General features: G+C 66.1%; 41 protein-coding genes and 2 pseudogenes. 5 read left to right on the forward strand and 38 right to left on the reverse strand.

Going from position 1 to position 42203, the window contains the following annotated elements:
* Position 1: 1 nt before the first annotated feature.
* From QOC76_RS30320 to QOC76_RS30405, 18 genes are all read right to left on the reverse strand, one after another.
* Complete coding sequence (locus tag QOC76_RS30320; RefSeq protein WP_526363564.1) at positions 2 to 778, reverse strand: enoyl-CoA hydratase; 777 nt, start codon at positions 776 to 778, stop codon at positions 2 to 4.
* 78 nt (positions 779 to 856) lie between these two features.
* Positions 857 to 2440 (reverse strand): NADH-quinone oxidoreductase subunit NuoN, encoded by a 1584-nt coding sequence (nuoN, locus tag QOC76_RS30325; protein ID WP_526363566.1) that lies wholly within the window; start codon positions 2438 to 2440, stop codon positions 857 to 859.
* A complete protein-coding gene (locus tag QOC76_RS30330; protein ID WP_526363640.1) occupies positions 2437 to 4020 on the reverse strand; it encodes an NADH-quinone oxidoreductase subunit M in 1584 nt (527 codons plus the stop codon). Before QOC76_RS30330 ends, nuoN begins: the two co-directional genes overlap by 4 nt.
* Positions 4021 to 4025: 5 nt before the next feature.
* Entirely contained in the window at positions 4026 to 5909 is a 1884-nt protein-coding gene (gene nuoL / locus QOC76_RS30335; RefSeq protein ID WP_526363568.1) for an NADH-quinone oxidoreductase subunit L, read from the reverse strand.
* Positions 5910 to 5916: 7 nt separating this feature from the next.
* Positions 5917 to 6216, reverse strand: coding sequence for an NADH-quinone oxidoreductase subunit NuoK (nuoK, locus tag QOC76_RS30340; protein WP_526363570.1), 300 nt, complete (start codon positions 6214 to 6216; stop codon positions 5917 to 5919).
* Positions 6213 to 6980: an NADH-quinone oxidoreductase subunit J gene (locus QOC76_RS30345; protein ID WP_526363572.1), complete on the reverse strand. Its 768-nt coding sequence runs from the start codon at positions 6978 to 6980 to the stop codon at positions 6213 to 6215. The genes nuoK and QOC76_RS30345 overlap by 4 nt, the downstream gene beginning before the upstream one ends.
* A complete protein-coding gene (gene nuoI / locus QOC76_RS30350; protein ID WP_526363574.1) occupies positions 6977 to 7528 on the reverse strand; it encodes an NADH-quinone oxidoreductase subunit NuoI in 552 nt (183 codons plus the stop codon). The genes QOC76_RS30345 and nuoI overlap by 4 nt, the downstream gene beginning before the upstream one ends.
* Positions 7521 to 8741, reverse strand: a complete 1221-nt coding sequence (gene nuoH, locus QOC76_RS30355) for an NADH-quinone oxidoreductase subunit NuoH (RefSeq protein WP_526363576.1) — start codon at positions 8739 to 8741, stop codon at positions 7521 to 7523. The genes nuoI and nuoH overlap by 8 nt, the downstream gene beginning before the upstream one ends.
* Positions 8738 to 11128, reverse strand: coding sequence for an NADH-quinone oxidoreductase subunit G (locus tag QOC76_RS30360; RefSeq protein ID WP_526363578.1), 2391 nt, complete (start codon positions 11126 to 11128; stop codon positions 8738 to 8740). Before QOC76_RS30360 ends, nuoH begins: the two co-directional genes overlap by 4 nt.
* Entirely contained in the window at positions 11128 to 12453 is a 1326-nt protein-coding gene (nuoF, locus tag QOC76_RS30365; protein WP_526363580.1) for an NADH-quinone oxidoreductase subunit NuoF, read from the reverse strand. Before nuoF ends, QOC76_RS30360 begins: the two co-directional genes overlap by 1 nt.
* 1 nt (position 12454) lies before the next feature.
* Positions 12455 to 13351, reverse strand: a complete 897-nt coding sequence (gene nuoE, locus QOC76_RS30370; RefSeq protein ID WP_526363582.1) for an NADH-quinone oxidoreductase subunit NuoE — start codon at positions 13349 to 13351, stop codon at positions 12455 to 12457.
* Between the two features lie 60 nt (positions 13352 to 13411).
* Entirely contained in the window at positions 13412 to 14797 is a 1386-nt protein-coding gene (locus tag QOC76_RS30375) for an NADH-quinone oxidoreductase subunit D (RefSeq protein ID WP_526363584.1), read from the reverse strand.
* Positions 14797 to 15489 (reverse strand): NADH-quinone oxidoreductase subunit C, encoded by a 693-nt coding sequence (locus QOC76_RS30380; RefSeq protein ID WP_526363642.1) that lies wholly within the window; start codon positions 15487 to 15489, stop codon positions 14797 to 14799. Before QOC76_RS30380 ends, QOC76_RS30375 begins: the two co-directional genes overlap by 1 nt.
* Before the next feature lie 47 nt (positions 15490 to 15536).
* Positions 15537 to 16091 carry an NADH-quinone oxidoreductase subunit B gene (locus QOC76_RS30385; RefSeq protein WP_526363586.1) on the reverse strand — a complete coding sequence of 185 codons (555 nt, stop codon included), beginning with the start codon at positions 16089 to 16091 and terminating at the stop codon, positions 15537 to 15539.
* A complete protein-coding gene (locus QOC76_RS30390; RefSeq protein WP_526363588.1) occupies positions 16082 to 16453 on the reverse strand; it encodes an NADH-quinone oxidoreductase subunit A in 372 nt (123 codons plus the stop codon). The genes QOC76_RS30385 and QOC76_RS30390 overlap by 10 nt, the downstream gene beginning before the upstream one ends.
* Before the next feature lie 168 nt (positions 16454 to 16621).
* Positions 16622 to 17023 carry an Rv3143 family two-component system response regulator gene (locus QOC76_RS30395; protein WP_526363590.1) on the reverse strand — a complete coding sequence of 134 codons (402 nt, stop codon included), beginning with the start codon at positions 17021 to 17023 and terminating at the stop codon, positions 16622 to 16624.
* Between the two features lie 52 nt (positions 17024 to 17075).
* Positions 17076 to 17612, reverse strand: a complete 537-nt coding sequence (locus tag QOC76_RS30400) for a YceI family protein (RefSeq protein ID WP_526363592.1) — start codon at positions 17610 to 17612, stop codon at positions 17076 to 17078.
* 1 nt (position 17613) lies between these two features.
* Entirely contained in the window at positions 17614 to 18024 is a 411-nt protein-coding gene (locus QOC76_RS30405) for a nuclear transport factor 2 family protein (protein ID WP_526363594.1), read from the reverse strand.
* Positions 18025 to 18082: 58 nt separating this feature from the next.
* On the opposite strand from QOC76_RS30405, the gene QOC76_RS30410 reads away from it, so the two are divergent.
* Positions 18083 to 18727, forward strand: coding sequence for a class I SAM-dependent methyltransferase (locus QOC76_RS30410; protein WP_526363596.1), 645 nt, complete (start codon positions 18083 to 18085; stop codon positions 18725 to 18727).
* On the opposite strand, the gene QOC76_RS30415 is transcribed toward QOC76_RS30410, so the two are convergent.
* The 11 genes and pseudogenes from QOC76_RS30415 to QOC76_RS30465 all read right to left on the reverse strand — a co-directional run bounded on the left by QOC76_RS30415 (position 18693) and on the right by QOC76_RS30465 (position 27968).
* Positions 18693 to 19031 carry a DUF6285 domain-containing protein gene (locus QOC76_RS30415; RefSeq protein ID WP_526363598.1) on the reverse strand — a complete coding sequence of 113 codons (339 nt, stop codon included), beginning with the start codon at positions 19029 to 19031 and terminating at the stop codon, positions 18693 to 18695. The two genes, QOC76_RS30410 and QOC76_RS30415, sit on opposite strands and share 35 nt — an antisense overlap.
* Positions 19028 to 20029: pseudogene (locus QOC76_RS30420) on the reverse strand (phosphotransferase family protein). The gene QOC76_RS30415 and the pseudogene QOC76_RS30420 overlap by 4 nt, the downstream one beginning before the upstream one ends.
* Positions 20026 to 21264: an acyl-CoA dehydrogenase family protein gene (locus QOC76_RS30425; protein ID WP_526363600.1), complete on the reverse strand. Its 1239-nt coding sequence runs from the start codon at positions 21262 to 21264 to the stop codon at positions 20026 to 20028. Before QOC76_RS30425 ends, QOC76_RS30420 begins: the two are co-directional and overlap by 4 nt.
* Positions 21265 to 21355: 91 nt before the next feature.
* Positions 21356 to 21967, reverse strand: a complete 612-nt coding sequence (locus QOC76_RS30430) for a TetR/AcrR family transcriptional regulator (protein ID WP_526363602.1) — start codon at positions 21965 to 21967, stop codon at positions 21356 to 21358.
* Positions 21968 to 21970: 3 nt separating this feature from the next.
* Positions 21971 to 22876 (reverse strand): hydroxymethylglutaryl-CoA lyase, encoded by a 906-nt coding sequence (locus QOC76_RS30435; RefSeq protein ID WP_526363644.1) that lies wholly within the window; start codon positions 22874 to 22876, stop codon positions 21971 to 21973.
* A 26-nt stretch (positions 22877 to 22902) separates the two neighbouring features.
* Positions 22903 to 24105: a CaiB/BaiF CoA transferase family protein gene (locus QOC76_RS30440; RefSeq protein ID WP_526363604.1), complete on the reverse strand. Its 1203-nt coding sequence runs from the start codon at positions 24103 to 24105 to the stop codon at positions 22903 to 22905.
* Positions 24102 to 25292, reverse strand: a complete 1191-nt coding sequence (locus QOC76_RS30445) for an alpha/beta hydrolase family protein (protein ID WP_526363606.1) — start codon at positions 25290 to 25292, stop codon at positions 24102 to 24104. Before QOC76_RS30445 ends, QOC76_RS30440 begins: the two co-directional genes overlap by 4 nt.
* Positions 25292 to 26404, reverse strand: coding sequence for a homogentisate 1,2-dioxygenase (locus tag QOC76_RS30450; RefSeq protein WP_526363608.1), 1113 nt, complete (start codon positions 26402 to 26404; stop codon positions 25292 to 25294). Before QOC76_RS30450 ends, QOC76_RS30445 begins: the two co-directional genes overlap by 1 nt.
* Before the next feature lie 83 nt (positions 26405 to 26487).
* On the reverse strand, positions 26488 to 26877 hold the full coding sequence (locus QOC76_RS30455) for a nitroreductase/quinone reductase family protein (RefSeq protein ID WP_526363610.1): 390 nt from the start codon (positions 26875 to 26877) through the stop codon (positions 26488 to 26490).
* 50 nt (positions 26878 to 26927) lie between these two features.
* A complete protein-coding gene (locus tag QOC76_RS30460; protein ID WP_526363612.1) occupies positions 26928 to 27359 on the reverse strand; it encodes a hypothetical protein in 432 nt (143 codons plus the stop codon).
* Between the two features lie 39 nt (positions 27360 to 27398).
* Complete coding sequence (locus QOC76_RS30465) at positions 27399 to 27968, reverse strand: TetR/AcrR family transcriptional regulator (RefSeq protein WP_526363614.1); 570 nt, start codon at positions 27966 to 27968, stop codon at positions 27399 to 27401.
* A gap of 307 nt (positions 27969 to 28275) precedes the next feature.
* On the opposite strand from QOC76_RS30465, the gene QOC76_RS30470 reads away from it, so the two are divergent.
* The gene (locus QOC76_RS30470) at positions 28276 to 29244 is read left to right on the forward strand and encodes an alpha/beta hydrolase (protein WP_526363616.1); all 969 of its coding nucleotides are present in this window, start codon (positions 28276 to 28278) and stop codon (positions 29242 to 29244) included.
* Positions 29245 to 29510: 266 nt separating this feature from the next.
* On the opposite strand, the gene QOC76_RS30475 is transcribed toward QOC76_RS30470, so the two are convergent.
* The 9 genes from QOC76_RS30475 to QOC76_RS30515 form a co-directional block, all read right to left on the reverse strand.
* Positions 29511 to 30509 carry an oxidoreductase gene (locus tag QOC76_RS30475; protein ID WP_526363618.1) on the reverse strand — a complete coding sequence of 333 codons (999 nt, stop codon included), beginning with the start codon at positions 30507 to 30509 and terminating at the stop codon, positions 29511 to 29513.
* A gap of 29 nt (positions 30510 to 30538) precedes the next feature.
* Complete coding sequence (locus QOC76_RS30480) at positions 30539 to 31753, reverse strand: acyl-CoA dehydrogenase family protein (protein ID WP_526363620.1); 1215 nt, start codon at positions 31751 to 31753, stop codon at positions 30539 to 30541.
* A 37-nt stretch (positions 31754 to 31790) separates the two neighbouring features.
* On the reverse strand, positions 31791 to 33182 hold the full coding sequence (locus QOC76_RS30485) for an acyl-CoA dehydrogenase family protein (RefSeq protein WP_526363622.1): 1392 nt from the start codon (positions 33180 to 33182) through the stop codon (positions 31791 to 31793).
* A gap of 81 nt (positions 33183 to 33263) precedes the next feature.
* Complete coding sequence (gene hisN / locus QOC76_RS30490) at positions 33264 to 34043, reverse strand: histidinol-phosphatase (protein WP_526363624.1); 780 nt, start codon at positions 34041 to 34043, stop codon at positions 33264 to 33266.
* A gap of 40 nt (positions 34044 to 34083) precedes the next feature.
* Positions 34084 to 34743 (reverse strand): HAD family hydrolase, encoded by a 660-nt coding sequence (locus QOC76_RS30495; protein WP_526363626.1) that lies wholly within the window; start codon positions 34741 to 34743, stop codon positions 34084 to 34086.
* Positions 34740 to 36266 (reverse strand): xylulokinase, encoded by a 1527-nt coding sequence (locus tag QOC76_RS30500; RefSeq protein ID WP_526363628.1) that lies wholly within the window; start codon positions 36264 to 36266, stop codon positions 34740 to 34742. The genes QOC76_RS30495 and QOC76_RS30500 overlap by 4 nt, the downstream gene beginning before the upstream one ends.
* Positions 36267 to 36296: 30 nt before the next feature.
* Positions 36297 to 37397, reverse strand: a complete 1101-nt coding sequence (gene hisC, locus QOC76_RS30505) for a histidinol-phosphate transaminase (RefSeq protein ID WP_526363630.1) — start codon at positions 37395 to 37397, stop codon at positions 36297 to 36299.
* On the reverse strand, positions 37394 to 38881 hold the full coding sequence (locus QOC76_RS30510) for an amino acid permease (protein ID WP_526363632.1): 1488 nt from the start codon (positions 38879 to 38881) through the stop codon (positions 37394 to 37396). The genes hisC and QOC76_RS30510 overlap by 4 nt, the downstream gene beginning before the upstream one ends.
* 63 nt (positions 38882 to 38944) lie before the next feature.
* A complete protein-coding gene (locus QOC76_RS30515) occupies positions 38945 to 39739 on the reverse strand; it encodes a GntR family transcriptional regulator (RefSeq protein WP_526363634.1) in 795 nt (264 codons plus the stop codon).
* A gap of 54 nt (positions 39740 to 39793) precedes the next feature.
* Between QOC76_RS30515 and QOC76_RS30520 the strand changes: the two are divergent.
* From QOC76_RS30520 to QOC76_RS30530, 3 genes and pseudogenes are all read left to right on the forward strand, one after another.
* Positions 39794 to 40086: pseudogene (locus tag QOC76_RS30520) on the forward strand (RpiB/LacA/LacB family sugar-phosphate isomerase); the annotation flags it as partial.
* A 71-nt stretch (positions 40087 to 40157) separates the two neighbouring features.
* The gene (locus tag QOC76_RS30525) at positions 40158 to 40535 is read left to right on the forward strand and encodes a hypothetical protein (protein ID WP_526363636.1); all 378 of its coding nucleotides are present in this window, start codon (positions 40158 to 40160) and stop codon (positions 40533 to 40535) included.
* Positions 40536 to 40597: 62 nt separating this feature from the next.
* The gene (locus QOC76_RS30530) at positions 40598 to 41830 is read left to right on the forward strand and encodes an IS110 family RNA-guided transposase (RefSeq protein ID WP_526363638.1); all 1233 of its coding nucleotides are present in this window, start codon (positions 40598 to 40600) and stop codon (positions 41828 to 41830) included.
* Positions 41831 to 42203 lie beyond the last annotated feature (373 nt).

The raw sequence follows: 42203 nt of genomic DNA on the forward strand, positions 1-42203 counted from the left end.
ACTAGCTGCCGTCGATCTGTCGCTTGTTGCGCTCGGACACCGCACGGAACCGATCGCCGAGGTTGTCGAAATCGCGATGTTGCGCGAACGCAATCTTTTGCTCGGCGGCCAACGCGGGATCGATCACTGGAGCGACTCCGGTGGTGTAGATCTCTTTCAGCCCCAACATGGTCGGGCCGGATACCTCGGCGATCTGGCCGGCCAGCTCGAGCGCGCGGTCGAGCAGTCGCTCGTGTGCGACGACCTCGGTGACCAGACCGATCTTCTCGGCTCGGGCGGCGTCGACGACCTCGCCGGTCATCGAGAGGCGCCGGGCCATGCCGAGGCCGACGAGTTGGGGGAGCCGCGCCGTCATCCCGCCGCCGGGCAGGATCCCGACGCGGGCGTGGGTGTCGGCGAACACCGCCCGCTCCGATGCGATGAGGAAATCGCAGCCGAGCGCCATCTCCAGGCCGCCCGTGAACACCGCCCCGTTGATCGCCCCGACGATCGGCGTGCGCATCTGCGCCGTCGCGGCGATGCAGCTTTGCGACCGGAATTCCTCGAAGTAGCCCAGCCCGTCGCGCTGCGCCTCCTTGAGATCCACGCCCGCACAGAACGCGGGATCCGCACCGGTGAGCACCACTGCCCGCACCGCCTCGTCGGCGTCTGCCTCGGTCAACGCCGTGTACGCGGCCTTGATCAGCGCGCGACTCAACGCATTCCTGGCCGCGGGCCGGTTCAGCGTCAGCACCCGAACTGCGCCGTGATCGGCGGTGAGAACCAACACGCCTACCATCTTTACGCCGAGATCGACATAATGGCGAAATCCTCTCGCACTTTTGCGCCCAAACGTTGGTTTGGGCGGCGCTGGGGGCTAGCGCAGGAACTGGTCGGCGATGTTCGCCAGGTCCAGCAGCGGCTGCGGCAGCGCGCCGAGCGCGAACGTCACGGCGGCGGTGACCGTGACGACGGCGGTGGTCAAGAAGCTCGGCACCACCACGTCGGGCGCATCGTCGGGCGGGTCGGTGAAGAACATCAGCACGATGACCCGCACGTAGAAATACGCGGCGATGGCACTGGCGATCACGCCGACGATCACCAGGGGAATCGCGCCGCCCTCGCCCGCAGCCTTGAACACCGCGAACTTGCTGACGAATCCGCTCGTCAGCGGAATTCCCGCAAAGGCGAGCAGGAACAACGAAAACACAATGCCGACAATGGGATACCGACGGCCCAGGCCGGCCCAGCGCGTCATCGTCGTCTCTTCCTCACCGTTCCTGTCGCGGACCAGGCCGACGACGGCGAAGGCGCCCAGCGTGCTGAACCCGTAGGCGAACAGGTAGAACAATGTCGACGACAGACCGGACTCGTTGAGCGCAATCACGCCGGTCAAGATGAAACCGGTGTGCGCGACGGCTGAGTAGGCGAGCATCCGCTTGATGTCGGACTGGGTCACCGCGGTCAGGGTGCCGACGATCATGGTCAGGATCGCGATCGCCCACAGCACCGGGCGCCAATCGCCGCGGATCTCCGGCACGGCGACGTAGAAGATGCGCAGCAGGGCACCGAACGCGGCGATCTTGGTGGCCGCGGCCATGAACGCGGTGATCGGTGTCGGCGCGCCCTGATAGACGTCGGGAATCCAGGAGTGGAACGGCACCGCGCCGACCTTGAACAGCACTCCGACGAGCAGCAGGCCAACGCCGATCAACGCCAGCGACGCCTTGCCGTCGTTGGCGTGGATGGCGTCGGCGATCCCGACCAGGCTCAGCGTGCCCGCGTAGCCGTACAGCATCGCGGCGCCGTACAGGAAGAACGCCGACGAAAACGCGCCCAGCAGAAAGTATTTCAGCGCCGCCTCTTGCGAGAGCAGGCGACGGCGCCGGGCCAGCCCGCACATCAGGTACAGCGGGAGCGACAGCACCTCGAGCGCGATGAACAACGTCAGCAGGTCGTCCGCCGCGGGAAACAGCAGCATCCCGCCGAGAGCGAACAATGTCAGCGGGAACACCTCGGTCTGCATCACGCCGGCCTTGACGGCGACCTTCTCCGCGACGCTGCCCACGACCGCTGAGGCCTGCGGGGTGAACGCATCCAAACCGCCCGCAGCCCGTTCGGATTCGGACTCCGACTCGGCAGGGATGCGACGTTCGGCGATCAGCAGCACCCCGAGAACGCCGACCAGCAGGATCGTGCCCTGCAGGAACAGCGAGGGTGCGTCGACGGCGACAGCGCCGATCACCGCGGTGCGGCCGGTTTGGCCGTGCAGGTCGCGGGCCACCTGCACCACCGCGACGAACGCGGCGGCCAGGCCCACCAGGCTGAGCACCACCTGGACGGCGTAGCGCCGCGCACGTGGGACGAAGGCCTCGACGAGCACGCCGACGATGGCGGCCCCGAACACGATCAGCATCGGCGACAGCAGAGCGTATTCGACGCTGGGCGTTGGCAGGTTCATCGTGGGCGGCCTTCCGCCAGTTTGGGTGCGGGATCGGGTTGGTCGACGGTGGTCAGCGTGTGGCTGACGGCCGGATTGATCACGTCCAGAGCCACTTTCGGATATACGCCGAGCACAAGCAGCAGTGCGATCAGCGGCGCCACCACCGCCAGTTCGCGGGGGATCAGGTCACGCAGCTTGTCGTTGCCCTCGGCGACCGGGCCGCCCATCATCCGCTGGTACATCCACAGGATGTAGATCGCGGAGAGAACCAGAGCGAGCGACGCCGCCACCGCGAAGGCCGGGTAGCGCGTGAAGGTGCCGATGAGCACCAGGAATTCGCTGATGAACGGAGCCAGACCGGGAAGCGACAGCGTCGCAAGCCCGGCGACCAGGAACGTACCCGCCAGGACCGGGGCCACCTTCTGCACGCCGCCATAGGCGCTGATCAAACGGGTTCCCCTGCGCGACACCAGGAATCCGGCGATCAGGAACAGCGCAGCCGTGGAGATGCCGTGGTTGACCATGTACAGCGTCGAGCCCGACTGGCCTTGGCTCGTCATCACGAAGATACCGAGGATGATGAAGCCGAAGTGCGAGATCGACGTGTAGGCGATCAGCCGCATCACATCGGTCTGGCCGATGGCGAGGACCGCGCCGTACAAGATGCCGATCACCGCCAACGTGATGATCAACGGCCGGAAATACGTTGACGCATCGGGGAACAACTGCAGGCAGTACCGCAGCATGCCGAAGGTGCCGACCTTGTCCATGATGGCCATCATCAGCACCGCGCTCGCGGGGGTGGCCTCGACGGCGGCGTCGGGCAGCCAGCGGTGGAATGGCCACAGCGGAGCCTTGACGGCGAACGCGAACATGAAGCCGAGGAACAGCGCGTTGAGGATCGCCGGGTTGATCGCCAGCTCACCGCTGGAGACGGCGGCCACGATCGCCCGGAAATCGAATGTGCCTGCCTCGAAGGCGTCGCTTCCAGCGGTGACCACGTACAGGCCGATGACCGCGGCCAGCATGATCAATCCGCCGAAGAGGTTGTACAGCAGGAACTTCACGGCCGCTTTCGACGCCGCGGAGCCGGCGTCACCGGACCCGGAGCGCCGTCCGCCGAACCCGCCGATGAGGAAGTACATCGGGATGAGCATCGCCTCGAAGAAGACGTAGAACAGCAGCACGTCGAGCGAGACGAGCGACATGATGACCATGCCCTCGACGGCGAGGGTCAGCGCCAGATAGGTGTGGGTGGAGCGACCCCGCAAGCCGACCTGGTCGTCGGCGTCGTTCCAGCCCGCCACGATAAGCAGCGGCACGAGCACGGCGGTCAGCACGACGAGGGCCAGCGCGATGCCGTCGATCCCCAGGATGTAACCCGTTCCGAATGACGGTATCCACGGGTGTTTTTCGACGAACTGGTACTGCGGACCGCCGGGATCGAAGCCGACGGCGACGACGATGACGAGCACCAGCACGGCAACCGAGATCACCAGCGCAAACCATTTGGCCGCCGCACGGCCCGTCGCGGGAATCAGCATGACGAGCGCGGCGCCAAGCACCGGCACCGCCCACAAGATCGTCATCCAGGGCATCGAGGTCACCACAGTTGCACCGCCAAGATCACGGCGACGACCAGAGCCGCGCCCGCGAGCATCGAAAGCGCGTAGGAGCGGGCGAAGCCGGTCTGCAGCTGCCGCAGGCCGTCCGATACCCGTCCGACCAGTGCGGCCAGCCCGCTACCGGCACCGTCGACGCCCTTGTCGTCAATCCAGACCAGATCCTTGGTCAGGAGCTGTCCCGGCTTCATCAGCAGCTCCTCGTTGATCGCGTCGCCGTACAGATCCCTGCGGGCGGCCACGGTCAGCGCCGACACGTCTTCGGGTGCGGTGTCGGGCACAGTCTTCTGCGCATACATCCGGTAGGCGATGACGATGCCGACCGCGACGACCGACAGCACGATGACGGTGACCACCCACGCGGGCACCGCATGGGATGCTTCGTGCGCACCGACGACCGGTTCCAGCCAGTGCTCCAAGGTGCCGCCGATCGCGAGCGCACCACCCGATACCACCGAGCCGACCGCCAGCAGGATCATCGGCCACGTCATCACCCGCGGTGCCTCGTGCGGATGGGTGTCGGCCTTCCACCGCCGCTCACCGAAAAACGTCATCAGCATGACCCGTGTCATGTAGAACGCGGTGATTCCTGCGCCGAGGATCGCCGCCCCGCCGAGGACAATGCCCTTGGCCCCGCCGGCACCGAGCGCCGCTTCGATGATCCCGTCCTTGGAGAAGAACCCCGCGAGCGGCGGGATCCCGATGATCGCGAGGTAGCCGAGCCCGAATGTGGCGAAGGTGATCGGCAGCAGCGTGCGCAGGCCGCCGTAGTGACGCATGTTCACCTCGTCGTCCATCGCGTGCATGACCGAGCCCGCGCCGAGGAACAGGCCGGCCTTGAAGAATCCGTGGGTCAGCAGGTGCATGATTGCGACCGCGTAGCCGGCAGGCCCGAGGCCCGCGGCGAGCACCATGTAGCCGATCTGGCTCATGGTCGACGCGGCGAGTGCCTTCTTGATGTCGTCCTTGGCGCAGCCGATGATCGCGCCGAACAGCAGTGTGACGGCGCCGACGACGACGACGCCGAGCTGTGCGCCTGGCGCCAGGTCGAACACCGGTCCGGACCGGACGATCAGGTAGACACCCGCGGTGACCATGGTCGCGGCGTGGATCAGCGCGGACACCGGGGTGGGGCCTTCCATCGCATCGCCGAGCCAGGACTGCAGCGGCACCTGTGCCGACTTACCGCATGCGGCGAGCAGCAGCAGCAGGCCGATCGCGTTGAGCGTGCCCTGGTTCAGCTGCGGTGCGGCGGCGAAGACGCCCTCGAACGAGATCGAACCGATGTAGGCGAACATCACCATCATCGCGATGGCGAGGCCGACGTCGCCGACGCGGTTGACCACGAACGCCTTCTTGGCCGCGGTGGCGGCCGACGGCTTGTGCTGCCAAAACCCGATCAGCAGGTAGGACGCCAGGCCGACGCCCTCCCAGCCGAAGTAGAGGCCCAGGTAGTTGTCGGCCAGCACCAACAGGAGCATCGCGGCGAGGAACAGGTTCAGATACGCGAAAAACCTGCGGCGGCCGGGGTCTTCGGCCATGTAGCCGACCGAGTAGATGTGGATCAGCGAGCCGACACCGGTGATCAGAAGCACGAAGCACACCGAGAGCTGATCGAGCTGCAGGCCGAAGTCGACGTGCAGTTCGCCGACCGGCACCCACGCGAACAGCTTCTCGCCGACGGCCCGTTTCTCGCCGTCCCTGCCGAGCATGTCGACGAACAGCAGCGCGCCGACGGCGAAGGACGCCAGAGACGTCGCACAGCCGAGGAGGTGGCCCCACGGATCGGATCGTCTACCCGACAGCAGCAGTATTGCCGCACCTGCCAGAGGCAGGGCGATCAGAAGCCAAATCGGAATCGTCATCGCGGCCTTAGTTTTTCAGCAGGCTGGCGTCGTCGACCGAGGCCGAGCGGCGGGTGCGGAAGATGGTCATGATGATGGCAAGGCCGACGACAACCTCGCAGGCCGCGACCACCATGGTGAAGAACGCGACCACCTGGCCGTCGAGGTGCCCGTGCAAGCGGGAGAACGCCACGAAGGCGAGGTTAGCCGCATTCAACATCAACTCCACGCACATGAACATGACGATGGCGTTGCGGCGCAGCAGAACTCCCGCCGCACCGATGGTGAACAACAGTGCGGACAGATACAGGTAGTTATCGGGATTCATCCACGCTCCTCGTGTGCGCCGGATTCATCCACGCTCCGTCGTTGCAGGATCGCGGCGACCGACAGCTCGGAGCCCGAGCCGTCGGGTAGTCGTGCCTCGAGGTCCACGGCGTTGTGTCTGGCGAATACGCCGGGATTCGGCATCGGGGTCGGGTGGCCGCCGGGGCGGAACCGCTCTTCGGCGAGCTCGCGCTGGGTCTTGGCACGCTCGAAGCGCTCCCGGTGCGCCAGCACCATCGCGCCGAGCGCGGCGGTGATCAGCAGCGCGCCGGTCAACTCGAACGCCCACAGATAACGGGTGAAGATCAGCGCGGCCAAGCCTTCGACGTTCTGGCTGCTGTTCGCCTCCGACAGGCCGATGAAGCCGGACGCCGACGCGTTGCCGATGCCCGCGATCAGAAGCACCCCGAAGCCGACGCCCGCGATCAGCGCCGAATAGCGTTGCCCCCGAATAGTTTCCACCAGCGATTCCGACAGGTCGACACCGATCAGCATCAGCACGAAGAGGAACAGCATCATCACCGCGCCGGTGTAGACGACCACCTGCACCACGCCGAGGAACAGCGCCTCCTGGGCGATGTAGAGCACCGCGAGCGACATCATTGTCGTCGCGAGGAAGATGGCCGAGTACACGGCCTTGGGCGCGGCCACCACGCCGATGGCGCCGACCAGTGCGACCGCGCCGAACACCCAGAACGTGACCGCCTCGGCCGTCGAGGTGTGGCCGGCGGAAGCGGCGGCGAGCGCGACGAATTCTAGGTTCACTGCACATCCTCGGGAACTTTTTCTGCTCCTTGCGTGCGCGGAACAGGTTTGATGTTGCCCAGGTAGTAGTCCTCGTCGGTGCTGCCCGGCTGCATTGGATGCGGTGGCCCCACCATGCCCGGTTGCATCGGGGCGAGCAGCTTGTCCTTGCCCCAGATCAGGTCTGCGCGGTTGTCGTCGGCCATCTCGTATTCGTTGGTCATCGTCAATGCGCGCGTCGGACAGGCCTCGATGCACAGGCCGCAGCCGATGCAGCGCAGATAGTTGATCTGGTACACCCGGCCGTAGCGCTCGCCCGGCGAGAAACGTTCCTCTGCGGTGTTGTCGTCACCCTCGACGTAAATGGCGTCGGCGGGGCAGGCCCACGCGCACAGTTCGCAGCCGATGCACTTCTCCAACCCGTCGGGGTACCGGTTCAGCTGATGGCGGCCGTGATAGCGCTTTGCGACGGGGCCGGGCTTCTCCGGATACTCCTCGGTGATCGGCTTCTTGAACATGGTCCCGAACGTGACCGCGAAACCCGCTATCGCATCGAGGAATTTAGGCATCGGCTTTCTCCTTTGCTGGGGGCAGCGGCGGTGCCGGGAAGACGCCCGTGTCGACCGCCTGCACCGGGATTCTGCGGATCGTTCTGGCCCGCACTGTTCGCCACAGCAGCACGACGACGACGAGCACGGCCACGGTCCCTGCGGCGACGAGGCCTGTGGCCAACGCGGCGTGGCCCTCGTTCCGCAGGCTGCGGGTGGTGGCCACGATCGCGATCCAGACCAGCGAGACCGGGATGAGTATCTTCCAGCCCAGCGCCATGAACTGGTCGTAGCGCAGCCGCGGCAGCGTGGCGCGCAGCCAGAAGTAGCCGAACAGGAACGCCCACACCTTGGCGGTGAACCACAGCAGCGGCCACCAGCCGGTGTTGGCGCCGTCCCACATGTTGATCGGCCACGGGGCGTGCCAGCCGCCGAGGAACATCGTGGTAGCCAGTGCCGAAACGGTGGTCATGTTGACGTACTCGGCGAGCATGAACATCGCGAACTTCAGCGACGAGTACTCGGTGTGGAAGCCGCCGACCAGTTCGCCCTCGGCCTCTGGCAGATCGAAAGGCGCGCGGTTGGTTTCGCCGACCATCGACGTCAGGTACACCAGGAACGACGGCAGCAGCAGGAACACGAACCAGGTGCCGTTCTGGGCGGCCACGATGCCGGAGGTCGACATGGTGCCCGCGTAGAGGAACACCGCCGCGAACGACAGCGCCATCGCGATCTCGTAGGAGATGACCTGCGCGGACGACCGCAGGCCGCCGAGCAGGGGATAGGTGGAGCCCGACGCCCACCCTGCGAGCACGATGCCGTACACCCCGATCGACGTGACCGCGAGGATGTAGAGCACTGCCACCGCAAGGTCGGTCAGCTGAAGCGGAGTCCGGTGGCCGAAGATCGAAACCACCGGACCCATCGGGATGACGGCGAAGGCCATGAAGGCGGGCACCGTCGAGATGACCGGCGCCAGCAGATAGATGGGCTTGTCGACGCCTGCCGGGATCAGCCCTTCCTTCAAGCCGAGCTTCAAGCCGTCGACCAGTGACTGCAGCATCCCCTTGGGGCCAACTCGGTTGGGGCCGAAGCGCATCTGCATGCGGCCGAGTAGCTTGCGTTCGATCAGGATCGCCGCCAGCACGGTCAGCAGCAGGAATACGAAGATGCCGACTGCCTTGATCGCCATCAGCCAGATCGGGTCGTGCCCGAAAGCCGAGAGATCCGTCATAGTTGCACCCGTCCGATCGAGACCACGGCGCCCGCGGTCACACCGAGTTGTTGATAGACCGCCGATCCCGGTGAGTTCAGCGGCAGCCACACCACCCGGTCGTCCATGCCGGTGATCTCGAGTGGCAGGGTGATCTCGCCCCGCTTCGTGGCGACGGTGATCGGCTCGCCCTCGGCTGCACCGATTTCGGCGGCGGTGGTCGCCGACAGCCGCGCCACTGGTGCGCGGGCGGTGCCCGCGAGATAGGGCTCGCCGTCCTGCAGCCGGCCGGAGTCGAGCAGCATCCGCCAACCGGTCAGCACTGCCTCACCGTTGCCGGGCTCGGCGGCGATGTGCGCCGACGCGTCGGGCCCACTGGGCCGTGCGCCGCCCCACCAGCCGAGCCGGGCCAGCTCCTCGCCTGCGGCCGCCGCATCCGGCAGCCCGAGGTCGACACCGATCTCGTCGGCCAGCGTGTACAGCACCCGGAGATCGGGCGTCGCGTTGCTGGGCAGCGACGGCTGGAACGGCCGAATTCTGCCCTCCCAGTTGATGAACGAGCCGGCCTTCTCGACGACCGGCGCGACCGGGAAGACCACGTCGGCGAGGTCGGTGACTGCGCTTTCCCGCAGCTCCAGGCTGACGACGAAGGGCACCGCGTCGATGGCGGCCAAGGCCGCGTCGGGATCAGGCAGGTCGGCGAGCTCCACCCCGCCGATGAGGAGAGCGTCCAACTGTCTGTCCGCCGCCGCGGCCAGGATGCCCGCGGTGTCGCGGCCAGGGGTGTCCGGCAGCTCGGAGATGTGCCACGCGATGGCGGTCTGCTCCCGCGCCGATGCGTCGGCGACGGGCCGGCCGCCGGGCAGCAGGTTCGGCAGCGCGCCGGCCTCGAGCGCGCCGCGGTCACCGGCTCGGCGGGGGACCCAGCCCAGACGGGCACCGGTCGCCGCGGCCAATCTGGTTGCCGCGGAGAGGGCTCCGGGAGAGGTCGCCAGGCGCTCTCCGACGAGGATGATCGCGCCTGGCTGGTTGAGCAGCGCCTGTTCTGCGAGTTCGTCTAGTGCGGCCGCTTCGCCGCCGGGCGCGGTGCGGATGAGCGTGCCCGACATCTTGGTAAGGCCCCGGGTGGCGAACGGTGCGACGGCCAGCACCTGCAGACCGTTCTCGCGGGCGGCCTTACGCAGCCGCAGGAAGACGATCGGCGACTCGTCCTCCGGCTCGAAGCCGGCGAGCAGCAGCGCGGGCGCCTTCTCCAGATCGGCGTAGGTGACCGTCATCGGCTGTCCCGCGACATTGGACGCCAGGAAGTCGGCCTCCTCCTGGCTGTGCGCGCGAATCCGGAAGTCGATGTCGTTGGTGCCCAACACCATCCGGGCAAACTTTGAGTAAGCGTAGGCGTCCTCGACGGTGCTTCTGCCGCCCACCAGCACACCTGCCCGCCCTGCCGCCGCGGCGAGACCGGACGCCGCCACGCCGAGCGCCTCCGACCACGATGCAGGCCGAAGCTTGCCGTCGTCTTCGCGGATCAGCGGGGTGGTGATGCGGTCGCCGACTCCTGCGTAGTTGAACGCCCACCGGCCCTTGTCGCAGTTCCACTCCTCGTTGACCTCGGGGTCGTCGCCGGCCAACCGGCGCAACACCTTTCCGCGCCGATGGTCGGTGCGCTGAGCGCATCCCGATGCGCAGTGCTCACAGGCGGTGGGGCTGGATACCAGGTCGAACGGCCGCGCCCGGAACCGGTAGGCCGTGTTGGTCAGTGCGCCGACCGGGCAGATCTGCACGGTATTGCCGGAGAAGTACGACGAGAACGGCTCACCCGGCGCGATGCCGACCTGCTGCAGCGCGCCGCGTTCCAACAGCTCGATGAACGGATCGCCCGCGATCTGCTGGGAGAACCGTGTGCAGCGCGCACACAATACGCACCGCTCACGGTCCAGCAGCACCTCCGACGAGATGGGAATCGGTTTGGGGAAGGTGCGTTTGACGTCTTCGAAGCGGGTCTCCGCCCGGCCGTTCGACATCGCCTGGTTCTGCAGCGGGCACTCGCCGCCCTTGTCGCAGACCGGGCAGTCCAGCGGGTGGTTGATGAGCAGCAGTTCCATCACGCCGTGCTGAGCCTTGTCGGCCGACTCCGAGGTCATCTGCGTACGGACCACCATGTCGGGGGTGCAGGTGATGGTGCAGGACGCCATCGGCTTGCGCTGGCCCTCGACCTCCACGAGGCACTGCCTGCACGCGCCCACCGGATCGAGCAACGGGTGGTCGCAGAACCGGGGGATCTGGACGCCGATAAGCTCGGCCGCGCGAATCACCAACGTGCCCTTGGGCACACTGATCGGCACGTCGTCGATGGTCAGGTTCACCATCTCCACTGCAGGCGCACCCTGGCTCGGCTCGGTCACCGTCATCAGGCACCCACCCCCTCGGTCGCCATCAGGGTCGAGGCGTGCGGATCGAACGGGCAGCCGCCGTCCAGATGCTCGACATACTCGTCGCGGAAGAACTTGATCGACGACAGGATCGGGCTCGCCGCACCGTCGCCCAACGCGCAGAACGACTTTCCGAAGATGGTGTCGGAGATGTCCAGCAGCTTGCCGATGTCGTCTTCGGTGCCGCGCCCGGTTTCGAGTCGCTCGTAGATCTGGCTCAGCCAGTAGGTGCCCTCACGACAGGGTGTGCACTTGCCGCACGACTCATGGGCGTAGAACTCCGTCCAGCGCCGCACCGCCCGCACCACGCAGGTGGTCTCGTCGAAGATCTGCAGCGCCTTGGTACCCAGCATCGACCCGACACCTGCCACTCCCTCGTAATCCAGTGGCACATCGAGGTGTTCGGCGGTCAGCAGCGGGGTCGACGAACCGCCGGGCGTCCAGAACTTCAGCTCATGGCCTGCGCGGACTCCGCCCGCGTACTCGAGCAGTTCGCGCAGCGTGATGCCCAGCGGCGCCTCGTACTGCCCGGGGTTGGTGACGTGCCCCGACAGCGAGTAGAGCGTGAAGCCGGGCGACTTCTCCGAGCCCATCGATCGAAACCAGTCGATGCCGTTGAGGACGATCGGCGGCACGCTGGCAATGGACTCGACGTTGTTGACGACCGTCGGGCACGCGTACAAGCCGGCCACCGCGGGGAACGGTGGCCGAAGTCGGGGCTGGCCGCGCCTGCCCTCGAGCGAGTCGAGCAGCGCGGTCTCCTCGCCGCAGATGTAGGCACCCGCGCCCGCGTGCACCAACAGTTCGAGGTCGAAGCCCGAGCCGTTGATATCGGTTCCGAGGTAGCCGGCTTCGTATGCCTCCGCGACGGCGGCCTGCAGCCGCCGCAGCACCGGCACCACCTCACCGCGGACGTAGATGAACGCGTGGTGGGCGCGGATCGCATAGGCGGCGATGATCGCCCCCTCGACGAGGAAGTGCGGTGTGGTGAGGATCAGCGGAATGTCCTTGCACGTGCCGGGTTCCGACTCGTCGGCGTTGATGACCAGATAATGCGGCTTCGCGCCGGCGCCGGTGTCGTCCTGCGGGATGAAGGACCACTTGGTGCCCGTCGGGAAGCCGGCGCCCCCGCGACCACGCAGGCCGGAGTCCTTCACCAGCGCGATGACCTCGTCGGGATCCATCGCTAGCGCCTTGTCCAGTGCGCGGTATCCGTCGTGGCGGCGGTAGGTGTCCAGCGACCAGGGTTCGGGTTCGTCCCAGTACCGGCTGAATACGGGTGTCAGGGGAGTAGCAGGTGCCATGTCAGTCGCGTGAATCCGTTTTGCTCGGGTCGGTTTCGGAGGTGGCCGGTTCGGCCGGCACAGTGGCCGACGGTCCAGGCGCCGGCTCGTCTTTCGTGGTCTCGACGGCTTCCGTCTTGGTGCCGTCGGACTTCGGCGGCGGCGCGGTCGCCTCGCTGTCAGGCGACGGCGCTTCCATGTCGAGTTCGCGGGCGACCCGGAGCCCGGCCAGCGTGGCCGTCGCCACCTGCCCGTCCGCGGTGACCGGTCTATCGTCGGGCAGCCCTGCGAGGATGCGGGCGGTTTGGCGAAAACTGCACAACGCCGCGCCGCGGCTGGGCACGACCTGTTCACCCGCGCGCAGTGAATCGACAAGATCCCTTGCCGACGACGGCGTTTGGTTGTCGAAGAACTCCCAATTGACCATGACGACCGGTGCGTAGTCGCACGCGGCGTTGCACTCGATGTGTTCGAGGGTGACGCGGCCGTCTTCGGTGGTCTGGCCTGCGTGCACGCCCAGGTGGTCCTGCAGAGAATCGAGGATGGCATCGCCGCCCATGATCGCGCAGAGCGTGTTGGTGCAGACGCCGACCAGATACTCGCCGGTCGGGGTGCGCCGATACATCGAGTAGAACGTGGCGACCGCGGTCACCTCGGCTTCGGTCAGGTCGAGTTGGGCGGCGCAGAACGCGAGGCCCGCCTTGGTGAGGTAGCCGTCCTCGGACTGCACCAGGTGCAGCAGCGGCAGCAGCGCCGACCGCGACCGCGGGTACCGGGCGATGATGTCCTTCGCGCTGGCCTCGAGCCGGGCCGTCACGTCGGCCGGGTACAGCGATTCGCCCGCGATCGGCGGACCGGCCTCGTCGGGGCGCTGACCGAGCTGGATGAAGACCGGAGAACCGTTGTGCGTCAAGCTCATCTGTGCCCTCGTCTCTTCGCGCGAGCGCTCATCTGTGTCCTCGTCTCTTCGCGCGAGCGCTCATCGATCCACCCCGCCCATCACCGGGTCGAGCGACGCGACCGCGGAGATCGCGTCGGCGACCATGCCGCCCTCGCACATGGCGGCGACCGCCTGCAGGTTCGTGAACGAGGGGTCGCGGTAGTGCACCCGGTACGGCCTTGTGCCGCCGTCGGAGACCATGTGAACGCCGAGTTCGCCCCTGGGCGACTCCACCGCGACGTAGACCTGCCCCGGCGGCACCCGGATGCCCTCGGTCACCAGCTTGAAGTGGTGGATCAGGCCCTCCATCGAGTGGCCCATGATCTTCGCGATGTGCTCAGGCGAGTTACCGAGCCCGTCGGGACCCAGCTTCAGATCGGCCGGCCACGCAAGCTTCTTGTCGTCGAGCATCACCCGGCCCGGCGTCTTCTCCAGTCGCTCGACGCACTGCTCGATGATCTTCAGCGACTCGTGCAACTCCTTGACCCGGATCAGGTACCGGCCGTAGGCGTCACACCCGTCGTCGGTGATGACGTCGAAGTCGTAGGTTTCATACCCGCAGTACGGCTGCGCCCTGCGCAGATCGTGGGGGAGCCCGGTGGAGCGCAGCACCGGGCCGGTGATGCCGAGTGCCATGCACCCCGTCAGATCCAGGTAGCCGATGCCCTGGGTACGGGCCTTCCAGATGTAGTTCTCGCTCAACAGGTCTGAGAGGTCCTTGAGCCGCTTCGGCATCAGCTTGAGCATGTCGCGGATCTGCGGAAGGGCCTCGTCGGGCAGGTCGGCGGCCAGCCCGCCGGGGCGGATGTAGGAGTTGTTCATCCGCAGCCCGGTGATGGTCTCGAAGATCGACAGAATCTGCTCGCGTTCGCGGAAGCCGTAGAACATCGCGCCCATGGAGCCCAGCTCCATCCCGCCGGTGGCCAGCGCCACCAGGTGCGACGAGATGCGATTCATCTCCATCATCATCACCCGGATGATGCTGGCGCGTTCCGGGACGTCGTCGGTGACCCCGAGCAGCTTCTCGACGCCGAGGCAGTACACCGTCTCGTTGAAAAGCGGTGAGAGGTAATCCATTCGGGTGACGAACGTGACGCCCTGGATCCAGGTGCGGTACTCCAGGTTCTTCTCGATCCCGGTGTGCAGGTAGCCGATGCCGCAGCGGGCCGAGACGATGGTCTCGCCTTCGATCTCGAGGATCAGCCGCAGCACGCCGTGCGTCGACGGGTGCTGCGGTCCCATGTTGACCACGATCCGTTCGCCGGCCTGCGCTTCTGCGGCCGCCGTCACGACCTGGTCCCAGTCCTCACCGCCGACCATGACGACGGAGGTCTTATCGCTCCTCGCGTGCGCGGTGTCGGATCCGCTCCTCGCGTGCGCGGTGTCTGATCCCCCGCTCTCCGGCGGGGTGTTGGGGGTGCTCATCAGCTGTAGGCCCTCCGCTCGTCGGGCGGCGGTATCTCGGCGCCGTGATACTCAACCGGAATGCCGCCCAACGGGTAGTCCTTGCGTTGTGGGTGTCCGACCCAGTCGTCCGGCATCTCGATTCGGGTCAGCGCGGGATGACCGTCGAAGATGATCCCGAAGAAGTCGTAGGTCTCCCGCTCGTGCCAGTCGGTGGTCGGGTAGACGGTGAACAGCGACGGAATGTGCGGGTCGGCGTCCGGTGCGGTCGCCTCCACCTGGATGCGACGGTTGTGCGTGATCGACATCAACGGATAGACGGCGTGCAGTTCGCGCCCGTTGTCGGCCGGGTAGTGCACACCGCTGACGCCGAGGGACAGCTCGAACCTCAGGCCCGGGTCGTCGCGAAGCGCCTGCATGACCGCGCGCAGGTGTTCGCGTCGGACTTCCAGGGTCAGCTGGTCGCGCTGCACGACCACCCGCTCGACGGCCGCCTCGAATGCCTGTTCGCCGAGCACAGCCGCGAGCGTGTCGACGGCTTCGTCGAAGTAGCCGCCGTAGGGGCGCGGCGAGCTGCCGGGCATCGCCACCTCGCGGACCAGTCGCCCGTAGCCGGAGGTGTCGCCGGACCCCTCGGGGCCGAACATGCCGCGACGGACGCCGACGACCTCCTTCTCGCCCTTGCCGTCGGTCAAGTCGACGGGATGCGCCAGGGCGTCCTCAGTGTGCTCGCTGTGCTGGCCGGGCTCGTTGGATTGCGTCACCGCAGCAATCCCTTGAGCTCGATGGTCGGTGGGATCGCCAGCGCCGCCTTCTCGGCTTCGCGGACCGCCTCCTCACGGTTGACGCCCAGCGGCATCTCCTGGATCTTGTCGTGCAGTTTCAGGATCGCGTGCAGCAGCATCTCGGGCCGCGGCGGGCAGCCGGGCAGGTAGATGTCCACCGGAACGACGTGGTCAACACCCTGCACGATGGCGTAGTTGTTGAACATCCCGCCCGACGACGCGCACACACCCATCGCCAGCACCCACTTGGGCTCGGCCATCTGGTCGTAAACCTGCCGCAGCACCGGCGCCATCTTCTGGCTAACCCGCCCGGCCACGATCATCAGGTCGGCCTGCCTGGGCGTTGCCGAGAACCGCTCCATGCCGAACCGCGAGATGTCGAACCGCGGGCCCGCCGTGGCCATCATCTCGATGGCGCAGCAAGCCAGGCCGAACGTCGCGGGCCACAGCGAGCCCTTACGGACATAGCCCGCCAGCTTCTCGACCGTCGAGAGCAGAATGCCGCTCGGCAGTTTTTCCTCTAGTCCCAATTCAAGCCTCCTCTGCGCCAGACGTAGGCATACGCCACGAACACGGTGGCCATGAACAGCAGCATCTCGACCAGCGCGAATACCCCGAGGCTGTCAAAGGCGACGGCCCACGGGTAAAGAAACACGATCTCGATGTCGAACACGATGAAGAGCATCGCGGTGAGGTAGTACTTCATCGGGAACCGCTGGCCGGCGGCCTGTGGGTTGGCCAGTTCCGGCATCGGCTCGATGCCGCACTCGTATGCCTCGAGCTTGGCACGGTTGAACCGCCGTGGTCCGCCGAGCAGCGCAGCAACGACCGAGAACACGGCAAACCCGGCAGCAATCGCGCCGAGTATCAGGATGGGCAGATACAGGTTCATGCAGTTGTGACCGCTCCCTCGTGGGCTTTCCGATGTGAGCTGACCCACAGCCTAGCGATGTTCGAAATGCATGCCGCAACAAGGGGTTAGTATCGATTCAGGTTGCAAACCGGCCACTTTGGCATGCCCCGAAGAACCAATGGCCGCAGGCGGTTTCGCAAAAAGGTGCTACTGCACGGGGGAGCGCAGAAGCGACGCAACGGCCTCACCCAAACGGATGGGGTCGATCGGGTGCGGGACGGCGGCCTCGGCACGCGACCAGTTCGCCAGCCAGGCGTCGTCGGGGCGGCCGGTGAGCACCAGGATCGGTGGGCAGTCGTCCAGCTCGTCCTTGAGCTGCTTGGCTATTCCCATCCCGCCGACGGGCGTGGCCTCGCCGTCGAGAATGACCAGATCGAAGCCGCCCTCGTCCATCTGCGTGATCACCATCGGGCCGGTGGCTACGTCGAGGTAGGTCAGCTCGGGCAGGTCGGGATGCACGCGCTTGCCCAGCGCAAGCCGGACCTGCTCGCGGGTCCTCGGGTTGTCGCTGTAGACGAGGATTCGCAGTGGCCGAGCTGGTTCGGGCATGCGCCAGATGCTAAACCACTCCAGGCGCTCGGCCGCCGACAACCGGCGGGAGTCAGGTCGCGGTACGGCGGAACACGACGTCGCCGGAGATCGTCGCGTTGTCTCCGATCATCCCGATCATGTTGCCGTCCACTCCGAAGTCCTGTCGGTTGATGGTGGTCTGGGTGGTGAGCCGCATTCCGCCGTCACCGACCGGCGTCACTGCGGTCTTCAGCGCCAATGGTTTCGTCGTGCCCTTGATCGTCAGCTCTGCACGCAGACCGATGGTGTCGCCGTCGATGGCATCGGCTCCGGTGACGACCACGCTGATGTCGGGAAATCTCTCGGCGTCGAAGAAGTCGGCGGAATGCAGATGCTCATCGCGCTTGCGAATTCCGGTGCGCAAGGATGCGGCCTTGACGTCGATGCGTCCGGAAACGGTTTGGGGAGCGGTGACTTGGCCGTCGCCGCTGAACTCGGTGAAGCGTCCCTTGACGGGTGCCAGGCCCCACATCGACTTGGCCTTCACTGCGATCGTCGACTGATCGGCTACGACGGTCCATGTCCCGGCCGATCCGGGATCGCTGAAAAATTCGCTGAGGCTTGCCATGTCACTCTTCCTGTTGGTGCGTCGGACCGAGCAGTGGGGCGATCTCCGCCGGGTCGAAATACTCATCGATGCGGCTGACCAGCCCGGTGGACCCCACCTTAACGACGATGCAGACCCGCATCGAGATCGATCCGCCGTTGCGACCGGTCGCGTGCAGCACGTGCTGCTGGACGAATCCGCCGTCGAAGAACTGGCGGTCGATGATCTCGTAGCGGCGTTCGGTGGTGGTGTCCATGAACCAGGAGATGACCCGCAGGGCGCGTTTCTTGACCTGGTCCTGGGGTTCCGCGGACTTCCACACCAGGACATCGGCGGCCCACATGGCCTCGACGGTCGCGGCGTCGCCTCTCTCGATGGCGGCGAAGAGCCGGTCGGCGACATCGGCGACGACGTCGGCGGTGACTGTGGGCATGTGGACCCTCCTCGCTCTCAGTTGACCTCAAGTTCGGTTGAGGTACAACACTGGGTATATGGATACGACACCCGCCTACTCCCGATTCGATGAGTTCTACCGGACCACCACCCCGCCGTGGGTGATCGGCGAACCGCAACCCGCGATCGTCGAGTTGGAACGGGCGGGGCTGATCCGGGGCAGGGTCCTCGACATCGGCTGCGGAACCGGCGAGCACACGATCCTGCTCACCCGGCTCGGTTACGACGTGCTCGGCATCGATTTCGCGCAGGAGGCGGTCGAGCAGGCCCGCCGGAATGCCGACGCCAAGGGCGTGGGGGCGCGGTTCGAGGTCGCCGACGCGATGAAGCTGCCCGGCCGGCCTCGCTACGACACCATCGTCGACAGCGCGCTATTCCACATCTTCGACGACACTGACCGCCCGAAATACGTTGCAAGCCTTCACAAAGCGTGCGCGCCGGGCGGCGTCGTGCACGTGCTCGCGCTCTCCGATCAGGGCCGCGGATTCGGGCCCTCCGTCAGCGGGGAGGCCATTCGGGACGCGTTCGCCGACGGGTGGGCGCTGGAGTCGCTCGAGCCGTCGACCTATGGCGGCATCGTCACCGAAATTCACGCCGAGGCGCTCGGCATTCCCATCGGCACCCGTCTCGACGAGCCGGCGTGGCTGGCTAGGGCCCGTCATATCCCGGATGAGCGATCGTGAGGCGATGACGCACCAGGGTGCGTAGGCATGGCAGCACCTCGCCTGCCCTGCCGTCGAGTTCGCCTGCGCGGATGGCCGCCGCCAGCCGGGTTTCGTCGTCGAATCCCAGGTCTTTCAGCGCGTCGGTTGCCTCACCGGCGGTGGTGTCGAGCAGTTCGCGCTCGACGGTGCGAAGCACGTTGGCCGCGACGCGGGCATGGAAGGACACCTGCCCGTCGGTGGCCTGCCGGACGTCGGTGTCCAGGAAATCGGCAACGGCCGCGACGAGTTCGGCGGCAGTCGGCCGCCCGTAGAGCGAACTCATCGTGGGGCACCTCTCTCCAGCAGGTCGAGCACGTCCCATTCGGTTTCGCTGACGCGGCGGCCGATCGCGGCCAGCTCGACCGACGGCGTCTGCCCGGACAGGTGGCGCTCGGCCTGGAAGCGGCAGATGACTCCCCAGCGCAGCGTCGCCACCGTCAGCCACCAGCCGAACGTGTCGCGATCGAGGTCGACGCCTGCGGCCTCTTCGTAGGCGCACAGAAACGTTTCGACGCTGCCGAGGCCACCCGCACCGAGCACCTCCGGCGCGCCGAACCGCCAGGCCCGGATGCAGAACCAGGCCAGATCCTCGTAGACCTCGCCGACGTGGACGAGCTCCCAGTCCAGCACGGCCGCAAGACCGGACTCGTCGACGATCAGATTGCCCATGCGGAAATCCCCGTGCACCAGCCGCGGCGGCGTCCGCGCAGGCCGGTTGGCCGCCAACCAGCGAAACGCCCACTCGAATGTCGCCGTGGTGTCGCCCATCGCGTCGAGCCGGTCACGCCACTCGGCCAGCTGCTCGGTCTGCGCGAGGCCGATCCCGTCCGGATCTGCACGGTGGATGGCGGCCAGCGCGTGCGCGCACTGCCGCAGCAGTCGGTCGCGTCCGGCATCCCCGTCAGCACGGTCGAGGGCGCGATAGATCTTCCTGACGATCGTCTCGCCCGCGATCGCGTTGCAGATCAGATACGGATAGCCCAGCGCCGCAGTCGAGTTGTCCGCGGCGAGAATGCGCGGCACCGGCGCGCCAACGGCTGCCGCACGCTGCTGGACGGCGGCCTCCAGTTCCATGCCCGCATGGACATCGTCGGGCGGTCAGGTGCGCAGGATCAATGCCTGCCGCCCCTCGGCGGTGCCGACCGCGTCGAACGCCCATGTGGTGCGGCTCGCCCCGCCGGTCAAGGTGCTGAGGTTCTCGATGGTCACCTCGCCGATGACCGGTCGAAGAACTTCTGCCAATTCGTCTTCCGCTGGTCCTGCTCCTCGCGTGCGCGTCACTTGCGGCCGAAACCGAAGAGCCGCTGAGCCACCCGTCGAATCTGGATCTCCTCCGCGCCCTCGGTGATGCGGTAGCGGCGGTGATGACGGTAGATGTGCTCGAACGGCTCGTGCCTGCTGTAACCGACGCCGCCGAACACCTGCATCGCACGGTCGGCCGCCTCGCACACCAGCCGGTTGGCGCGGTAGTTGGCCATCGATACCTTGTCGGACACCTCCATGTGGTGGTTCCCGTCCAGGGCTGTGGCCGCGTAGTAGACCAACAGCCGCACCATCTGAGCCTCGGTCTGCAGCTCCACCAGCGGCCACTGCACCGCCTGGTTGACCGCGAGCGGCTTGCCGAAGACCTTGCGCTCGTTGGCATAGCCGACGGCGCGGTCGATGCAGTACTGCGCGGCGCCGAGGCTGCTCGCCGCCTGCCGAATCCTGTTCTCGTGCAGGAACGTCTGACCCACCTCCAGGCCGCGGTCCACCTCGCCGAGCACGGCCTCGCCGGCCACCCGGACATTCTTGAGCTCGACCTCGCCGTGGTCGGTCGGCATGTTGAACGTCCACCAGTAGTACGGCACGGAGAACCCGGGTGCGTCCGTCGGCACCAGGAGTGCGGTGATGCCTCGGGCCTGGCCCTGCTCACCCGAGGTGCGCGCGAAGACAAGGTCGTGGGTGGCCCTGTGCACCCCGGTGTTGAACCTCTTGGCACCGTTGATGATCCAGCCGTCGCCGTCGGCGTCGGCGCGGGTCTCCAGCCAGGTGGCGTCGGAGCCGTGGTTCGGTTCGGTCAGCCCGAACGCCATCGACCGTTCGCCGGTGATCAGGGCATCGGTCCACTCCTGCTTCTGCGCGTCGGTGCCGAACCGGTCCATCATGATGACTTGAGGGAAGTTGCCGACGATCGACGACTCGTCCTGCAGGTCGTTGTGCAGTCCGAGACCCTTGTGCGCGAGATGCTCCCGGATCACCGCCATGTCGATGTTGGTGCCGTCGCGGCCACCGAACTGCGACGGCAACCCGTAGCGCAGCCAGCCCGCCGCGTCGGCGCGCCTGCGCATCTCGCCGAGCAGATCCTCCCATTCCCGCCGCGGGATGCCGCCGTTGTCCCAATCCGTGCGGGCGTTCTCGCGATGCTGGTCGAAGTACTGGATGTTCTCGCGTTCCAGCGGTTTGATCTCCGCCTCGATGAACTCGTCCATCTCGGCCAGCAGGCCGGGAAGGTGCTCGGGGAGAGCGAAATCCACGGTGATTCCCTTTCTAATTGCTCCTCGCGTGCGCGCTCTGTTTTGCTCCTCGCGTCCGCGCTCTGTTTTGCTCCTCGCGTGCGCGCCGTTCTCAGAACCCGTACAGCGTCTTCTTCCAGATCGTCGAGAGCGTCGCGATGGCGTCGGAGTCGGTGATCTCGAGCCCGAGGCCCGAGCGGCCGACGAACACCGTCGTGAAGTTCTCGAACAGCAGCGCGATCGCGGCCGCGGTATGCGCGGGATCGAGTTCGGCGCCGTAACCCTGTTCCTGCGCCCGCCGCACCGATGCGGCGACGATGTCCATGCCGAAGCGCCGGAACTCGTTCTGGACGTCGGCGAATCGCCGCTGCGTCGCGGCCAGCTGGGCGACGGCGATCATGATCCCGATGTTCTGCTTGAACATGTTCCAGTAGCCGGTGACCACAGAGGTGAAGAACTCGCTGTCGTTCGGCGACTCCGCCAGGTGCAGGCGCAACCCCGACGGTGTCACGATGTCCCGCAGGAAGGACTCGGCCAGCGCGGCGAGCAGGTCTTCCTTGTCGGTGTAGTAGCGGTAGAACACCGCAGGCGACTTGCCTGCCGCCGATGTGATGTCGGCCAGCGTGGTGCCGTGAAAGCCCCGCTCGGCGAACAGCTTTCTGGCGGCCTGTTCGATCGCAAGCCGGGTCTGGCGGCCCTTCGGGGTCAGCGTCTCGGCGGGCACAAGCTACTCACCGAGAAGCCGGTCGCCGGCCCGCAGCAGGGCGCCCGGCAGCTCGTGTCCGACGGCCCTCTGGGCAACCCCGGCCGCCGCGATCGCCGCCTGCAGATCGACGTCGACATGAATCCCGCTGTCCCGCAGCAGATAGACCAGGTCCTCGGTGGCGATGTTGCCGCTCGCGCCTGGGGCGAAGGGGCAGCCGCCGAGACCGCCGACGGACGCGTCGAGCCGCGTGATGCCGGCGCAGACGGCGGCGTACGCACTGGCCAGCCCGGCCCCGCGGGTGTTGTGGAAGTGCGCGCCGAGCGGGATGTCGCCGCTGAGCGGACGAACTTGGGCTACCAGGTCGCCGACCCGCTTCGGTGTCGTGGTGCCGATGGTGTCCGCGATCGCCAGCCGGTCGACGCCGTTGTCGCGCGCCACCTTGACGATGTCGAGGACCCGCTGCGGGGGCGTCGGGCCGTCGAACGGGCAGTCCCATGCCGTCGCGACGATGACCTCGACCGACACCCCGCTGTCGTGGGCGATCGCGATGATCCCGGGGACGAGTGCCGTCGACTCGGCGGTGGAGCGTCCGACGTTCGACCGGCTGTGGCCGTCGGCCGCCGACACCACGTATTCGATGGAGTGCAGGCCTGCCGCGATCGCCCGCTTGGCTCCGTTCGGGCTGGCAACGAGTGCGGAGAACTCGATGCCATCGAAGTTCGACAGTTCGGCCGCGAGTTCGGCGGCGTCGGCGAGGGCGGGCACCTTCGACGGGGAGACGAACGCGGTCGCCTCCATCTCGCGCACCCCGGTGGCGGCGACGGCGGCGAGAAGTTCGAGCTTGGCGGACAGCGGGATCGGATCCTCGATCTGCAGCCCGTCGCGCAGCGAGACGTCGCGAATGTCGACATGAGTCGGTAGCTGGATCTGGTCTGCTCCTCGCGTGCGCGGTCTCAAATCACGCCCCTTTCCCTTAATGACTCCAATTCGGCGTCGGTCCTGCCCAGCAGCCCCCGGTAGACCTCGTCGTTGTGCTGACCGGGGTGCGCCGGGCCCGCCGTGCGGATGGTTCCCGGGCTCTCCGAAAGGACCGGCACCACACCGGGTCCCAGGACGTTGCGGCCGATTCGTTCGTCATAGTGCTCGGCGATCATGCCGCGGGCCCGCAGCTGCGGATCCTCCACGACCTCGGCCACCGTGTTGATCGGCCCGCTGATCACCCCGGCTTCCGATAGCGTGGCAACGATGTCGTCGAGGCCGCGTTCGGACGCCCAATCGCCGATGATCTTGTCCAGCTCGTCCTGATTACGCCCGCGCGCAACGTGATTGGCGAACCGGTCGTCGGTGGCCAACTCGGGCTGGCCCATCGCCGCGCACAACCTCCGGAACACGGTGTCCTGGTTGGCGGCGATCACCACCCAGCTGCCGTCGGCGCTGCGATAGATGTTCGACGGTGCGATGCCCTCGAGGCGGGTACCCGACGGCCCGCGCACCACGCCGCCGACGTCGTAGTCGGGAATCGTCGACTCCTGGACTGCCAGACAGGATTCCGTCAGCGCAGTGTCGACGATCTGGCCCTCACCGGTGACGGTACGACGGTACAGCGCGGCCATCGCACCCTGCGCGGCGAACATGCCCGCAAGGCTGTCGCCGAGCGACAGCGCGAGCCGGGGCGGCGGCCCGCCCGGGAAGCCGTTCATGTGCCGCAGCCCGCTGGCGGCCTCCGCGACTGAGGCGTAGCCGGCCTTGTGCGCTTCGGGTCCGGTCTGGCCGTAACCGGAGACACGAACCAGGATGATGCCCTTGTTGCGGGCCGCCAGTGCGTCGTAGCCAAGACCCCATTTCTCGAGCGTGCCCGGCCGGAAGTTCTCGACGATGATGTCGGAGCGCTCGACGAGGTCGAGGAAGATCTCGCGGCCCGCGGGTTCGCGCAGGTTGAGGGTGACGGCCTTCTTGTTGCGGGCGTGCACGGTCCAGAAGAAGTGGTGGCCGTCGAGTTCGGCCTGTCCCCAGGTTCGCAACGGGTCGGGCGCTCCCGGCGGTTCCACCTTGATGACCGCGGCGCCCATATCGCCCAGCAGTCGGCCGGCGAACGGCCCCGAGATCAGCGTGCCGACCTCGATGACCCTGATGCCGTCCAGCGGACCCGTCGTCATAGGGAGAACCCGTGCCGGTGCAGCCAGTCCGTGCAGATGCCGACGGCCTGACGCAGCGTCCCGCGCTGCTCCGGGCCGGAGTAGTAGTGGTTTGCGCCGGTGACCTCGTGCATCTCCTTATCAGGATGCCCGATCGCGTCGAAGAGGCGTCGGGTGTGGCTTGGCGTGCAGGCATCGTCGGCCAGGTTGCCGATCACCAGGGTCGGCACCGCGATGTCGGGACCGCATGCGACGGCGTCGCCGTTGGCGTCGTCGTAGCTCCACTGAGACAGCCAACTGCGCAGGGTGCAGAACCGCGCCAGCCCAACGGGGCTGTTGTTCACCACCTGAGGTTCCCCTAGGTAGGTCATTCTCGGCACCCGTTCGTTCGGATCGACCGTGGGATCCAGCCAGCGCGGGTCGGCCATGGTGCCGTGCACGACGAAGCCGAACTCGTCATCGGGCCGGCCAGCGGCCTTGAGTTCCGCCAGTTTCTCCTTGACCCACTTGCTGATCCGCCGATTGCGGGCGATCTGTGCGGCTCGATAGCGCTCGAGGAACTCCGACGTGTACGGCGGCTGGTTCGGGTTGTCCGGATTGTAGAGATCGAGTTCGGGATCGCGATTGGCCGGGTCCGACTCGTCGAGGATCGACGCGTCCAGCCATTCGGTGAGCGTGCCGTGGCGGCTGACGTGGGCGGCCAGCAGCATGATGCCGTCAGCGGGGGTCAGGCCCAGCTTGGTGAGGTCCGGGCCGTCACCGGACGGGCTCGCGGTGATCGTCGGGTTCTGCGCCTGCTGCTGATAGAACACCGACAGCGAACCGCCACCACTCCAGCCGGCGAGCACGACCTTCGAGTACCCCAGCCGGTTCTTGGCGTCCTTGACGGCCTCGCCGAGGTCCTCGACGACCTTTTCCATCAGCAGCGCCGAGTCGGTGCCGCGGAAGCGGCTGTTGCAGTAGATAACGTGATGACCCGCGCGCGCCAGCGCGTTGATCATCGGCAGGTAGGCCCCGCCGCCGATCGGGTGCATGAACACCAGCACGGTATCTGATGGCTTGGTCTTCGGCCTGAGCAGATAGCTTTCCATCACCACCAGTTCGGCGATGCCCCCGTAGGTGTCGCGCACCGCCGAATTATTCTGGTAGGCAACGAGATAGGGGATTCGGTCGTACTCGTACTTGACGGGTGCTTCGGTCGTCGTCATCAGTGCTGCCCCAAATCGTTGGCCAAAACCTCGTCGGACGGGACGAGCCTGCGACGGGTGTCGATGGCGATCACCGACCAGTCGACCCTGTCGTACTCGTCGAACTTGCGCCGCGCACGCTCGCGGGCCTTCTCCGGCGCGCCATGGTGAACGCCTTGCGGCACATGCGAAATCAGGCCGGGCGGCATCGGGATGCCGTAGAGCGTCCCGCCGTGGAAGAACGCGATCTCGTCGTAGTCGACGTTGCGGTGATACCACGGTGTGCGCTCGGTCCCTGGCACGCCCTCGGCGGGCTTTGGCAGGAAGTTCATCACGTAGACGCCGGTGGCCTGCATGAACAGGTGCACGGTCGGCGGCAGGTGCACGCTGTCGGACGTCACCACGTTGTAGTCGGCGATGTTGAAGGTGAATGGGAAATTGTCTCCACGCCAACCCTCCACGTCGAGCGGATGATGATCGTAAAGAAGAGAAGTCGTCCCGACCCCGTCGATCGGGGAATGGATCAGTCGGACCTCATAGGTGTCGCCGGCGGACGGGGGAGGGGCGTCCATGGGCGCAGGGTCGGGGATGACGGCCTGCGACGGGTCGAACGGGAAGTGCCTACCCAGCGTGCCCGGTGGGGGCACCCGCAGTTCGTCGGTGGTCTGGATCATCAACAGCACCGACTCGTCGTCGGGCACCTGGCGGAACGTGCACGCCTTCGGCATGTACACCCAGTCGCCCTCGCGATAGCGCAACGGGCCGAACTCGGTCTCGAGCACGCCGGTGCCCTTGTGCACGAAGGACAACAGGTCCCCGTCGACGTAGCGGACGAAGAACGGCATGGGTTCGGTGCGTCGCGACAGCGAGATCTGGCAGTCGGCGTTGGAGAACAGCAGCATGGGGCCGCCTGCGCCATCGGTCGCGTCACTGGGCTTGAGCTCACCGGCCAGCACGTCGACGGGTCGCAGCGGGCCCGTGCTGCGGTAGGCGGTGGGGTCGTTGCGGCGGTACATGTTGGCCGTGCGGCCGGTGAACCCGCCGCGGCCGAGTTCGTCGTCTTTCAGGCCGTCCAGGTCGGCGTGCAGGCGCCGCGGGGTGGTGCCTTTCCGCAGGTGAATGAACGATTCCATGGTCCACTCCAGTGCGCGTCGACGTCGGGTGCAACAAAAAAGTAAATCCGACGTTACTTTTCTCGGGCGCGCCGAGTCAACGCTTAGTCGGTCAGATCGACCCGGATCGAGAGCAGATTCGTGCCGAAGGTGCGCACACCGAAGCTGTTGAGCTGCGGCAGCGAACGCAGCCGTTCGTGCGGATCGTCGTCGGGCACCAGGTGCGCGGTGCCGTTGTGCCAGCGGCCGCGCAGCCTGACGCGGACGTTCGGGTCGGCCTTGATGTTCTTCACGTACTGCGAGTTCTCGCCGAACTCGGAGACGAACCAGAACTCGTTACCGACCTTGCTGCCACCGAGTGGTGTCCGGCGCGGCTCACCGGACTTTCGACCCTTCGTCTCGAGCAGCGTTTGAAACGGCAACGCTCGCATCAAGCGGTTCGCGACGTTCTTCTGAAACAGTGTCGTGATCCGGTCGCGCAGGTCATCGGCCATTTTTCCCCCAAATCAGATCATTGCAGTTCGTGACGTTTTCATTCCCAGTATCAGCGCGCCCGCAGGCTCGCGGCTGGTAATCCGCTGCAGCGGGTGATCGAGGAAGTGGGCGCCGGCGCCCGACGCCGCCTGCTGGCGACCCGGGACGCGGGGGCCAGGAACGGGCGCATCGCGAAGGCCTCCTCCTGCCTCCTCGCCGACAGCGCCATCATCCAGTTGTGCAGGATGTAGAAGCCCAGCGTCCATGCGCTCGACGCGCAGCCATGGGCCATCCGGCGGACCGGGTCGAGAATCGCCGCCCAGTGGGGCCTGGATGCCGCCGTAGGGAGCGGGACGAGCAAGTCGGCCAGACCCGATGCGACGAAGTCGTCGACAGTGGCCGCGGGCAGCCTGCGCAGCCCTTCGGCTTCCTGCGCACGTTCGGCGAGGCCGACGACGGAATCGGGGCTGATGTCCGGCACGGTGGCCGGAGCAGCGGTCATGGCCGTGAAGTTACCATACTTTTAGGTATGGAGACTCGCTCAGTGCGTCAGCATGAGGTCGAGGAAGCGCTCCGTGCGGGCCACTCCACGGGTATTCGGCGTTTGGCCGGATAGATGCAGGAACCCGATTCCGGCGGCGAACGTGGCGTTGGCGCGCAGGTCGGCGTCCTCTTGATCGAACCCGTCGTCGACAAAGGCCTGCCGGACGGCGTCGAGGACCCGCTGGTCGGCCGCCTTGACGCTGGCGGCGACGGCATCGTCGGTTCTGGCCCACTCGCGCATGGCCCGCTCCAGCGTCCAGTGGCGGGTGCTCAACAACGACGACATCATTTGCGAGAGCCGTTCCCGGGGCGGGATACGGGCCATGTCGGCGAAATGGCGGCGGTCGTCGTCGCGCAATTCGCCCCACGCGTCGACAAGCGTCGCGCGATAACCGGCGATATCGGTGAAATGCCAGTAGAAGCTGCCTTTTGTGACCTCGAGACGGCTGCACAGGCGATCGATCTTCAGCGCGGTGATGCCGTCTTCGGCGAGGATCGTGAAGCCGGCCTGGACCCAGTCGTCGACAGTTAACCGACTGGTGGTAGCCCCCGTGCGGTCGATGGCCATCAGAAGTCACGATACGGTGGGCCCGGTCCGCAGGCAGCGCGGCCGGCCTGGCTAAATTGTCTCTGGCGTCACGCCGAATTTCGCTTACGAATAGGGCACAGGGTGGCCGCCGGGCTTTCTCCTGCACTGGTCACATGTTTTACTCAACAGCGCACAACTGATATCACTCGGTCCGCTCAATTGGTCCATTCGGACTAGGCAGGGCGGACGCGGCGGCGCAGTGGAGACAATGCTGCAACGCCGGAGCGACGTTCGCTCGCGGGGTGTAGGCGTTACGCGACAACCGACAGATGGATGGACTGCAGTTATGACGTTCGTTGAGAGAATCCGAGGCCGTTGGGCGCGCAGGATCACTGTTGCCGCAATGGCGGCACTGCTGCTGCCAGGGATCATTGGGGTCGTAGGCGGATCAGCTACGGCGGGCGCGTTCTCCCGTCCGGGGCTGCCGGTGGAATACCTGATGGTTCCGTCCCCGTCGATGGGCCGCGACATCAAGATCCAGTTCCAGAAGGGCAGCGGCTCGCATTCGGTGGTGCTTCTCGACGGTCTGCGCGCACGCGACGACTTCAACGGCTGGGACCTCGAGACCCAGGCGTTCGAGTGGTTCTACCCAAGCTCGCTGTCGGTCATCATGCCTGTCGGCGGCCAGTCGAGCTTCTACACCGACTGGTATCAGCCGGCGTGTGGCAAGGCCGGCTGCCAGACCTACAAGTGGGAAACCTTCCTGACCGCCGAACTGCCCCAATGGCTGTCCCGCGAGAAGGGTGTGTCCACGAACGGGAATGCCGCGGTCGGTATTTCGATGTCGGGCAACTCGTCGATGATCCTGGCGGTGTATCACCCGGAGATGTTCGTCTACGCCGGTTCGCTGTCGGCGTTCCTGAACCCGTCGGAGGGTCAGTGGCCGGGGTTGATCAACCTGGCGATGGGCGACGCGGGTGGCTACTCAACCGACCCGATGTGGGGCCCTCAGTCCGATCCGGCATGGCAGCGTAATGACCCGATGATCCAGATTCCGGCGCTGGTGGCCAATAACACCCGCCTGTGGGTGTACTGCGGCAACGGCACACCCAACGAACTGGGTGGCGCCAACCTGCCCGCGACCTTCCTCGAAGGCCTGACGATCCGAACGAACCGGACCTTCCAGGACAACTACGTCGCCGCGGGCGGCAAGAACGCCGTGTTCAACTTCCCGGACTACGGCACACACAGCTGGGAGTACTGGGGCGCGCAGCTGCAGCAGATGAAGCCCGATATGGAGAAGTTCCTCGGGTAGTCAACGCCTGATCGTTGGACTGTCACCGATCCCCGTCGAGGGTTTCCTCGGCGGGGATCGGTTTTGTGCCATGGAGATGCAGGTACCGAGATGGCCCGCGACGCAGGGCACGCCGTTCATGGTCGGTGCTGGTCCGCCCGAAATGACGGTCGGCACACCGTCGCCGTAGGGCCGGTAACCGGAGTTTCCGCCATCGGGATCGGCCGCCGCTGTCGGCGCGGTGGCGAGTGCGGTGGCGCATAGGCCGACCAGAACCAACCGACGCATCAGAACCCTCCGGCCACCTTCACCACGGCCCGGCCGCTGTGGCGGCCCGCCCCGATCTCGTCGAGCACGCCGACCACATCCTTGACGTCGACGTCGTTGGTGATGTCCGAGAGATGTTGTGGCCGTAGCGAACCGCCCAGCTTCTGCCACAGGTCGCGGCGCGGCCCGATCGGCATCTGCACCGAATCCATGCCCAGCAGCGACACTCCGCGCAGGATGAACGGCATCACGGTGGTGCTCAAGCCCGGGCCGCCGGTCAGGCCGCTGGCCGCCACCGCACCGCCGTAGCGCAAGCTGCTGATCACGTCGGCCAGCGTCTTACCGCCGACGCAGTCGACGGCGCCCGCCCATCGTGTCTTGCCCAGCGGTCGCGGCTTGGCGTCCGGGTCCTCGGGCAGCCGGCCGATGACGTCGGCCGCGCCAAGCGCCTTGAGACGCTCGGTTGCCTCCGCCTTGCCCGTCGACGCCACGACTTCGTAACCCGCCGCGGCGAGCAGGTCGATGCTGACCGAGCCCACGCCGCCGGTCGCGCCCGTCACGACGATCGGTCCGTCGTCCGGCTTGATGCCCCAGTCGATCAGCGCTTGCACGCTCATCGCGGCGGTGAACCCGGCCGTGCCGATGGCGGCGCCGTCGCGGGCGCTCAACGAGCCGAGTGGGACCACCCAGTCCGCGGGCACGCGTGCGTACTCGGCGTAGCCGCCGTGGCGGCCGGTGCCGATCTCGTAGCCGTGGGCCAGCACCGCGTCGCCGACGGCGAAATCGGGTGACTGAGACTGAGCCACCTCGCCGGCAAGGTCGATGCCCGGCACGATCGGATAGTCGCGCACCACACCGCCATTGGGTGTCACCGCAAGCGCGTCCTTGAAGTTGACGCTGGAATAGGCCACCCGGATCGTCACCTCGCCGGGCGGCAGGTCGGACTCCGCCAGGGCCTCGACCGCGCAGTCGATGCGATCGTCGTTCTTGCGGGCGACCAGTGCCTGGAAATTGTCCATTCCCCGACACTACGTCGCGGCAATGGGAGCTACTTCAGTTCGGCCGACGACAGGCCAAGCAGCCTGCGCGCCACCACCAGCTGCTGGATCTGCTGCGTGCCCTCGAAGATGTCGAGGATCTTGGCGTCGCGTGACCACTTCTCCATCAGTGTTTCCTCGGAATAGCCTGTGGTACCGGCCATTTCGACAGCCTTCAGCGTGATGTCGGTGGCTACCCGGGCCGCCTTGGCCTTGCCCATCGACGCTTCCTTCGAGTTCGGGATGTCGTTGTCTGCCTGCCATGCGGACCGCACGGTCAGCAGATAACCGGCCTCCCAGTCGGCCTCCATGCGGAGGAACTCCGCGGCCGCGGCGCTCTGGGCGTGTGCAGGCTTGTCGTAGGAGATCTGCACGCCTGCGGCCTCGAGGATCTTGCGCAGTTCCTCGAGCGCGGCACGGGCGATGCCGACTGCCATGGCGGCGACGACAGGCCGGGTGTTGTCGAAGGTCTCCATCACTCCGGCGAAGCCCTTCTCGACCTGAATCTCGGGGCTGCCGAGCAGGTTGTCCTTCGGGATCCGCACGTTGTCGAAGCGGATGACGGCGGTGTCGGAGGCCTTGATGCCGAGCTTGTCCTCGAGCCTCTCCACGGTCACGCCGGGGTACTCGCGAGGCACGATGAACGACTTGATCGCCGCGCGGCCCAACGACTTGTCGAGCGTCGCCCAGACCACGATGTGGGTGGCGCGCGAACCGGCGGTGACGAAGATCTTCTCGCCGTTGATCACGTAATCGTCGCCGTCGACCTTGGCGGTGGTCGACACCGCAGCCGAGTCGGAGCCGAACCCCGGTTCGGTGATGGCCATCGCGGCCCACACGTCCTTGCCGAGCCGCTCCAATTGCTCATCGGTGGCCACGCCGCTGATCGCCGCGTTGCCCAGACCCTGACGCGGCACCGACAGCATCAATGCGACGTCGCCCCAACTGATCTCCATCACATTGAGGACGGCCGACATGTTGCCGCCGTTGTGATTGCTTGCTTTGGCCTCGTCGGCGTCACGGAAAGCCTCTGCACCGGCGAACGCGATCGTGTTCGCCGCCGAGAGGCCTTCGAACAACGTGGCCAGGGTGTCCAGCTCGACCGGGTATTCGTGCTCGCGGAGGTCCCACTTGCGTGAGATGGGCCGCAGCATCTCGGCGGCACCTTGATGCGCCATCTCGATCACCGCATTGAGCTTGCGGGGAAGTTCCAAATTGATTGCCATGAAAGTGTTTTCCGTTCCTAGAGGAGTGACGAGTCTGCTAGATGACGACGACGCCCTCGGCGACGCCGATCGCGCGCAGGTCGCGGTACCAGCGTTCGACGGGATGTTCCTTGGTGTAGCCGTGGCCTCCGAGCAGCTGGACGCCGTCCAGGCCGATCTGCATGCCTTTGTCGGTGCCGAGCCGCTTGGCGAGCGCGGCCTCACGTGTGAAGGAGAGGCCCTGATCGGCACGGGACGCGCCGCGCCAGGTGATCAGCCGCAGGCCGTCGAGTTCGATCGCGATGTTGGCGCACATGAACGCGACCGACTGGCGGTGGGCGATCGGCTCGCCGAACGCCTGACGCTCCTTGACGTAGGGAATCACGTGGTCGAGCACCGCGTGAGCGGTGCCGACGGCCAGCGAGGCCCAGCCGAGTCGCGACAGCGCCACGGCCTCGGAGTAGTCCTGGTCGGTCGCGGCGTCCTCACCGAGACGCGCGGACAGCGGCACCGTGACGTTGTTCAACTCGACCTTGCCGAGCGCGGCGGCGCGGATCCCCATACTCGGGTCGGCCTTGACGGTCACGCCCTTCGTCGACGACTCGACGATGAACAAAGCGGGTTTGCCGTTCAATTGCGCTGCCACGATGAGCAATTCGGCTTCCTTGGCGGCCACCACCAGGGACTTGACGCCGTCCAGGCGGTAGCCGCTCGGCGTGCGAACGGCCGTGGTCTTCAGCGCGGTCGGGTCGAACAGCGGCCGCGGTTCGGTGATCGCCAGGCAGGCCTGCGGCACGTTCTCGCCCGCGAAGTCCTTGAGGTAGGTGGCCTGCTGACCGGCGCTGCCCCAGTGAGTGAGCGCCGATGCGACGCCGGCAGGCGCAAGGATCGGCAGCGCCAAGCCCATGTCACCGTAGGCAAGCGCCTCGGCGACCAACGAGTTCGTCACGGCGGCACGGTGTTCGGCGATGCCGTCGAAGTCCTCGGGGATGTTGATGGCGGTGATGCCCAGCTCGTTGGCCTTCGCCACGAGATCGGCTGGGTAGACGGCATTTTCGTCGGCTTCGCGCGCGGCGGGCCGCAGCACCTCTTCGGCGAACTCGCTGACGGTCTCAACGATCATCTTCTGGTCGTCGTCGGGCGTCAGGTCGAAGTAGTCGGCGCCGCTGGCTTTCAGCCGAGTCGGGCCGCTCTTGGAGCCGGACACCTTCTTGAACTGGCGGCTGGTGGCGCCCGCGACGGAGAAGACCTGCTTGACGCCGTACTTGAGTCCGCGGTTCAGCGGATCGCGCAGGTTGTAGCGGTCCAGGAATTCTTGCCCGACGATCGGCGTGATCAACGCAAGGCCGATGTCGGTCGGGGTTCGCTTGTGCTTGTGCTGTCCGACGGCGCTTTCCCGCCCGTTCTTCTTCGGTGGGCGCGCGGACGTGCGGTCGATTGTGTTGGTCATCTGTGTGCAGCCTCGCTCCTAGGGCCAGTGCCGATCACTCTATCTTACTCCGGAGTAAGATAGAACAGAATGTTCCTTGTCTCACACGTCGCGCAACCGCTCCAGCACCGCTTCGTGCAGCAATCCATTGGTCGAAACCGCGCTGACGCCGTGTGGGCCCGGCTCGCCGTGGAAATTCGTGAACGTGCCGCCCGCCTCCCTCACAAGGACGTCGAGAGGAGCGAGGTCCCACGGCTTGAGGTCAGGTTCGATCGCGATGTCGACGGCACCCTCGGCCACCAGGCAGTGGGACCAGAAATCGCCGTAGGCGCGTACCCGCCAGACCTCGTCGGTGAGGTCGAGGAAACGCGATCGGCGGTCACCCCACCCGGTGAGGTCGGAGAAGGACAGGCTGGCCGAGGCGAGGTCATCGACTCCGGAGACGGAGATGCGCCGCTTCGCATCGCCGAAGGAGGTGAACGCGCCTTCGCCAGCGCCTGCCCACCACCGGCGTCCGAGCGCGGGGGCGCTGACGACGCCGACGACGGGGGTGCCGTCGACGAGCAGGGCGATCAGCGTGCACCACACCGGAACTCCGCGGACGAAGTTCTTCGTTCCGTCGATCGGATCGAGCACCCACTGCCTACCACTGAAAGCGGGTGTGCCACCGAATTCTTCGCCGAAAACCGAATCGTCGGGTCGATGCGCGGCGAGCGACGAGCGCAACAGCTCTTCGGCTGATCTGTCAGCGTCGGTGACCGGGGACAGGTCGGGTTTTGTGTCGACACGCAGATCGAGTGCACCGAACCGGTCCAAGGTCAGTGCGTCTGCGGCATCGGCCATCTCCAACGCGAGGGCGAGATCATTTGCGACCTGGGTCATGGCAGCAGTCCTACCATGGCCCCGTGTGGTGGATGACGAGCTAGCGTCCGTCGAGGAAACCCACCAGCACGGCGGTGACGTCTTCGAGGCTGTGGTAGACGCCGGCGGCGCGGCCTGAAGCGTCGCGATCCACCGGGTACTGAGGGTGCTCCATGCCCAGAACTGTGAGCCCGGCGGCTGCGGCGGCCCGGATGCCGTTGCTCGAGTCCTCCACCGCATAGCTGCCTGCGCTGCGTGCACCCAACCTGGCCACGGCTTCCTGGTAGACGTCGGGGGCGGGCTTTCCCGCGGCCACCTCGGCGCTGGAAACCGTCGCGCGGAAGTACTCGCCGACGGGTGTAGTCATCATTACCCGGTCGATGATCGTGCGGGGCGCCGAGGAGGCCAACGCCACCGGCACTCTCGCCGCGGCGGCCTGCACCAATTCGAGGGCTCCATCGATAAGCGGAACCTGGCCGCGGTCGTACGCCGCCGCGACCACACCGATGACACCTTCAGCTGCGGCTTGTTCGTCCATGCCGGTGCGTTGACTGACGTAGCGGGCCCATTCGGGGACGCTCTTGCCCTGGCACGTCCTGGTGTCCTCGGACAGCCAGAGGTAGCCGTGCTCGGCCGACACCGACTCCCAGCCCTGCTCCCACAAGTGCTCGGACATCACCAGCACCCCATCGAGGTCGAACACCACGCAGCGGTGTGTCACCGTCGAGCCTCATCTCGCATGTTGTGATAGATCGGATAGAGGGCGTCGTAGAGCCGTTTGTACTGGGCATACCGGGCGCAGTATTCGCGCGAACGGCCCGCATCGGGTAGATAGGTATGGGTAACCGCCACCCGGTCGGCGAGAAACGAGTAGTCGGGTTTGGCCCCGCTCCCAACCAGTGCGCATGCGGCGGCTCCGATCGCCCCGGCATCCTGCGGTGCGGCGATGGTTTCCAGCGGACGCTCCAGGACGTCGGCGATGATCTGAGTCCACACCGATCCCATCGATCCGCCGCCCACCGCGCGGATCCTCTTGACCTTCTCTCCGTAGTCGAGCCCGTACTGCAGTGCCCACCGCATCTGAAAGGCCACGCCCTCCATGACGGCGCGCAGGAAGTGTCCTGGTCCGTGGTGCAAGCTCAGGCCGACGAACGAGGCGCGGGCAGCGTCGTCGAATACCGGTACGCGCTCTCCGCTTAGCCAGGGCGCGAACAACAGACCGTCCATATCGTGTGCACTGTCCCGCGCCATCTGTTCCACCTGTGTGTAGTCCACCGAGCCGGGATCGCCGAGCCCCAGCATGCGCACCGCCCAGACGAGCGCCGCACCGCCGGTGGCAATTTCGAGCCAGAGGATCCACTGGTGGGCCTCGGCGTGCGCCAGTGCCCCAAGTTGGTGACACGGATCGACGCGCCGCTCGGACATCATCAAGCCGAAGTACACCGCCGTGCCGAGGCTGACGTGAAGATCGCCCGGATCGACTGCGCCAGAGCCCAATTGGCTCGCAGGCACGTCGCCGACGCCGACGTACACCGGGACGTCGGCGGGCAAGCCAAGTCGATGCGCGATATCGGGCAAGAGCCGACCGGCCACGTCAGTAGCGGCGCGGACGGCGGGAAGCTTGTCGGGATCTATCCCCGCCGCCTCACACGCGTCGCTGTCCCAGTCGCGGGTGTCATGGGCGAAAAGCCGATAGGCCGATGCCCCGGCGTGATCGGTGACCGCCATGCCCGTGAGATGCAGGACGACAGCTTCCTTGCAGTCCAACAGCTTGGCCGTGCGGGCATACAGCTCGGGCTGAGTGTCACGGAGCCAGAGAATCTTCGGCACGATGTCTTTGGCGGATACGACCGCGGTGAAACGCTTGAACTGCACACTGGGCGGCATGATTTCGGCCAGCGCCCGAGCAGCGCCCTCAGCGCGTTGATCGAGCCAGCTGATCATCGGAATCAACGGCTTGCCTGATTCGTCGACCGCCACGAGATTGAACATCTGGGCGGTGACGCTGATCCCATCGATGGAGACGGAAGTATCACCAGCGCCTGTTACTCGTCTCAGCAATTCGTGAGCGGCATCCAGCAACGACCTGATGATCAGGTCGAGATCCTGCTCGACGCCGGCGTCGCCGACCATCTGAATGCCATAGCCGCGGTAGGAGCTGTCCAGCAGCGCGCCGTCGGCGTCGACCACCACGACCTTCACGCCGCTGGTGCCGATGTCGAACGCCAGGAAGTGCGGGCTCATCGAAGTCTCCGCTCACCCGGGTTCAAGAACCTACACCTGGCCGACGGGCAGGAGAAGCTCTTCGAACAGCTTGAGAAACCGGTCGTTCTGCTCGATGGTCCCGACCGTCACCCGCACGTGGGACCCCTTCAGCCCGTGTGCACCCATGGCCCTGATCAGAATGTCCTCCGCAAGGAGTGCGTCGACGACAGCCGAGACGGGCCGACCGCTCGCGGAGATGTCAGCCAGGACGAAGTTGCCGTCGGAGGGATACGATTCGACGCCTTCCATCTTCTGCATCGCCGCGTGCAACCGATCGGCTTCCGAGCTGATGAACTCGCGTCGCCGCTTCAGCTCTTGCGGTTCGGCGAGTGCCTGCAGACAGCCCCAGATGCCCATCAAGCTGATGCTGAATGGAATCCGGACCCGTTGGACGATGTCGATGAGTTCGGGGTCGCCGATCAAGTAGCCGACGCGCAACGCCGCCAGCCCGAACCCCTTCGACATGGTCCGCGCGACGACGAGGTTCGAATGGTCGGCGACAAGGGGTGCGAATGATTCGGCGTAGCCGCACTCAAGGTACGCCTGGTCGACCACCGTGGGGATGCCGGTGTCAAGCAGGCGTACGAGCTGGTCTCTGCGCCAACCCTTTCCGGTCGGGTTGTTGGGGCTGCATAGGAAGATGATCTTCGTGCTGTCGGTGATGGCGCCGAGCATGGTCTCGACGTCCAGATCCCACGAGGACGTCAACGGCACGGCTTTCGGAACGCCGCCGTTGATACGCGTCTGGCTCTCGAAGAACGCATAGGTGGGCGACGCGATTATCGTCTCGTCGCCGGGGCCGACCAGCAACCGCACTAGGACGTCGAGCACTTCCGTAGAACCGTTGCCCAGGACGATCGACTCCGGCGGCACGGAGTTGTACTGCGCCAGGGCCGCCACGAGATCTTTGCCCGAATAGGGGTAGAGATGTCCGATGTCGAAGGCCTCCCGCACCGCCGCCCGGACTCCCTCGGACGGCGGGATCGGGCATTCGTTGGACATCATTCTCGCGAGTTGACGATGCTGCCAAGCGAAGTCGTGATGTTCGGCGTTGTAGGGCGCAGCGCTGCGGAATCCCTGCTTGACGAAGCGGTCTACTGTGTGGCTCACCGGACGGTACCTCCCTGGGGTACGCCAGCCTGCATACGATTGATACGACTACGAAGAATCACCGCGTACCAGATGCCTGCCAGAACGAAGAACACTCCCGCTGTCAGCGCGGTCTGATGGTTCAGCTCGGGAACGGTGAGGCAGAGCACGACTAGAAGGCACCACACGAGCGCGGCGATCCGCACCGGACCGGCTAGGCGGCCGAGGTCGAAACTCGTTTTGGTGGGCAATGTTTCGCGCTTGGAGGCGACGATGACGGCGATGACGGTCAGCCCGTACACCGCGTAGTAGCCGAGCGCCGCCATGCCGACGATGAGCGCCATGGCCTGTGATGAGCCGTACGTGCCGACCAGTCCCAGGATCAAGCTGAACGCGGCCACCACCAGTAGCGCTACGCTCGGCGACTTCGTCTTCGGCGACACCGCCTTCAAGACCGACGAACCCGGCAGCATGTTGTCGCGCGACAGCGAGAACATCAACCGGCTGGCGGCCGCCATGTTGGCCAACCCGCCGGCGTAGAGCGCGATCATCGCGACGGCCTCGAAAATGGCTGCGCCAGTGGTCCCAAGCGCGGTCTCCAGTATGTGTGCCACCGGAACGTCGGCGCCGACGGTATCCGCGAGGTTGTCGATGTTGATGGTCAGCCCGACGATCATGAAGAAGCCGACGACGACGGCGAAGATCAGTGAGCGGATCACGGCCTTCGGGACGTGGCGGGTGGCCAACTTCGTCTCCTCGGCGAGATCGGCGGCGCCCTCGAAGCCCGTCAGAACCCACATCGCCAGCAGGCCCGACAGCAGGAACGCCGTTGTGAAGCCGTTGCCCTCCGCGACGGAGCTTGTGGTTAGGAAGCTGAAGCTCTGAACCGGATTGGTGATGAATCCGACGATCAGCAGGATCGCGGTCAGGATGATGGAGAGGCCGATCTCGACGGTGAAGGCGACGGCGTTGTTGATGCGTGAGGCGATCCGGACGCCGGCCAGGTTGATGGCCAACTGGGACGCCAGCACGATGAGCACGACGATGAGCGTCGACGTCGGGGTTATCTCGATTCCCAACCTGTTCGACAGTATTGGCGCCAAACCGAAGTTGAGCCCGGTGAAGCCGGGGATGAAGGCCATCAATCCGGCCCATCCGACGAACCATCCGTAGTGTGAGTTGATCAGTCGGCTGGTCCATTGATAGGCGTAGCCGCTGATCGGCATGCGGCCCGCCAACTCGGCCAGTACCAACGCGACAAGGAGTTGGCCGATAGAGACGATGAGCCATGTCCACACGAAGACAGGTCCAATCATCCCCAGCGAGTAGGCGAAGGTGGTGAAAACGCCTGCGGTGACACACATACAGGAGATGGAGATCGAGAACGAGCTCCACGCCCCCATCGACCGTTCGAGCTGTGGTTCGTAGCCGAAGGCCCGTAACTCGTCTTCGTCGGAGGCAGACGTCGCCGCCTCCGCTGTCCTGGACAACTGGTCATCGGCCATGCCGGACTCACTTTCTTCAGCGGTATTAGCGGTGCTTAATCGGTTGGGTTGCCTTTACGTGCGTCAGCCTTTGTCCTGCGGATTGCGCCTACCGGCGACATCGGTTCGGTCGCGGCGGAGGCGCTGCACTGTGAGGCTGAAGACGCCGGGGACGTAGTGCTCTTGCGACATCAGGACTGGAACACCGCCCGCGGACCGTTCTGTCTGCTCGAGGCGCAGCAGGGGGCTGTTGCGCGGGCAGTCCAGCATCTTGGCCAAGCGAACGCTGGCGACAACCGGTGAGATCTCCGCGACGCCGCCGACAAGATGGACGCCGCATCGGCTTTCCAGATACTGATAGATCGATCCGCCGTCATAGGAAGGGGACCCCGCTGCCTCGAGGATGCTGAGTGGGATCACGTCGAAGCCGTGGGTTGCGGGCACTCCGTCGACGCGGATGAGGCGCTCGACTCTGAAGGCTTCGGCATCTTCGGGCAGCTCGAGCGCGGCGGTGATCCATGCCCTGATCGGCCCGACCTTCGCCTCCATGACTTCGACATTGAGGTTGGCCTTCGCGGCCGTGACCGCTTCTGTGACTCCGATGTCGAGGTCGAGGACGCTGTGGACACGTGTCCGCTTGGGCGTCACGAAGGTGCCGACACCATGCACGCGACGGATCAATCCGTCGCGCTCGAGCCCACTGAGAATCTCGCGCAGTGTCGGTCTGCTGATGCCGTAGCGCTTCGCGAAGTCCGGTTCGGACGGCAGCTTCTCGTTCGGCGCGTATGTGCCATTGGTTATTTCGGTCGCGAGTTGCTGGCGCACCTCTTCTGAGAGCAACTGCCGCTGCTCGCGTCGTATGTCCGGCCCCTGACCCACAGTTGTAAGATGTCAGACAACCAAGGGGCTGTCAATGGATGAGACTCGAATCGGAATGTCGCCGTCCAGGCTGCTCGCATGGTCGCCGAGGGCAAGGCCGACCGCGCGCTGCTGGTGTGTGGCACCGGTCTCGGCGTTGCGATCAGCGCCAACAAGGTGCCCGGAATCCGCGCCGTCACCGCTCACGACAGCTTCTCCGTGGAGCGCTCGGTGCTCTCCAACAACGCGCAGGTGCTGTGCTTCGGGCAGCAGGTGGTGGGGCTGGAACTGGCCCGCAGGCTGGCAGAGAATGGCTGGGCTACGAATTCGACGTACACAGCGCATCGGCCGAGAAGCGCGATAATTGACCAGTACGAGCACTTACACACAAGAGCGAGGTCATCCGCGACCGAGGTCATGGCAGTCCTACCATGGCCGTGTGTGGGAATTCGGCATGCTGGTGCTGCTCATCGGCGCGATTGCTCTAATCGCGGCCCCGTGGATCATGCGTCGTCGCGGTATGCGGGGCCGGCCCGGTGGGATGGCGCAGGGCAACCTTGTGGTCACCGGTGTCAGCCCACGACCCGACGAGACCGGTCGGCAGTTCGTTACGATCACCGGGGTCATCAACGGCCCGACCGTCAACGAGCACGTCGTCTACCAGCGTCTCGAGGTCGATGTGAACGACTGGCCGACGATGGGGCAGCTGTTCCCCGTCGTCTACGCCCCGAACAACCCGGACAAATGGGCGTTCGCACCTTCGGCAGAGCCACCCCCCGGCTCGGGGCCGTCGATGAATCCGCCGCCCTACAGCTGATAGGCCATGAGTAGTCACTGGGCGGATCCTCAGAGGAGGTCCGGTTCGGAGGGAGGCTACTCATGTCGGTGTTGGAGGTTGCGCTTGATCCGGCGACGGTGATCGTCGCGGTGGATCCAGGCAAGGCATTTAATCGCGTGTGGATCAGCAACGGCGCAGGAATGCTCACCGATCCGATGTCTTTGTCGGTCTCGCAAGAAGGCATCTTCCAGCTGGAGCTGGCGCTGAACAAGCACGGTCCCGATGCCCCCGTGATCGCAATCGAGGCGACGGGCAGTCTGCACCGACCGTGGGTCACCGAATTGGAACGGCGCCATCCCGGTTCGGTACGACTGTTCGCTCCTTCGGAGACGAAATCGGCTCGTACGCAGCTGGGTTCGGGCAGGTTCAAGACCGACGATCGCGACTGCGCGGCGTTGACGTACATGGCACGCCAAGGTGGCGGTCGACGATACGGCCAGCAGGCCTCGGTGGAGGCGCTGCGTGCCGCGGTCCGGCATCGTCGTGGGTTGGTGGCCGACCGCAAGGTCGCTCAGCAGCGGTTGCACGACCAGCTCAATGCGTTGTGTCCCGGATTGTCAGCGCCCTCGGCTCATGGGCGGTCCCTGGCGTTGGAAACGCCTACGGGTCTGGCGGTGCTGGCATGCGCTGCGACGTTTTCGGGACGGGCTCCGCAACTGCGATCGCTGCTGTGCCGGGCGCCGGGGCGATTGACGACCAGTACCGCCCAATACTGGCTGCAGCGGTGGCGCGGGTGTCTGCCGCCGCCGGCCGATGCCGATCAACGCGCTCACCGGTTGGCCCGCGACCTGGACCGCTATCGCCGCCTCCGCGACGATATCGATGCCATCGACCTTGAAGTCGTGGCCTTGCTCGCCGAGACCAACGGCCAAATCCTGACCACCCTTCCCGGTGTTGCCTCGACCCGCGCGGCGGCTTTCGCCGCGTACAGCCTTCCGATCGAGAGATTTGCCGACGCTGAACATCTTTACTCGGCAACGGGTCTGGCCCCAGCGCTCTATCAGTCGGCCACGTTGCACCGACGCGGCCGAATCTCGCGCCAGGGACTGGCCGAGCACCGCGATGCACTGATGGGAATCGCCTGGGGACTGTCCCAATGCTCGCCGTCATTCGCCGAACGCGACGCCGAACTGCGGTCCCGTGGCATGGCCCCGATCCAGGCCCGCGTCGCGCTCGCACGTCACGCATGCCGGCTGGCATACCGACTACTCAGAACCCAACAACCCTTCGATGAACAGCGCTATCGTCAAGGAAGGCTCAGCGGCGAACGGTGACGGCCATGTCAGCTATGCCGCTCGACGGCGCAACCTAGCTTGCCGCCCGCTCGCCCTGGGCCGCCATCACGGCGCACACGAAAGCCTGCCGCTCACGGCGACTAATCAGCCTGCCGGAACACGAACGGCCCACCGACCACCACGACGCACTCTTCATCGCGTGAAAAGCCGAGCACCCCGCCCGGCCGATCAACCACGTCCAACGTCAACCTTGACTGCCAGCGCGAAAGCTAGCGGACGACCGGTGCACCGGGCACAATCGCGCCCGTGCTGGCGTCGGTCATTGCGGTAGCGCTCGTCCTGGTCGCGTGGTCGCTGCTGGCCCGCCGGCTCGAGCGCTGGCGTGTCACCGCGCCGATGTTCCTGGTGCTCG

Source organism: Mycobacterium sp., assembly GCF_032159565.1.
In the GTDB taxonomy this organism is placed as follows: Bacteria; Actinomycetota; Actinomycetes; order Mycobacteriales; family Mycobacteriaceae; genus Mycobacterium.

Coding starts and splice junctions, on each gene's coding strand:
- QOC76_RS30320 (WP_526363564.1), bottom strand. CDS start 778: ATGGTAGGCGTGTTGGTTCTCACCGCCGATCACGGCGCAGTTCGGGTG.
- nuoN (WP_526363566.1), bottom strand. CDS start 2,440: ATGAACCTGCCAACGCCCAGCGTCGAATACGCTCTGCTGTCGCCGATG.
- QOC76_RS30330 (WP_526363640.1), bottom strand. CDS start 4,020: ATGCCCTGGATGACGATCTTGTGGGCGGTGCCGGTGCTTGGCGCCGCG.
- nuoL (WP_526363568.1), bottom strand. CDS start 5,909: ATGACGATTCCGATTTGGCTTCTGATCGCCCTGCCTCTGGCAGGTGCG.
- nuoK (WP_526363570.1), bottom strand. CDS start 6,216: ATGAATCCCGATAACTACCTGTATCTGTCCGCACTGTTGTTCACCATC.
- nuoI (WP_526363574.1), bottom strand. CDS start 7,528: ATGCCTAAATTCCTCGATGCGATAGCGGGTTTCGCGGTCACGTTCGGG.
- nuoH (WP_526363576.1), bottom strand. CDS start 8,741: ATGACGGATCTCTCGGCTTTCGGGCACGACCCGATCTGGCTGATGGCG.
- QOC76_RS30360 (WP_526363578.1), bottom strand. CDS start 11,128: ATGACGGTGACCGAGCCGAGCCAGGGTGCGCCTGCAGTGGAGATGGTG.
- nuoF (WP_526363580.1), bottom strand. CDS start 12,453: ATGGCACCTGCTACTCCCCTGACACCCGTATTCAGCCGGTACTGGGAC.
- nuoE (WP_526363582.1), bottom strand. CDS start 13,351: ATGAGCTTGACGCACAACGGTTCTCCGGTCTTCATCCAGCTCGGTCAG.
- QOC76_RS30375 (WP_526363584.1), bottom strand. CDS start 14,797: ATGAGCACCCCCAACACCCCGCCGGAGAGCGGGGGATCAGACACCGCG.
- QOC76_RS30390 (WP_526363588.1), bottom strand. CDS start 16,453: ATGAACCTGTATCTGCCCATCCTGATACTCGGCGCGATTGCTGCCGGG.
- QOC76_RS30395 (WP_526363590.1), bottom strand. CDS start 17,023: ATGCCCGAACCAGCTCGGCCACTGCGAATCCTCGTCTACAGCGACAAC.
- QOC76_RS30400 (WP_526363592.1), bottom strand. CDS start 17,612: ATGGCAAGCCTCAGCGAATTTTTCAGCGATCCCGGATCGGCCGGGACA.
- QOC76_RS30405 (WP_526363594.1), bottom strand. CDS start 18,024: ATGCCCACAGTCACCGCCGACGTCGTCGCCGATGTCGCCGACCGGCTC.
- QOC76_RS30410 (WP_526363596.1), top strand. CDS start 18,083: ATGGATACGACACCCGCCTACTCCCGATTCGATGAGTTCTACCGGACC.
- QOC76_RS30415 (WP_526363598.1), bottom strand. CDS start 19,031: ATGAGTTCGCTCTACGGGCGGCCGACTGCCGCCGAACTCGTCGCGGCC.
- QOC76_RS30440 (WP_526363604.1), bottom strand. CDS start 24,105: ATGACGACGGGTCCGCTGGACGGCATCAGGGTCATCGAGGTCGGCACG.
- QOC76_RS30445 (WP_526363606.1), bottom strand. CDS start 25,292: ATGACGACGACCGAAGCACCCGTCAAGTACGAGTACGACCGAATCCCC.
- QOC76_RS30450 (WP_526363608.1), bottom strand. CDS start 26,404: ATGGAATCGTTCATTCACCTGCGGAAAGGCACCACCCCGCGGCGCCTG.
- QOC76_RS30455 (WP_526363610.1), bottom strand. CDS start 26,877: ATGGCCGATGACCTGCGCGACCGGATCACGACACTGTTTCAGAAGAAC.
- QOC76_RS30460 (WP_526363612.1), bottom strand. CDS start 27,359: ATGACCGCTGCTCCGGCCACCGTGCCGGACATCAGCCCCGATTCCGTC.
- QOC76_RS30465 (WP_526363614.1), bottom strand. CDS start 27,968: ATGGCCATCGACCGCACGGGGGCTACCACCAGTCGGTTAACTGTCGAC.
- QOC76_RS30470 (WP_526363616.1), top strand. CDS start 28,276: ATGACGTTCGTTGAGAGAATCCGAGGCCGTTGGGCGCGCAGGATCACT.
- QOC76_RS30475 (WP_526363618.1), bottom strand. CDS start 30,509: ATGGACAATTTCCAGGCACTGGTCGCCCGCAAGAACGACGATCGCATC.
- QOC76_RS30480 (WP_526363620.1), bottom strand. CDS start 31,753: ATGGCAATCAATTTGGAACTTCCCCGCAAGCTCAATGCGGTGATCGAG.
- QOC76_RS30485 (WP_526363622.1), bottom strand. CDS start 33,182: ATGACCAACACAATCGACCGCACGTCCGCGCGCCCACCGAAGAAGAAC.
- hisN (WP_526363624.1), bottom strand. CDS start 34,043: ATGACCCAGGTCGCAAATGATCTCGCCCTCGCGTTGGAGATGGCCGAT.
- QOC76_RS30500 (WP_526363628.1), bottom strand. CDS start 36,266: ATGAGCCCGCACTTCCTGGCGTTCGACATCGGCACCAGCGGCGTGAAG.
- QOC76_RS30510 (WP_526363632.1), bottom strand. CDS start 38,881: ATGGCCGATGACCAGTTGTCCAGGACAGCGGAGGCGGCGACGTCTGCC.
- QOC76_RS30530 (WP_526363638.1), top strand. CDS start 40,598: ATGTCGGTGTTGGAGGTTGCGCTTGATCCGGCGACGGTGATCGTCGCG.